A 54075-nucleotide genomic window follows, 5' to 3' on the forward strand; every position below is an offset into this window, starting at 1 on the left:
AGAATATTAGCTTTCGTACCATGTCATCGTTAGCTTTACTGAGACCAACTTCGAGTAGTATTGGACTTCAACTTGTCTAGCAGCCTTATCCAGTTAATTTCAGCCTTATAGCTACTTCTTGTTCATCGATGCAGTACTTTGCCTTAGACTTCCTTCAGATTCCACCTCACGGTGGACACCCTTGTCCTCAGCTCATGGTTCCGACTACTACGGCCCATAGCGGACTTTCACCACCTAGCTAATACCCATGCCGGGCGCACTAGTAAAAGCGAGACCGGATAAATTTCCAGTCCCGCTTTTATTTTAACTATTTATATTTAAGGAGAGATTTAATTAGCGCTACACTTCTTTAACCGTTACCCCTTCATGAATTGCTTGGACAGCTAAAGCCCCAATAAGAAGGGAGATGCCACCAAGCAAAAGCATCATTGGTTGATTGTGACCAACAAGTGGGAAGAGGAAGAAGCTACATAACGATGCAACAATTTGCGGTACACAGATTCCAACGTTGAAGAGTCCGAGGTAGGCACCTTCGTTTTTACCGTTTAAAGATGAAGTGAGGAGGGTAAATGGAATCGTGTTGATACTGAAGTTACCAATTCCAAACATGATCATTGCAATGATTGAAGTAGTCTTAGTTGTGACAAAGGTCATCCAGACTAACCCTAAACCACCGACGATCATCCCAAATGTGTACCACTTCTTCCGTGAGCCAGCCTTGGCATGGGCATAAATTAATCCCCAAACAATACCAGCAATACTATAAACAGCAGTTAAAATCCCATACCAGTTACCGGCAGCTTGATAACCAGCAGAAGTAACATCAGACGTATGCCAAATATTACGAGCACAGGTTCCAGTCGTGTATGTCCAAACGTACATGATCGCAAACCAGCTAAACAATTGAACCAGGTTGATTTCCCAGAAAGCGCGCGGTGCCGTCTTGATTAATTTCCAAAGGCTGACTGACTTATTTTGTTCTTCGGGATCAATGTGGTGGTATTTTGCATATGTTTCCGGATCATATTCCTTAACATTAAAGGCCGTCCATAATCCAGTAAACAGGAGAACCGCCGCTGCACAAAGGTATGACCAGATAACGGTATTTGGCACTACCCCTCGTTTTGCAGTATTGGACATTCCGAACATCGTAAAGATAAATGGTAAGATCGTTGCTAAAATTCCCCCACCATTAGAAAAGACCTGTTGCCATGACCAAGCAAAGTTCTTCTGCTTGTTATTAACCATGTCACCAACAATCATCCGTGATGGCTGCATACAAATATTACTAAATAAATCCATCAAACATACCGCTGCCGCAGCATAAATCATCGCAGCCATTGAACCATAGCCGAAGCCAAGTGAACCGGAGAACGGTAGCATGATCAAAACTAATGCCGCAATTGGAGTCCCAAATAATAGGTAGGGCAACCGACGACCAAAGCGATTCCATGTCCGATCTGACATCTTTCCCATAATCGGTTGTACAATCATCCCCATCAATGGTGGAAAAATGAAGAAGAAACCTAGATTGTTAGGATTTGCCCCAATCGTTTGACAAATCCGACTCATCTGGGAACTCTGCAGTGAGAAAGCCATGTTTATTCCCAGAAAAGCAAATGTAATCGCAAATAGCTCTTTCTTTGGCAAATCTGGCATCCCTGTATCCAGATCAACCTGCTTCGTTTCAACTTTTTGTTTCGAATTCGAACGTGATTTATCCATGATTATTCATCCCCACTCTAGTATTGATAAACCTTAGCTTCGTATGGCCGGATAGTACCATTTTGATCATCCTCATAATTGCTAATTAGTAACTTCGCATCAGCTGGCACATTATAATGGCGGTTAACAGTCTCATCAGTATAGTTCAAGATTACCAACAAAGTAGTGTCATCATCTTGCCGAGTATATGCAAAGACCTGTTCATCATCTTCATTACCAGGAACTAATGCATACTTTCCATTAGTAATTACTGGCATCGTGTGTCGTAGTTCAATCAACTTTTGATAGTAATAGAAAATCGAATTCTTATCAGCTAATGCGTTTTTGACATTAATCTGCTTATAATTTGGATTAACCTTTTCCCATGGGGTATGGTCGGAAAATCCTGCATATTCGCTATCATCCCATTGCATTGGTGTCCGCGCATTATCACGTGAATGGATCGCAATGTACTTCATCATTGTCTTGCCATCAAGTAAATGTTGGTCATCAACAAGTTGGTGATAGGCATTAATCGATTCAAGGTCGACGTAATCTTCAAGCTTTGGGAAATAGGCGTTAGTCATGCCAATTTCTTCCCCTTCATAGATATATGGTGTTCCTTGCATCATGTGGGTCATAGTCGCTAACATCTTGGCAGATTTAACCCGGTAATCTTCCGTCTGATCATTACCAAAACGTGATACAACGCGTGGCTGATCATGGTTGTTCCAATAAAGTGAATTCCATGCCTTACCATACAATTTTTCTTGCCACTTCGTTAAGTTTGCCCGTAAGTCTTTAAGGGTCGTCTTGCGATCATCCCACTTGCCAAGGGCTGGATTAGGATTACTATCAAGGCCCATATGTTCAAATTGGAAAATCATATTTAATTCTTTATTATCAAGACTGGCATACTTCTCGGCATCTTCCGGTGTAGCGCCCGGTGTTTCACCAACTGTCACCATCTTATGCTTACTCATAACATTCTTATTCATTTCTTGTAAGAATTCATGAATGCGATGACCATTTGATACTAACGGTTCAACATTGGCGTATTTCTCGTCTTCGTTCTTGTTAGCATCAGGCAATCCATCCGGCTTAGAAATTAGGTTAATAACGTCCATCCGAAAACCATCGACACCCTTGGCAGCCCACCAGTTCATCATGTCATAAACAGAGTGCCGAACTTTCGGATTTTCCCAATTTAGATCTGGTTGTTCTGGAGCAAAAAGATGAAGGTAATATTGGCCGGATTCATCATCATATTTCCAAGCAGCGCCAGAGAAGTAGGAACCCCAATTATTTGGCTCTTCACCCTCCTTACCGTCACGCCAAATATAATAATCACGATATGGATTGTCTTTGCCCTTTCGTGATTCCTTAAACCAGTCATGTTGGTCAGAAGTATGGTTAACTACTAAGTCCATGACCAATTTCATTCCACGTTCATGAACGCAATCGATCAATTCTTGAAAATCATCCATGTTGCCAAGAGTCGGGTTAATTGCTTCATAGTTGCTGATATCATAACCATTATCAACTTGTGGTGACTTATAAATGGGGTTCAACCAAATGACATCGACGCCTAATTCCTTAATGTAATCGAGACGATCAATTATTCCACGAAGGTCACCGACACCATCATGATTGGTATCTTGAAAACTTTTTGGATAAATTTGATAAACAACCGATTTATTCCACCAATGATTATTTTCCATAAAATAAAACCTCTCTCCATAAAACTACTACACTTTTCCCTTTATCCATTAATGTAAGCGTTTACTTAACTTCAATTAAATATTAACACCTTTATTTTTAATTGCAAGCATTTTATGTAAACGATTACATTTTGGTAAAAATAAAATGCCAGGATAATCTCTCCTGACACTTTATTTTTTCTATTAGAATCTCCACAAATGACGCAACGAATGATTCGACCGGATTGTATTTTGAAAACGACTGTGCCGGCGTGGTGGTCGTCGTCCCGGCATTGGTAGGGGTGCTGCGCTTGTCTCCTCTTCACTAACTTTAATTTCAACAGCAGACTCAGACACTGCGGATTCTTCAGATGTAGTAAGCTCCTCTTTGTCATCTGAAGATTCAGCTTCTTCTATAACCTCTGCCGGTGCCGTTTGAGGAGTGACGTCAAAGGAGATTGATAATTCATCCCCGCCGACTGCTCCACTAACTGCAGGAGCTTCCGCCTGCTTTTCTTCGATTGGCGTTTCATCTTCTTCCGCTTGAGAACTAGGAAATTGTTCTTGACTATCAGAAGCAGATGGAATATCAGCTTCTTCTCGCACTTCTTCAACTGCTGTAGATTCAAGAGGTTCTTCCACATTGACAAAATGTTCGTCTTGCTTAAAATCTTCTGTTGTGTCCGCTGTCTCCTCCGCTAACTTCTCCTTAGAAATAGCATGACCCCTTGCGATCATTGAAGTTCCAGTAGCTGTTGCAGCAGTAGAATTACTCATATAAACATTTTGCTGGTCCATCCCAAATAAACGAGCCCGCAATCGTACTGTTCCATCAAGTTCACCATTATATTGGCCAATTACCCTAATAATATAGGAATCATTCGTGTGATCGGCGCCAAAATTCAATCGCATCTTGTTATCAGCAAAGGACATTATATAAGGTGTCTCGACAAGGTGATCGCCTTCCACTACCGGGAATCGATTAGTAATATCCCTTAGTCGCTGAAAGTTTACCCCATATGATTGAGGTAATTTTAATCCCCGTGAATTACGATAAATCTCAATCCGCATTGTTGACGGTTTGACGATGGCATTAGATAATTCTTCCACTAGATCACTCGTATTAAAGACAATATAGGCATGATTAAGGTCTTTTTGTGCTGGATTAACATAGATAATGTCCTCAAAAAGCTGCTGATCCTTATCAAAATGCATCATCCGGCTAGAAATCCCGAGAAACATGTCGTTAGCAAGATCTGGATAGTCGATATCAATCGTAAAGTCTTTTCGGTAATCATCAACACTTATAAAACATTCCAAGCCAAATTCGTTCTCTGGAGTCGTTAGAGGATCAACTGCTAATTCTCCCTCTAATTCACCAATTATTTGTCGATGCTCGGTTACGTAATTGGTAAAAGCATAGACAAGTTCGTGCTTATCCTGGTCATAAGCTCCCATTGCAATAACAGTCCCATTTTGATCACTAAAATCAGGAATTGGCTTTTCAGGATGACCATTAGGCGCAACCATCAAATTTGGCGATAGTTGAACAATAAATTGATCGGCCGGACGGACATTTTTAGCAACCGTAAAACTAACATGCCACTTGACAGTATCTTCCCGGGTCGGATCGAGGAAAAAGTCTGATTGGGTATTAATTTTGACATTATGTAAAATATGACCATCTTCATAAAATGACCCAAATGCAACTTGATCACGATTTAATTGCTTATGGTCTTGGCTTAAATTCTCTTCTACAGTATGGTATGCCGTTGCTGATTGTTGATTTTTATCAGGTACGCTCTGTGCGATCGCCATTAGTATTTCGCATAAGTCAGCCTTAAAAAAACCGGCACGCAAATTAAGAAGTCCATAGTAAAAATTCATTGCTTGATAATTATCCATCATTCCGCCCTCATTTTCCGTCTTTAGATTATCAAAGGATAACGACCAAAGGCTTCAAAAACATTTGATTATTTTCTGCTTTTCGTCTTCTGAATATATTATAACCAATTTTGACTAAATAGCTGATAGTTGTTGCCATTGCTTCCAAGTTTTTTCTTCTACCAATTCATCTAGATTGTCATAGGCACCAGTACTTAAGCTTTGCAGTTCATCTCGGTCTTGTAATAATTTGACGACGGTTTGAATAAACTGTCCCTGGTTATTTAAAGGAATGATCTCACCATTTTTACCTGAAATTACCATTTCACGTGGTCCATAAAGGTAATCATAGGAAACAACTGGTACCCCATGGTTTAAGGCCTCGCCCATCGCTAATGGCTGTGCATCGATTCGACTTGCATCAACAAATAATTGAGCTTGATCATATGCCTCATCTAATGATATCTGGTAACCAGCAAACTCAATTGACCCATCTAATCCAAGGCTTTTAACCTGTTTTTTATAGTTATCCATATCTTCACCAGTGCCATACCCATAGAAAGTTAGCTTACTTTCAGATACTTGCTGATGAATCTGCGCAAACATATTGATTAGTTGACTAGTTTGCTTATCTTCTGCCAATCTTCCAACGTAAATCAATTGACCCGGTGTCCGATCAGCTTCATTAATCCGCGCATAGTTAGCAAGAACGGGGGTCCCATTAATTACATAGATTGGTACAGCATTGTGAATTTGTTGCTGGAGAATCTCCGCTTGTTTAGCAGTCATGACGATTACACCATCCCACTTGTCCGCATCCGTAGTAACAGGACCTTGCAACATCGGATTTAAGGGACCATTTATTAAGTTCTGACCATCGTTAACCTGGTTCATCGGAAGCCACAAAAATTTCTTTGCTTTTGTCATCATTGATTGAACCGGTTTAATCGCAACAGCTGGTCGGTCAGCAATAAACACATTATCCTCACCATTTGCCTTATTCAATTCATCCAAAAAGAAAATAAAGAGGTCTTCTAAAGAATCAAAGAAGCGATCTTGCCCCTGATAATTACGTAAGACATTCAGCGAATTAATTGGGGTATTTTCAACCGATTTTACAAAATACCGTTCAAGATACGTTTCTCCATTGGGGCGGTAATAACGCGCATAGTATTCCTGTCCATCTTCACCAAAAAATTCGTCAGCTGCCTTAAAACCACGAATATCATATTGTTGGCGAAGAGTCATATTACCAGCAAGATCAAAGTAATCAACATGGTTAACTTGCCCAATCGTTCCAGCCGCAAAGTGAACTTCGCAAACAAGGCGGTCACCATCTTTTACTTCGCGATAGTTATTTCCAGTTCCTACTTGATAGTCAATTGGTAAAGGTAAATCCTCAGTATGGAGCTTTTTGCCTTGGTAATCAGTCGTGTTTGCAAAAAAGTCATACATATTAACAATTTGGTCGTTAGTTAAACCAAATTTTTTGATGGTATCATGAAGAACGAGGTCGAAGTCACGGGTCACCAATTTAGCTTCTCCACCATGCTTTTTAAATAGGGCTAGTCGTTTTAATTCAGCATGTTCAACACTGGAGTTGCTACTTAATAAGTATTGGTTTACAAAAAAGTACACTTTACTCTTCCCCCTTTTCCTTCATGTCAGCAACCAATTCATTCCATAACTTCATCACGTTTGGTTCAGAATAACGCTCACTATCAGCATAAGCATTTTCACTCATCTGCGCTAATTGCTCTTGATCTCGCAATAAGCGAATGATCGCTTGAGCAAGTCCATCAATATCACCGTTCTTGGTCAGCAATCCATCCTGTTGATCAATAACGACATCTGAAGGACCATATTTTATGTCATTAGCAATAATCGGCAACCCATGGGACTGAGCTTCCACTAAAGATAGTGGTAACCCTTCAGCCCGACTTGGCAAAATGAGTAATTGCGCATCTTCGTAAACCGAATTGACGTTATCTGTATACCCATGGAAGGTCACAGAACTATTAATCGCTTCCTCTTTGACAATTTTATTGAGCGTCTTATCAAAATCATCATTAGCGTATCCCCAAAAATCGAGCTTGGCATCTGGAACAGCGGCTAGTACTTGTGGCCATGCTTTCAATAGGTGATCTTGCTGTTTTTCGGGAGACAAGCGAGCAACCATGACAACTTGTTTTTTCGTTCGCTTTTTAAAAGGAACATGATGCTTATCAATAACTGCCGCAGGAACAATCGGACCAGGAATCCGGTAGATCTTTACACCAAACTTGCCAAACCGATCTTGAAGATCTTCTTGTTGTTGCGGAGTTAAGGCAATGACCCCATCCCAATCTTGGAGGTGCTTAAGTCCCCAATCATAGTTATAATTAAGGGTAGAATGAAGCATATCATCAGGATTATTAACATGGTCATTATGCAGTTGAAGAACCCGAAAAACCCGGTGCTTCATGTGCAGAACTGCCCAGCCTAGTTCATAAACTCGGTCAACGACAAAGCCAACCGGACCTTCACCACAGATTTGCTTGTCAGTGACCAACTCATCGAGGAAAAACCGGGTTAACTGGTCAAAGCCACTGAATTGATAATCACGACCATGGTAATTAAAAAGATGGTAAGTTTTAATTTCCCTTCCCCGCTTATCATGCTGGTGGGCTAGCTGGATTGCTAAGGTTCCATCTGGACGGTAATAGTTTTCCGTTGCCATTTTTCCATCCCAGTCATAAAGTTGTTCGACCGAGATAAAACCGCGGCTGTCAAACCAACTAACTTTGAGAAGCTTTCCATAATGATCAAAATATTGAATATTAATTACCCGCCGATCAGTATCACTGCGCCGACGAATATAGAGAATACGTTTGCCATTTTGATAATAATTATAATTAATCCCATCAGCCTTGCGCTCCCAATGGGGGTTAACCGGAATATCTTTAATCCGAATATTCTTTTGCGGGACCTCACAAGCCTCCTGAAAATAATCAAACAAGTTAATAAAGTTACGATCATCAATCCCTGCTTCTGCTGTTACCAAGTGTAATTCATTCGAATATTGCCGGGTAACAATCTTAGCTGGTTGATGATATTTTTCAAACAGATGCAGACGCTTAATTTGCGCATGCTCAATTCCTGATTTGTTTCGTTGAATATTATCGTTTAGGAAAAAAAGCATCCTTGATTCCCCCTTTCATGGTTATCGCTTTGAGTTTACCATATAATTGTTAACATTCCTTGAAAGCCTGATAGAGACGTTTCCTATCCCTCACTCAATGTGTTAATATTATTATTTATAGAAAGAAGTGGACGAGATATGCAAAACCCATTTGGTAATAACAATAATGATAACCAAAATCCGTTTAACTTAAACAATCTCCCCCTCCCACCAAATTACGCTAAAATCGTTAATGACCAGGGGGATATCCGAATCGCCAAAGTCGGCTTTTCTTGGACAACTCTTTGGTTCGGGCCACTGCCAGCTCTTTTTCGCGCGGATTACTATAATTTCATTTTAATGATTGTATTAACCCTCGATTATGCTTTGGTAGCCCTTTTCTTTGGACTTAATGCCCTGTTCCAATTCCCATGGCCTTCTGTTTTCTTTGGCTTTTTCTATAATATGATGTACTTCCGACACCTATTTACTAAGGGTTATCGACCAGCTGACCAGCGTTCACGGGAACTGCTTACCCGGGCACGTTATTGGAAGGGCAATTAATTTAAAAAGAATTTTTGATAATAAAAATGAGGAGACCGAGAAAAAATTTTCGGCTCCTCATTTTCTAGTTTAAATATGATTTATAAATTTGAATCAATTCAACTGGTGATTTTGTTTGAATCAAGCCTGCAATTGACTTAATTTCATTAATGCTTAAAGAGTCTGGTGCGGCACCCCAAAGCATTAACAAATTAACAATTGTATTGATATAGAGGGTTTTAATAAATGAGAATGGCAATGACGATTTTACATTAGCTTCTTTAATATTTATATCCCCAAACAAATATGGAACTCGCGCATCAAATTCATTATTTGCTACTTCAATAATCATTTGATAAAACTGCATATCTCCATTTGAGGAAAGCAAATTTGACAACGCATGCTTATTTTCATTACAAAAAGCCAACGTATGATTAAATGCCACTTCTGCTAATTCCTTAATTTCGTCTGCACTTGGTAAATGCTTGACATCTTTTAGCTCCTCCCGATCAATTACGAGAGCTTCTTTTAGACCTCCCAATAGATCATTTTCAATTTCATGGAGAAGATCTTGTTTATTTTGGTAATAGTTGTAGAAAGTTTTTTACTAATTTCAGCGCTATTTACAATATCATTAGTAGTACATTCTGATAATTTTTTAGTATCTAAAACAGTAATAAATCCTTCCTTAATTCCATTTAACATATTAATTTTACGAATATCCATCTTTTTTCTCCTATATAAACTCCAAACTATATTATCTTAATATAAACGATTAGTAAAAATATAGTAAAATAATACCCTTGTTAGAACAAAGTGTATTCTTGGTATCACTTGTACACAGTGAGTGCATAATCTCGTAAAACTATTAACTATTGATAAATTACTTGGTAAAATATCATCGAATTGAAGCTTTAACATCAAAAGCAATTCGTGAAGAGATCAATTTTATTACTTAATGACTGCTAAAGTGTCCTTAACTTTTTCTCATTTTAATAAGGACAAAAATCCTAATAAACTCCCAAAGTTAAATTGTTCTTTCTTCTAGGGTGGTGCCAATAGTTGTTTTTTAGTTATTCGCCTCAATTAGACTTAACATTTACTAGTAGCAGATAATGTGCGATATCGGCTACTATTATTCCCTAAAATAATACGTTCAATGATTTGTGCAGTCATTGAGCGTTTTTTCTATTCTCCTATTTTACTCGTTCGTCATTTTCAGCTCGCTCACGACGCGTTAACCAGAATAAAATTAACGGTAAAATCACGAAACCAAAGACCATTCCAAAAATTGCAAACCAGTTTGGCATTAGATGTCCTGCACGATTAATACTGAACTCACTAATCCAATCATACCGCATTAATAAGAATAGTGTAATTACAACGGAAAGAATAAATAAAATTATATCAGCAAAAGACTTACATGATTTATTCTGTTTCTAAGTATGATATACTGTTCACTAAACAAATGTTCGACCAGAGGTTTCATATGCGTAATATAATTCTCAATCCAACTAAACGCCAAGTTCACAAGATTAATAAGCGAATTGAAGAAGTTTATCGTCCGCGACAAAAACAAGCATTAATAGTATTTACCACCAACATCAGTAATAATCCCATCTACAAAATTAGTCTCGATACATTCCCTGCTCTGGGAACAGGTATTTCGATGACCATGGTTAGTGAGATTCCAGTAGATGATATTAGTAAAGAACAATACATCCTTCTTCTCTATGCTCTTTATTCTCACTGGAAAAAATTACCATTAGTATTTCGGGGATTTACGCCCAAACAAGTCCGATGGTTTCAGAAAAAATTTGGTACCCGGGTATTTAATGAGCATTCAACGGTGGATTGGTGGCGAAAGCTAAGATAAAAGGATTAGGTTACGCCCATAAGAAGTAAATAGTGCAGTATAACAAAGACCTCCATCATCGGTAAAACCGAACGATAGAGGTCTTTATTGCTTACAGGGGCTTTTGTCTCGTTTCCCTTTTAATTATGCTCGATTGTTACATCTTCATGGCCATCATATTCTTCAACTGCTACATGAACAGTTTCATTCATTGCTGTTGGGATATTCTTTCCAACAAAATCTGGCCGAATTGGTAATTCACGGTGTCCCCGATCGACAAGGACCGCTAGTGAAATTCGGTTTGGCCGCCCCATATCCATTAAGGCATCTAAGGCCGCCCGAACTGTCCGTCCAGTGAAGAGTACATCATCAACCAAAATAACATGTTTATTAGTAATATCAATATCTAATTGATCAGTTTTTACGGTTGGTTCTTGAGTATAATCTGGTACATGACGGTCATCACGATAAAGAGAGACGTCAAGTGCTGCCACAGGAATTTCTACATTTTCCAACTGATTTAGTCGCTTGGCGAGGCGCTTTGCTAAATATACCCCCCGCGTCTTAATTCCAACAAATACTAAGTTATCGACACCCTTATTTTGTTCGATAATCTCATAAGTAATCCGGGTCAATGCACGTTGCATACTTGAGCCATCTAAGATCTCATGAGCCATCATGTCACTTCCTTAATTAATTTAAAATCTTTCAAAAGAATAAGACCCTCCGCTAATCTAAGGAAGGATCCAGCATTTACTTGAGTCTTTCCCTAACAATTTAACGGGAAACCTCGCTAATTATTATTACCATTTTAAGGGTCTATCTTGTCGCTGTCAAACTCACTAATTAGCAAACTCGTCTAACCACTTCTGGACTTCTTGGCTAATATTTCCCCAAATTTCTTGAAAGTCGCCTTTATTCTTTAGATTGTTGACAATTTTCGTCCCATTATCTGGGTTTTCCCGTACTTCATTAACTGTTTCATTAACTTGGTTTAAATCTTGCTTCACGCTGTTACTTTGAACTTGATTTTGCAAGTCTTGGATTTGACTTTGGATCTTATCAAGTCGGCTTTCTAACGCTTGTTGATCATGGTCTTTCTGATATTGTTGGGTTGCCCCTTTAAGTTCTGCAACTTGGCTAGCAAGACGTTGATTATCTTTTGTTAAATCGCTGATACTGCTTGAATTGTTGCTTATTTGACTGCTCTGCTGACTATCAGTTGCCGCTTGATTAGCCGCTTGTCGGTTATGAGAGCTGATCGCCCACCATGCACATAAGATAACCACGATTACGATAATAACCCATAACCATCCCCGTCTTGACTTTGGGGACGTTGCAGTTTCCTTAGGTGCATTCTGTGTCCGCATCGGTTGAATATTTAGGGTAATGCTTGCCTGGGCACTTTGTCCGTTATTATCCATTACATTTAACATCACAGGGTATTCTCCTACTTTGTTAACATCCACTTGAGTTAGGTTCATCATCACCTTACTCGTTAAATCTTGGCCATTTTCATCGGATGCATGCACACCCAACTCATGCATTATGTCAGCTTGATTTAAAGGACGGTTAAGTGGCCAATTTAAATAATGTTTTTCTACTGTTAGTGTTGGCTGTGTCATCATCTTGCCTCCTATAACGTGTATTTGCCTTGATTATACCATAGGGGAGCCAAGAGAAATAAAAAGCTTCCAATGCTTAAAGATTATTCAAACATTAGAAGCTCTCATCTATTTATTTATGTGCTAATTCCCACGGATCCTTAACGATAATCGTTTGAATCCGATCAGCACCAACGGAAACAGTTGCAAGTGGTGATTCTGATAATTCACTTACCCGCTTCAAGTAGTTTTGTGCATTAATTGGTAAGTCTTCAAACTTCTTTGCACCAGTAATATCTTCATCCCATCCTGGAAGTTCTTCATAAACTGGTTCACAGCGTTCAAGTTCCTTCAAACTAGCTGGGTAGTAATCAATTTGCTTACCATCAAGTTTGTATGAAGTACAGATCTTAACAGTCTTCAAGCCAGTCAAAACATCAAGCAAGTTAAGGCTAAGACAACTAATTCCTGAAACCCGCCGTGCATGACGCATTGCGACACTATCAAACCAACCAACGCGCCGTGGCCGACCCGTAACCGTTCCGTATTCATGACCTGTTTCACGAATTTGATCACCAATCTCATCAGTTAATTCGGTTGGGAATGGACCAGCACCAACCCGTGTAGAGTAAGCCTTGCAAATTCCAACAACGGTTTCAATCTTGTTAGGACCAACGCCAACACCAGTACATACTCCCCCCGCAATTGGGTTAGAAGCAGTAACGTATGGATATGTTCCTTGGTCAACATCAAGCATAACCCCTTGTGCACCTTCAAAGAGGACCTTCTTATCTTGATCAAGGGCATCATTGACAATTTGAGCTGTATCAGTAACGTATTGCTTTAATTCTTGACCATATTCGTAGTAACTTTCAAAAATATCGTCAAAGTTAATTGGGTCAACATGGTATAACTTAGTGAATAATTCGTTCTTTTCAGCGAGGTTACGTTCAAGCTTTTCCTTAAAGGTGTCTTTCTCAAGTAAGTCACACATCCGGATACCAACACGAGAAACCTTATCCATGTAGGTAGGACCGATCCCATTCTTGGTCGTTCCCACCTTGTGATCACCCTTTGCCTCTTCTTGACATTTATCAAGAAGAATATGGTATGGGAAGGTGATGTGTGAACGACTAGAAATCCGTAAACCTGAAATGTCGATCCCGTTGTCTTGAAGATAATGCAATTCCTTTAATAATGCAGGTGGATTAATAACCACTCCATTACCAATCACCGCTAACTTGTCTTTAGCAAAAATCCCAGATGGCACTAGACGGAGGGCAAACTTCTTACCATCAAATGCAATTGTGTGACCTGCATTATTACCACCTTGTGAACGAACAACAACGTCCGCTTCTTGGCTTAGGTAATCGGTCATCTTACCCTTTCCTTCATCGCCCCATTGACTACCAACAATAACAACTGATGACATTTATTTTCACCTCATAGTTATACTTTCTAAAATTAACGTTTTTACTTCGCTATTTTACCGGATTAATTCATTGTCGTCAACAGTTTATCGAACTATTTTTTGATATTACTCAGCAAATGTACGCCATTTTCATTGACGCTTCATATATTTTAGCGCATAATAATTACGGTAAATTTTTAAAAAGGAGCTGCCCTAATGAAAACATTCGATTATGATGATATTCAGTTGGTCCCAAATAAATGTGTGATCAAAAGCCGTAAGGATGCAGATACAAGCGTCAAGTTTGGCCCTCACACATTCAAGATCCCTGTTGTACCTGCAAATATGGAGAGCGTCATCGATGAAGATTTAGCAATTTGGCTTGCCCAAAATGACTATTATTACGTGATGCACCGCTTTAATCCAGAGACACGAGCAGCTTTCGTTAAAATGATGCACGAAAAAGGATTATTTGCTTCGATTTCGGTCGGGATTAAGGATGATGAGTATAATTTTATTGATCAACTAAAATCCGAACAATTAAATCCAGAGTATATTACAATTGATGTTGCCCATGGTCATTCTGATTTTGTGATCAAAATGATCCAATACATCAAAGAAAAACTTCCCGACACTTTTGTAACCGCGGGGAACGTTGCAACTCCCGAAGCTGTTCGCGACCTTGAAAATGCTGGGGCGGATGCTACTAAGGTTGGGGTTGGTCCCGGTAAAGCCTGCATCACTAAGCTAAAGACTGGTTTCGGTACTGGCGGTTGGCAATTATCCGCTATTCGTTGGTGTGCTAAAGCCGCGCGGAAACCAATCATCGCTGACGGCGGTATTAGACATAATGGGGACATTGCTAAGTCTGTCCGTTTTGGCGCTTCAATGGTGATGATTGGCTCAATGCTTGCCGGTCACCTCGAATCACCAGGACATGTCATCAACATTGATGGAAAACAATACAAACAATATTGGGGTTCTGCATCTGAGGTTCAAAAAGGTGCTTATCGAAATGTTGAAGGAAAGCAGATGCTCGTTCCTTACCGTGGCTCCATCAAAGACACTTTAACCGAAATGCAGGAAGACTTACAATCATCCATCTCTTACTCGGGTGGTCGTGACCTTGAAGCTATTCGGAAGGTCGATTATATGATTGTAAAAGATTCAATCATGAACGGCGATTTTTAAAAATAAGCGTAAAAAAGAAGGTTAGAAGAAAACTTTTTCTCTTCTAACCTTTTTAGTTATTATTTTTCTAATTCAGCTTGTTTCTTTACCGCCGCTTGGCCAAGAATATTTACATAGTTAAATGGACGATCAAAGTGTGGTTGGAAAAGCATATCAACAAATGCTAAATAATCAATCGTGTGCTTATCCTGGATACATAAGGAAATAATGTTAGCAGATTGAGAAACATCATGCTTACTCATAAACTGTCCACCAAGAATTTGCCGAGTCTTCTTATCCCACACCAATGTCATTAATACAGGAGTTGTTGTCGGCATAAATTCTGGACGGTAGTTGTCTTCAACTGTCACCGCAGCTGCATCAAAGCCCGCTTCTTTGGCATTCTCCAAAGTTAAGCCAGATGATACCATCGTTGTTCCATATAAGTTTAAGCCAGAACTAGATTGGGTTCCCATATCGTGCATTGTATTACCAAAGAGATTTGTTCCAACAATTGTTCCTTGCCGAATAGCGTTAGTAGCTAATGGAATGTATGCATCCTTGCCAGTTGGGTTATAGTGAACAGCCGTTGAATCTCCGGCAGCGTAAATATCTGGATCAGATGATTGCATGTATTCGTTCGTAATGATTGCTCCATTATCATGCATCTTAACTTTACCTTTTAAGAGATCAGTATTAGGACGGAAGCCAACACAGAGGATAGCAATATCTGCCTCGTAGTTGCCCTTATCCGTCTTAACGGTTACACCATTTTTGTGGTTTTCAAATCCAGTTACGCGTTGGTCAAAAGCAAAGTGGGCGCCGTGATCTACAAATTCCTGTTGAATCCGATCCGTATACTCGCGGTCAAAGTATTTATGAAGCATCCGTGGAGACCCATCAATCAATGTAACGTCCTTATTTTGACGAGTGTAAGCTTCTACTAATTCAACCCCAATATAACCTCCACCAATCACAACAATTCGTTGCGCATCTTTAGCAACGTTAAATAATTCTTTAGCATGATGGTAATTCTTGCACAAATAAACATGAGGGCCATCTACACCTTCAATTGGTGGAATTACTGGCCAAGAACCAGTAGTATCAACTAACTTATCATAATGGTCGGTCTTTGTTTCGCCTGTCACAAGGTCTGTCACTGTGACTGTCTTAGTCTTAGGGTCAATATCAGTTACATTATGTTGCATATGAACTGTTGCACCCATGGCAGCAAGTTGTTCAGGGCTTGAATAAAACATCGCATCTGGATCACCAACATCACCGCTCAAGTAAACCGCAATCCCACATGAGAGGAATGAAACGTTATCATTCCGTTCATAAATTGTGACTTCTGTTTCTGGATGATTCTGTAAAATTTGAGTGGCAGTAATTGTTCCCGCATGTGTACAACCAACAATAATAACCTTCATAACACACACCTCATATCATGTTCTGATTTTCACAATTTATTATACGCATTATTTTCATTTAATCAATATATAAAATAGGAATATTGATTATCAGTTGAAAATCAATTATCAGTTTTATTACATAATATTTCAATGTAATTACTATGATACAAGATGTTAAGTTAATTTTTGTTTGTATCGATAGATAAATAACTACACATTTTTTCTCTGAAATTTTTTGAAAATTATTGTAAAATTACTCACAATTGACTATGTTAGGAGTTTTAATATGGAATCTACTTTTCGGTTACGCCGCTCAATTATTGCCGCAATGTTATTAGCATTAACTTTTGTCCTCGGCCGCTTCTTTCTTATCCCTATTCCATGGACACATGGTAACGTCAACTTATGTGATGCTGGTGTATTCATTGCTGCCATGCTTTTAGGACCAGGAGCAGGGACAATTGTTGGTGGCTTTGGCGGAATGTTCCTTGACCTTATTTCCGGTTTCCCCCAAGATGCCTTATTTTCCTTTGCCGCTCATGGTTTAGAAGGATTTATCAGTGGCTGGATTTATAAAAAGTATGGCAACACCACCTGGGGCAAATGGACCGCAATCTTGATCGGAACAATCGTAATGATTGCAATCTACTTTATCTGCAATACCGTTATGTACCATGTAATTACTGGTTTTTTAAGTTTAGGTTCAAACTTTATCCAAGGAATGATCGGTGGAATAGTGGCGTTAATTGTTATTAGGCAATTGAAGAAGCATCACGTTGGATAAAAATACTCGAGAACTGATCGCCTTAACGGCTTATCTGTTCTCGAGTATTTTTTTACGGTTCAATTCCCCCACTTGTGGGAACGACAATAATATAATTTAGAATTCGATTAGCATAACTCTGCTTTCCAGTAAAATCTTTTATTGCCGCATTTAATTCCCCTAAATTATCGGTAATTATCCCATTAACGTGGTTATACATAGTCTGTTTCATTAAATCGGTGTCATTAACCGTCCATGCATATACCGGTTTATGTTGCCACTGGGCTTGAGTAATGAAGTCCTGATTTAATGTTGAATATTCCATCGAAAAACCGTCAGCAACTCCCTGGGGATTACCCAAATTATAGGGTTGAATATACAAAACTGTTAACCGCGGATTAATATTTTTTAGCTTAGTCACAGCACTGTAATCAAGCGAGTGAACTCGGTCATGATCTTGCAAAATCCTTTTCCCATACCGGCGATTAAAATTCTGGAGCATCTGTTTTGAATCATGGGGTGTTGTTTTTATCTCAATCAGAAGTTTCTGATGATATTTCTCAGCCGCTGCTAAATATTGATCAAAACTCGCAACCTTAGCATGATAGCCATTTTCGCGTGCTGTTAGTCGTGTTAATTGCTTCAATGTTAGTTCATGAGGTGTTTTATTTACTCCTGTTAGGTCTTTAAGATTTTCATCGTGCATCACAACAAACTGGTGATCCTTTGTTTCATGCAAATCCATTTCAATATAATCAGGCTTAAGTTTACTTGTTTTTTCCATTGCTGGAATAGTATTTTGCACCCCGTTTTTTTCAGTAACTCCCCGATGAGAGATAGTTATTGGGCGTTTAATCCCCGTTCCCATCATGTAAAAAGTATTATTTGCAAGAGTCGCCAAGCCGATTACAAGGAAGACAAGCATAAAGGAAGTTAGCAATCCTCGTGATGGATGTTCAGGAGTTGTCGCTAGTTCACTAATGCTAGTTAAGGGGTTAACGACTACCAGTAAGATAATTGTTCCTGCCCATACTGCTAGTACTTCCCCACCAAGCTGTAAGATCGACAAGTTAAAGATAGCAGTAATCAAAGATAATTTCCCGGGTAATAAATCCAAAACAACCTGGAGAATGTAAATCATGAGGTAAAAAACAACCGTTATACTACCTACAATTATTGTCATCAGCACAATTTGAATTAAAAACTTCAACCATCTTAGCTTACTTGTCATTTGCCAGCTTTGAGACATAGCAGCTCTTAACCGTAAATGTTGATAAGCCATTAACGGCATTGTCAATATTAAACGAATACCGATCATTGTCATCAAAAGATAGAACAAGGTCAATCCACCAATAAGCCATGCATTACGGGTAAGATAATCAACAATAAACTGAGGAACTTGAATTTTCGCCAGCAGGGGAGTTCGAAAGATGATATCCGCAAATGGAATAATAAGTAAAAAGTAACCTAATAATAGAATTAACGATCCAAAATTTAGTAACGATAAAGTTTCTTTTGTTTGCCTAAACATTCGGCGCCAGCTAAACTCTGGCAAGCCAATTCCACAAAAGCCCTTCAACAAGAGCATAAATTCGCCATAGATAATTACCATTAGGCATATTAATTCAATTAAAAGGATCACTACAACTAATGGATGATGGGTCAGAATAATTACAATATTTTGATATGAAATAAACGGAATTTCTCCTGCCTGCAGGACAAAGGTAGTTATCCAGCGAAAAAATGGAATTACCAGAAACTGGTTTAAAATATCAAGACCGCCAAATAATATTAAATATTCAAGCCAATTTTTCCTGAACTGGCAAGAGTATTGGCGAAAAGCGCGATAAGCATTTTTCATTTTCAAATTCTCCTCATTATTAGCTAAAAGAAATTATATCAAAAAAGCCTCTTCCGTGAAGGTTCGAGACTTTTTAGCATACTATTTTTATTTGACTGGATACCCAATACTACTGTATCAATTTCATATTTTTTATCGTTAAAAATCAACCTCATCTGGATCAGCACATTGACCGCCAAGATTTGGCAATAAATTAATCTTGCGCATATCCTCATCAGTTAATTCGAAATCAAATATATTTTGGTTACTTATCATCCGTTCTTTATGGACAGACTTCGGTAATGGAAGAATCCCCTGTTGGAGAATCCAACGTAAACAGACTTGCGCTGGCGTCTTTTGATACTTATCAGCGATTTGAATCATTGTTGGATTAGTTAATACTTTAGCACCTTGACCACCTAAAGGAGCCCATGCCTCAACTAAGATATTGTGTGCTTGTAAGTATTTAATTTCTTCCGTATGTGGCCAACCCGGATGAACCTCAATTTGATCAACTGCTGGCGCTACTTTGGCCGTTTTCATTAATTCCGCAATATGGTGAGGCATAAAATTGCTTACCCCAATTGCCCGAATTTTACCTTCATTGTAAAGGTCTTCCATTGCGCGCCACGTTTCAGCATTAATCTTGGCAGCATCATCTCCAAACTGCTTTTCATTGGCGGGCCAGTGAATTAAGTAAAGGTCTAAATAATCCATCTGCAAACGATCAAGCGTCTCTTGAAAAGCCTTCTTCGTTTGTTCATAGCCACGATTAGTATTCCATAACTTGCTAGTCACAAAAAGGTCTTCACGCTTAATTCCCGAATCCTTAATCCCCTTGCCTACTGCTTCTTCGTTTCCGTAAACAGCCGCAGTATCAATGTGTCGATAACCAGTTTCAATTGCTTCTTTCACGGCCTGTTCAGCTACATCTGCCGGAGTCCTAAATGTACCATATCCCACACAGGGAATCTTGACCTCATTATTTAAGTTGAACGTTGAGTTAATATTAGTTAATTCAAGCATCTTTACATTCCTTCTTTCTTCTTCTATTATATCTTTTTTTATTAAAAATATTGATTGCTATTCCAAATGAATTATGCTTTGATTATAATATCATGAGAACTAAATGAGGAGGGGTTATATGCATCCACGAATTGCTATTCCTGCAGATACATTAACTGAAGCTACAAACATCATTAACGAGCGAAATGCTGCCTTCGCACCTCGCCCATTAATCGAAGCCATTATCAAGTCAGGAGGATTACCCGTTATTCTTCCTAGTGTTGCTGCTTCACTAGCACCATCCTACCTTGATCTTTTTGATGGGATTATCTTTGCTGGAGGAAGTGATGTCGATCCAACCTTTTTCAACGAAGAGCCGCATCAAAAATTAGGTCCCACATATCTTAAACGAGATCAATTTGAAATTAGTCTTGCTACAGCTGCATTTAATGCTGGAAAACCAATGATGGGGATCTGTCGTGGAATGCAGGTATTAAATGTTGCGCTTGGCGGGACTTTATACCAAGACCTTTCGGAAAATCCCCATCAAACCCTTAAGCATTCCCAAGATGCCCCAGGAAATTTTCCTTCCCACCACGTTAATACAGACAAGGCAAGTCGATTATTTAACTTAGTAGGACCCAGACCATATGTTAATTCACGTCATCATCAATCACTAAATCAGATTGCTGAACCACTTCATGTAACGGCATGGGCTGATGATCAGGTACCAGAAGCCGTGGAAACCATTAACTCTGATCAAATTTTAGCAGTTCAATGGCATCCAGAAAACATGTTTAAACATTACGATTATTCGCGCGCTATTTTTGCTGACTTAATTACTAGAGCGAAAAAAGCGGCTAAATAAATAGTGGAGGGCTGTGACATAAGCTAAGTTACTTTCAGAAAAAAACATAGAATAATAGGCCTCCAATGCCCGGTAAAATCGAACGTTGGAGGCCTATTATTGCTTACTGGAGCTAGCTTCTCCTTGAAAAGGTTACAATGTTAATTCTTTTCGAAGCTCATCAGCAGTATAGATTCGTCCATCTTCAAACCCTTTAAAAGGATGGATTGTTTCCTGTGCCGCTTGTTGGTAACGTTTGGCACGACGCAACGCATACTCGGTGAGTGAACCATTCTTTACATAGTTTAAGAGTTTAGCACTCGGGGTAGTTAGCGGATTTTCGACCCGATCTTCTAAGTCTTCCAGAACTTCGGAATATTCTGGACCGAGTTGGATTTGATTGGCATACCGCTCTAAACTTTTGAGGACAGCACGAGCTTTGGCCTGATATCTACAAGTTGCTTGGGGATTTTCCTCGGCTACAACTTCATTCATTTTATCGGCAGTCACCAACATTTCTTCTACTTCGTTTTCTTTTAATGGCGGCTGCATGATCAAGTAACTTGCTAATAAACGAATAAATCTTAGTGTACCAGTTCGAACTCCTACTGAACTGCTAGGATCTAAATCGAGCATTCGTAATTCTAAATACTCAATTCCATGTTCAGGCAACTTTTTTAAATCCGTGTTTCCTTTGAACCTCACCGGACCATGAAATTCGTAATCCGATGTTAAGATCCCTGCTTTAACTCCTTCTTCAATCCGTGCAATGTAACGATCGAGATTAGTAAAATCACCGGTAAATTTGGTCCCAAAACCGTATTGACTTTGCCGCACACTCCGAATCGGATGAGGCAACTCTTTTCCCGGTTCAAAATAATTTTCTTCAACAATTGGGCTTGCACCATAAAGATACGTAAGAAGCCATCGATATCGGACAAAACCTTGTGCCAAGATAGTATATAAATAATTCCGCACTTCACGCTTACTATTAAAGCGTTCCGGGAAAGCATTAAGGACTAGCTCAATAATGTGCTGATCAATACTCAAATTAATATGCGCTCCACAGGGCGTTCCTTGCGAGTACCCATGACGTTTTGCCCATTCCTTCAAATAAGCTTCTTTTTTCGGTCCCATTTTAGCTAACCGTAATTTAGTCTTATCTTTAGGAAGTCGTGGGGGCATGGATAACGGCCATAATAACTCGCCGGGAGCAAGAGCTGATCGCAATGTATTATTGATAACATACAAATAATGCATTGCATCAAGAGCATGTTGGGCAGAAGGAGTTACCATTTCAGCCATTGTTTCTAAAAAATCATTGGTAATCCATGGATTAGTCTTCTCATCCCCAATCGCTGACGGATATGGCTCAAGGCTTAGGTTGCCATCTTCGTCTACTCGTTGCATTTCAATCTCAAGACCCATTGTAAAATCAGAAGTCTTTGCAACAGCTTCATTATCGAATATTAATTGACCAATTCTGCTAAACACATTATCGCCCCATTCTCTAATTGTTTTTTAATAAAGATACAGGACTTTTCTCATATAAACAACAAAATATTAATAAAATGAAATTTAAATAATTTTTCACGCTTAGCAAGTACTCAATCTTCTTTATTACACAAAAGATATTAAAGATTCTCTATTCACTAGCAGGAAAAAGTTTAATAATCCTTCCTACTAAAAATGCAACTACAATTATAACCGGCGCTAGTTCAATCGGTACCAATAATAACAGCAGGATAATTGTTAATAACGGTTTTTCTAAAATAAAGGTAAGGCTTGCCGCGATTACAACAATTGCATTTATCCGTACGTCTCCAGGCAACATCATCGCACAGGCAGTTCCTACCGCGACACTCGAAAAGATAGCCGGGAAAATAGTTCCTCCCCGCCATCCCATTGCAAAACCCAGATTACTCATTACGGCTTTTACGAGTGCTACAACTAATAGGAAGATGATTGAATGATTGAAGGCTTCGTGGGTAAAAGGAACAATTCTAAACTCACCAGAAAATAAGATATCGCTTGTAATCAACGAGCTGATCGCTAAAATTAACCCAAAAATCCCACCTTGCCAAATCTTACTTATTTTTGCATTAATTATCAGTGCAGCCCAATTTTCTAAGTGAACAAACAGCCACCCAAAAGCAATCCCAATGATAATCGTTGGAATACTCGTTAATAAATTGATCCACTCCCAATTAATGATCCGGTGATGCATCCTAAAAACACCTTCTTCAGGAAAAAGCTTAAAAACAATCGCCGCGCCTACTATTCCAATTCCAACTAATCCTGAAATAACAAAGACTCGTTGATATTTATTTTTAAAAAGCTGACTGAATCTAGGAGCACGGGCTAAATCTTGCGTTTGCATTTTACCGTACCAAAGAGAAACTTTCTGGCGCATTGAAGTTGCCCAGCGCATACGGTCACCAAGCCAATTAATCATGCTGCTAGTTAAGACTGTTGTAGAAGCTTCCGGCCCGATGTTCCCTCCTGCTCCGAGGGCCAATAAGCCAAGAATAAAAGACTTCCACCAATTATGATAATTTAATTGCCCTTTCAACCTTACTTGCGTCAGCACTTGTTCAATCGTTAACGGGTAATTACCCCATCGCTCATTCAAGAAACCAATCAAAAATCCCAATGGAATACATACTAAAAACGGATACCATTTACTACTAACTGCCGGATCTAGGTATTGATGCCAAACTAAATCAATTACCCAGTTAACTAAGTTTAAATACGCCGCTGTCAGCATACCAATTATTAGGCTCCAAACAACTGCATATATTCCAATCTTAAGTCGCCAAAATTTCATTCTTACTTTCCTACTTCTTTTAACGTTACGATAAAAGCTAACTTACCATTTGTATACTTCGCCGTAATTTTCCCTTTGAATTGTTTAACGATATATTGAGCCATCGAAAGCCCAATACCAAAGCCTGCCTTTTTTCCTTGAGTATGCGATTCATCAACCCGATAAAAGCGGTTAAAGAATTTTTTAGCATCCAGGCTTTTACCATCTTTATAGCTATTCGCAATCGTAATAACTATATTTTTACTATGATTAGACGAGGACACTGTAAAATCAATTTCACCCTGAGGATCACAATACTTATTCGCATTATCAAGCAAAATATTCAACAGTTCCCGTAGTGTATTTTCATCAGCGTTTGCTACCAAGCCTTCATCAATCTGTACATTGAATTGTTTCTGTTCGGTTGAAATCACACTCTTGAAACTACTAGCCACATCCCCGGCAATTTGACTTACATTTACCGGCAACATCGTTAATGTCGGTTGTTCTTGCATGCGTGCAAGTGACACCAGGTTATTAATTAACTTTGTCAGGCGAGTAACCTGTTGCTTGGTGCTTGTTGTCCATTCATTCTCACCATTGATAATCTCTTGCATTTCATTATTCGCTGAAATAACTGTCAATGGCGTTTTTAATTCATGACTAGCATTAGTTATAAATTCTTTTTGCCGCTGCTCTGCTTCAATAATTGGCCGAATTGCACGACGCGAGTAAAGGGTTAAAACAATGGTATACAGAACTAAAACAATTATCCCTAAGATCAACCCTGTATGCATTAGTGATCGTGTCCGGGCCATGAGGAGTGATTCATCAAGAAAGACAATTACTTTCTCGCCGTTTTTATTCCGAATCTTATAAGCATAATTTACCCCTCGATATAGCAACTGCCCGCTATGCACTTTTCTTCTTACAAGACGGTCTGTCATTGCTCGGGCATCCTGCGGCGTAACCGTTGCAATATGATCATCTTGCACTTCCGTTACTTGATTTTTATTATCAACCAGTACAGCAAAATAACGATATTGATGAAGGCCCTCACGTGAAAATTGAGGTTGACTATTGTCAGTAGTCCGGATCCCTTTTCGGGGAATTTGGCCGTCGTTATTTACCAAAATCGTCAATACCCGTTCAATTTCTTGGTGCGATTGATAGTAAGTGAGGGTGCAAATACTGCCAACAATTGTCAAAATTACAAATAATAATGCCGCAGTTGAGATTGCAATAAATTTATAGCGAAAACGTTGAATCATTCCTTGACCCCCTAGCATGCAATCATAAACGGTCCAGTTTTTTCACCACTAATTGTTACTTGAGATTGAATTGCCTGTAATTTTTGCCGTAAATAACAGATATTAATCCAGAGATCTTCTTGATCAGCGGTTTCATTCTCATCCCAAACGTGGTTAATAAGTTCATTCGCTGATAATTCTTTATTAGCATTCAAAATAAAATACTGAAGTAAACGATTTTCCCGATTCGTTAAACTAATCGAATTATGGCTTTCAAGCGATTGATCGTTACCGTTAAGGGTCAAATCACCAAATTCAAGAACATCTACTTGGTAAGAATCATCTCGGCGTTGACGGGAGCGCAAACGAGCAAGTAGTTCTTTTAAGGAAAAGGGCTTAGTTAAATAATCGTCAGCACCGGCATCAAGACCAGTTACCTTATCATCTTCTTCACCCATAGCCGTTAACATCATAATATATGTTCGATTACCAGTTGCTCTAATTTCCTTTAATGCTTCCAGTCCAGATTTAACAGGCATCATGATGTCTAAAATTATGACATCATAGGCATTTTCTTTCGCCTGCTCAACGGCTTCTTGGCCATTATTAGCAATATCAACTTGATAACCACTCGCTGTCATCGCTGAACTTAATACATGAGATAGCTGCTGTTCATCTTCTGCTACAAGGATTCGCATCTTATTCGCCTTCCTCACTAGAATTAATTAATTGCCGGATTGTTTGCATTTGAACGTCGCATGATGCTAATTGGTCAGCACAACGTTTAAGTTCGCGACCAATTCGCTCTGGATTTTTAATATTATGTTTATATTTCATCTCATGTTCAAGACTTGCCCATGAATCCATTGCAATCGTTCGTAACTGAATTTCAACATAAAAATGTCCCGGGTTATTTCCTTCGATATCTTGATATGGAACTTTTTCATCAATAATGACATGATAGCTCCGATATCCATTTGGCTTTGCATTTGTAATATAATCCTTTTCCTTAATAACCTCACACCAGTCAGCTTGACGTAATTGGCAAAGGCAACGGTCAATATCATCGATAAAGTTACAAACAATTCTGATTCCAACTGCATCGCGACATTTTCGTAAGGCCGATTCAGTAGAGACCGGATAGCCTTTTCGTTGGCATTTTTCCGCCATACTCTCGGAAGTCTTCACCCGAGCAATTAAATGTTCATAAAGTTTTGGTTGCTTATCCTGCACTGTTTGCTGATTTAGTTCTTTGATCCGATCAGTTGTGAGGGAAAGAATATTTGACAAAATCTGCTCATATGGGCCATAAATTGACATCACAGTTTCCTCCTTTAATTTGAATATTATACAGTACTCATCACTAAAGAATACCCTGAAAATAGCATTTTTAAGATGCCTTAAATTTTACTCGGTCCGCAATCCTGCTACATAGTTATCTACTTGCTTTTTTTGTGACCTCGTTTGGTAGAATTCTTTTCTTAGTTGCGCCAAGGTTAAGTCCTTTGTTTTTAATTTTGCATTTCGCTGAGAAGTATATTTTATGATCACAGTCTGGCCTTCAACTTTAAAGAAAATTGCCGTTCCATCTTGGTCGTCAGCGGCTACTAAATAGCTATAATCATTTACTCCTGCTGGAACGGTATCAGAGGGCTTAACAATTCCATAAACGAGTTGATTTGCAGCAATATTTTGTTTTAACCAGTCGGGAGATATTGCCAATCCCGCCAAAACCCCAATTTGTTGGTCGGTAAATTTTGGTCGCGGTTGTTGACTTGACTGTGTTTCATCTTGAACTGGCTGAAAGGACGGCCGATTAAAGTTAATTGCAACTACTACCCATAAGCAACTAATTAGAATGATGGTTGTTATTATAACGATTTTTCTTTTCATAATTTCACATAAAAAAGGCGCACCTAGATTATTCTAAGTACGTCTTTACGGATTGTTAAAAGAGAGAAATTGGATCTTAATTCATTTGCGCTTTAATAGCAGCTAAGGATACGTCACCAGTCTTATCGAACTTAACATCAGCATCCTGCAAATCAGCACCAAAACCAATTGATAATTCACCAGCACGGTTAATTGATTCAATTCCGGCTTGGGCATCTTCAAGTCCTGCTACTTGGTCAGCTGGAAGATCCATTAATTTAGCTGCTTCTTGGTAAATTTCTGGATCTGGTTTACCATGGCTTAAGTTTGCTGGATTAACGATTCCTTCAAAGTAATCAGTTAATTGCAAATACTTAAGAACCTTTGGCGCATTTTTAGAAGCAGAAGCTAATACAATGTGGTAACCGTTAGCTTTCAATTCATCTAAGAAGTCTTTCATTCCTGGAAGAATATCAGCAGGTGTTAGAGTTTCAACTAACTTAATATAGTTATCATTCTTTTCAGTTGCCAAAGCTTCTTTTTCTTCTTGAGTATAGTCATTTTCATGGCCGCCAGCCTTCAAGATTAATTCCAAAGAATCCATCCGACTAACACCCTTTAATGCGTCAGCCAATTCTGGAGTCCATTCAGTTCCAACCTTGTCAGCTAATTGGTGCCATGCTTGACCATGAAAACGAGCAGTGTCAGCAATAACACCGTCAAGGTCAAATGCAAAACCTTTCAAATCTTCAAACTTCATCTCAAATGCCTCCAAGAATTACTTTAATTCAAGCTTCTTACCGTCAAGATCGATGGTAATTGGGTCACCTGATACAAGATCAATCTTAGTACCATGCTTGTCAACCTTAACCTTCAAGATCCGGCCACGGAACATTTGACGGAATTGGTATGAATCCCACTTCTTAGGTAAGAATGGTGCATAGTGTAATTGACCATCACGAACACGCATACCAGCAAATCCTTGAACAATATCAAGCCATGAACCAGTCATTGAAGTAATGTGAAGTCCATCAGAAGTATCGTTGTTGTAGTTATCAAGGTCAAGACGTGCTGAACGTTCATACAATTCAACGGCCTTGTCTTCGTAACCAATATCAGCAGCGATAATTGAGTAAACTGAAGCAGAAAGACTTGATTCGTGAACAGTAAATTGTTCGTAGAAGTCGAAGTTGTTCTTCTTTTCTTCCTTAGTAAAGTCATCGATGAAGTCCCAGAGACCTTGGATAACGTCACCTTGTTTTACGTATGGTGAACGTAAGATCTTATCCCATGACCAGTGTTGGTTAAGTGGTAATTGGTCACTTGGAATTTCAGAAACTGGAGTCAAGTCCTTGTCCATGAAGCCATCGTTTTCTGGGAAGATGTCCTTTTCCTTGTCGTAAGGAAGGTACATGTTGTCTACAATACCCTTCCACTTACGCTTTTCGTCTTCTGAAACATTAAGCTTCTTAGCTACCTTTTCATCTACTTGGTCTAAGATGTCAAGGGTGTATTGAAGAGTCCAGCGACAAAGAAGGTTAGTGTACCAGTCGTTGTTTACGTTGTTGTCGTATTCATCAGGACCAGTTACGGCATGAAGCATGTACTTGTTCTTGTTTTGGGAGTAGTGAACACGGTCAGCCCAGAAACGAGAAATTTCAGTAAGAACTTCTGCCCCTTCGTTAAGAACGTATGACTTGTCGCCAGTGTACTTAGTGTAAAGGTAAATGGCAAAGGCAATGTCCCCGTTACGGTGAATTTCTTCAAAGGTAATTTCCCATTCGTTGTGACATTCGATACCGTTGAAGGTAACCATTGGGAATAATGCACCATCAAGTCCTTGTTCCTTAGCGTTAACAAAGGCACCATCTAATTGCTTGTAACGGTACATTAATAAGTTACGTGCAACTTCTGGGTTTGCAACCCCAAGGTAAACTGGAATACAATAAGCTTCAGTATCCCAGTAAGTAGCACCACCGTACTTTTCACCAGTGAATCCTTTTGGACTGATGTTAAGACGGTAATCTTGACCATAATAAGTAGAGAAGAGTTGGAAGAGGTTGAAACGAATACCCTGTTGAGCTCCTTCGTCACCTTCAATTTCAACATCAGACTTAACCCAACGATCTGCCCATTCTTTAATATGTGGATCGAGTAAGTCGTCAAAACTTTGATTATCAAGTTGATCGCCTAATACATCCAAGTTCTTTTCAATATCTGCTTGGGAGTCGTAATCACGAGAAGTCATTACGATACTGCGCTTTTCAAAGTTAACTTCTTTACCAGCAGCTACAGTACCAGCAAATGTGTTGTAAGCGTGTTTTTCGTCAGTGCCGTCATCCACGTGGTCAAGGTTAGTCTTTGAAGTAGTCTTCATTCCAACGATGAATTGTGGAGTGCCAAAATCATTCTTCTTAGTCATAGAAGTTAATTCAGCATGTTCGCCATCAGCAGACTTGCCTAAAACGTTCCAGAATTGTTCATCGTAGTTAGCGTCTTCGTTGTATACATCAGCATCAATCATGCTAGTAATTTCAACCTTAGCATCACTGTCGCCACGGTTCTTAATGTGGAGACGTTGACCAACTAATTCTTTTTGGGTAACACTAACAAAACGTTCAAAATTGAAGTACATTTCAGTACCACCAATTTCAACAGTAAAACACCGTTCTAAGACACCACGCTTCATGTCAAGATCAAGCTTAAAGTCTTTTGGTGTTTGCTTTGCTAAGTCGAGTTGTTCACCATTAACCTTAATGATTAACTTCATGAAGTTGACAGCGTTGATCATCTTACCAAAGTACTTAGGATAACCATTCTTCCACCAACCAACACGAGTCTTGTCAGGGAACCAAACTCCACCGAGGTAAATACCTTCCATATGGTCACCACTGTAACCTTCTTCAAAGAAGCCACGCATACCAAGATTCTCATTGGCTAAACTAGTCATTGATTCTTGTAAACGCTTGTCTTGTGGGTCCCATTTGTGAGTAGCAACATGCCAAGGGGCAATATCAAATGTACGTTTCATTGAAATCTCAATTCCTTTCATCTGAAATAAAGGTAGTCTTTAACCTGCCTTTATTATAACTTAATTAACTTATTTTATTAAATAACTCCTATTCAGCATAAGTTTCCTTGATTGTGGCAACTGAAAGAGCACCAAGAGCCATTACAATACCAGCAAGGATAAACATGTGAACTTGTGAGTGTCCAAATAATGGGAATAAAGCAAAACTCAATAATGAAGCAACAATTTGTGGTAAACAAATTGAACCGTTGAATAATCCAAGGTATGTACCCATGTGCTTACCAGTCAATGCGTTTGTAACAATTGTTAATGGGTAAGTGTTCATCGCAGCCCAAGCAATTCCGACAAGGGTGTATGAAACAATCAACGTCCATTGATCATGAACAAAGAACACTGAAATGAACCCAAGAGCACCAAGAAGTAAACTACCACCGTAACCAAGCTTGTGGTACTTGTTTGGCACCTTAGCTAAAACGTATGACCAAATAACAGCAGCGATTGATTGAACAGCCGCAAGTACACCGTACCAGTTACCAGCAGCCTGATAACCAGCAGAGGTAGCATCAACAGTATTCCAAACGTTTTTGGCAATAGCCCCAGCTGAGTATGTCCAGAGGTATTGGAATGCAAACCAGCAGAAGAATTGAACAAGGGTAACTGTCCAGAATGCCTTTGGTGCATGCTTTAAGAGTGTGAACCAATTTCCACCCTCTTTGTTATCATCTTCAGAAATACCATGGTACTTTGCGTAAGTTGCTGGGTCATATTCATGAACCCGGAAAACTGTAAATAAACTAGTAACAACTAACAAGGCTGCCCCAACGTAGAAGGCGATAATAACTGAATCTGGAACAACGCCTCGTTTTGCAGTGTTACGAACCCCAAACCAAGCAGTTAAAATGAATGGGAAAACGGCAGCTAACACAGCACCTGTGTTAGATAAGAAACTTTGAATCCCATAGGCATAACTCTTTTGGTCATCGTTAACCATATCACCAACCATCATCTTAAATGGCTGCATTGCCACATTTGATGAAAGGTCAAGTAAAGCAACAGTAATTGCACCGAACCAAAGGGCAGCGAGCGAACCATACCCGAAACCGAAACTTCCTGAATTAGGAAGCAAAATCATAACGATAACAGCTACAATCATTCCCAGTAGTAAGTATGGTAACCGCCGACCACCTAATTTTGGTGCCCATGTACGGTCTGAATAATAACCAATGATTGGTTGAACAATCAAACCAGCTAATGGTGGTAAGATGAAGAACCAGCCAAGGTTGTTAGGGTCGGCACCAATAGTTTGGAAAATCCGACTCATTTGAGAACTCTGCAGAGTAAAAGCTGTCTGAACACCAAGGAATCCAAAGTTGATCATCCAGATAGTACTCTTTGATAGAGTAGGTAATCCAGCCCCCGTGGACTTTTCTTGACTCATTGCTAACAACTCCTTAACTTATAAAATAGTTCTAAAAGACACTTATGATTATTGTAAGCGCTTCACACATTATTGCAATATTAATAATATCAAATTTAAAATCGTTGTGCAACCGCTTGCGCAAATTTTTAGAAAACGGTTGTGAATTTTTATAATTTAAAGTTATTACTGTTTAGCTCCCGCAAAACAGGCCTGTTATAGTTAATTATTTAAAACGTATTTAACTTAATAAAATAAAGAAGGCAAGTAATAGAGAAAAACTTCAATTTTCCTCAATTACTTGCCTTTTACGATGAATGTTATTCTTGGTACTAAATTTTCTTAAGCAGAACCGCTTCACCCATTCCGCCCCCGACACACAGCGAAGCAATGCCGAGTTCATGATTATCCCAATGCATTTCATTAATCATCGTGACGATAATTCGCGCGCCTGAACACCCAACTGGATGGCCTAACGCAATTGCTCCACCCCAAGGATTGACAGCACTAGGATCAAGATGAAGCAAGTCCTGACAGACAAGGGCTTGGGTCGCAAACGCTTCATTAATTTCGTAAGTATCCACGTCATCCGCCGCCATCTGCTGATTTTTTAAGAGCTTATTGATTGCATAATATGGTCCCAGACCCATCAATGCTGGATCAAGACCAACAACTGTAGATCCTTGCCACTCAGCCAATGGAGTTAATCCTAATTGATTGACTGCACTTTCAGAAGCAAGAACCAAAGCAGCTCCCCCATCATTAATTCCCGAGGCATTTCCTGCAGTCACACTTCCGTCAGATTTAAAAGCTGGTTTTAATTTTGCTAAAGCCACTAGGGAAGTATCTGGTCGTGGTGCTTCGTCAACCTTTACAGTTACAGTGGTTCGTTTCTGCTTAACTTCAACGGGCACAATTTCTGAATCGAAATAGCCTGCTTTTTGAGCTTTTACTGCACGTTGATGGCTCAACAAAGCAAATTCGTCTTGCTGGCGACGAGTAATCTGATACTTATCATTGATATTTTCAGCAGTAATTCCCATTGGATAACCGCCATAAACGTCATTTAAAGCATCACTTTGCATTGCATCAAGTAAGGTTCCATTCCCAAACCGATAACCATTCCGTGCTTTAGGAAGAACATATGGGGCTTGGGACATACTTTCCATCCCCCCAGCAACAATTACATTAGCCTGTCCTGCACGAATTAAACTTGCTGCCAGGTTAACACTGGACATTCCCGACGCACAGACGTCATTAATCGTTATTGCCGGAACCTGCTCACCTAAGCCAGCGGCCATTGATGCTTGACGAGCTGGATTTTGTCCCGTTCCTGCTTGAATAACATTCCCCATTAATACTTGGTCAATATCGTTTCCGCTGAGCTTTGCCTTTTCAACAGCCGCTTTAATTGCAATCGCTCCTAATTCAACTGCAGACTTTGAAGCTAACTGACCGTTAAACTTACCGATTGGTGTTCGCTGAGCAGCAACAATGTAAACCTTCTCCATTCCGATTTCCCTCCATATAAAAATAAGAGAGGACCGTGACAAGTAATTCCGTGGTCCTTTCTATCAACTATTTATTTTAAAATCAACGATTCGGAATTGCTCTTCTGGATTAAAAAGTAATTCAACAGCTTGTTGACCCAATTTGCGGGGTTGTAAGTCAACCTTCTCTTCTTGATTAATTAACATCCCCATCAACCGACTATTGTTAAAACAAATAGTTGGTAAATTAAATTCTTGTAGTTGCCGTATTAATCGTACCAGCAACAAGTCATCAACACAAACAATTGAATCGATTTGCGGATGTTGTTTAATAAAATCTTTAACTGCGGTCCCCGTTGGTGAATATCGCCAGCTAAGAGCAGGAAGGTGATGATTTTGCATACTCTGCTCATAACCTTGATGCCTATCCTGTTCAAATACCCAATTACTTGCAGATTGAAGAAAGACGGGGTGACTAGCCTCCTGATGATCCATCAGATAATCAGTCGCCGCTTGCCCTGCCGCTACGTTATCATTGTCGACAAAGCGATCTTGGGCCTTGTCTGGATGACCGATTACCACAAAATTAAGGTTATTTTGGCGCAGGTAATTAGTAATGGGGTCATCTTTAACCGTATAAAGTACTAAAAAGTTATGCACCTTGGACTGTTCGACCATCGATTTTACGCTTTGCAAAAGGTCGGCCGTAGTTGGCGCAATTGCCACAACCATTTCATAGTGAATCGGCTTTAATGCCATGCTAATTCCCCGTAATAAGTCAATATGAAACGGATTGGCAGGCGCAGTATCACTGGTTACTGGAAAAATAATTCCGACCATGTTTGACTCGCCCCGTGTTAAGTTCTGTGCATTGTAATTTGGTTGATATCCCATCTCTTTAGCAATCGTCGCTATTTGTTGTCGTGTTTTTTCACTAATTCGTGGATTATGGTTTAAAGCTCGAGAAGCAGTCGAAACCGATACCCCTGCTTTCTGTGCAATATCCTTAATTGTCGCCAACTAATCACCCTCTTTTGTAAATAACACGAACTCTCCTAATTCTAACAGGTAAAGCCCCATTTGGACAACTGGAATCCCTTCCATTAAGTTCAAAGCTTCTTTATAGAGCTCTAATTGTCCTCGGTAGCGATCCTTTATCCGTGCTAAATCAAAGTCGCGATAATCTTTGTTAAGGTGATCAGTTTTATAATCAACCAGAACAATGCCCTCGTCATTTTTTAAGTAACCATCAATGATTCCGTGAATTAAAATGCGTTCATCATCACTAACATTTACCCCTTTAAATAATTCATGACCATTCATAATCATTGAGAACGGCACTTCACGATGATAATCTGCGGGATGCTTTAAGATCTTTTGACCAACCTCAGTCTGATAAAAGTCCACTATTCCTTTCCGGTTGATCCGTGCTGCTACAACTGGATTGATCAGTTTTTTTCCTACTAATTTTTGAATTTCTTGATCAACAAATTCAACGTTAATCGGACCTTCATCAAGCGGAAGTTTTTGGAAAACAAGGTGAGTTGCTGTTCCAATTTCTGTTGCCACGGGTTCATGAGTAGTCTGCTGAATGAAAGCTGGAACGTCAAAGTTATTATTTAAGTAAATCCCTTGCGTCTTTACCCTTTGTTGTTGATCATAATCCCACCGCGCCATATCACGTGTGTCAGGATCTTCAAAGACTCGTTTTACATCTGTAACAGATTGGTAAGCAGTTGTTTTAGTAGCGACAAGATGGGGGTAACGATAACGCAAAATTTGATCGATCTTTTGTTCAGAAGCATCAGTTGCGACTGTATTGTTCTTTTCCGTTACATTAGCACTAGCATTTTGCCCAATTTTTGCCAATCCATCGCTAACATCAAGTGCGGTATATGTTTTTGCAATAAAGTGAGGATCAGCCGCCAAACCAGTAACTTTAGTATCAGCAAGAGTACTTTTTTCTAGCGTGACATTTCCACGACTCAATTGTTGCGCGTTGAATTCTGGATAACGAGCTAGTGCAAGGCCAACCCAGTCCATAAATGAATTTGCAGTGATCCGTGGTTGCGGGCCAATTAGTAAATTCTTACTCTGATATGCTTTCTGCCACCGTTGCCATGAACCAACAAGACTCTGTGTCCGCATTTCTTCATTAAAGGATCCCGTAATAATTAACCGCTGTTCTGCGCGGGTCAATGCAACATAGAGAACCCGAAGATCTTCTGCTCGTTCGCCGCGCTGGATCTCTTCAATCACTGCTTGTCGTTGCGGCGTGTCATAAATGACCCGTTGATCATCCATGTAACGAATTCCTACCCCCGCAACAGCATCGACAACTGTATTTTCACGAACTGCTCCTTTGTTAAAGCCATGTGTGGCATCAATTAGAAATACCACAGGGAATTGCAGACCCTTACTTCCGTGAATCGTCATAACATTAACCGTATTTGCAGTTAACTGTGTCGGTGCTACGCCTAAATCTTTATCATGTTCCTGCATTTTCTCAATAAAGCGAATAAATTGATAAAGACCTTTAAAACTGCTTTGTTCATAAGAGTGTGCACGTTGATAAAGGGCATGGAGGTTTGCCTGTCGTTGGTGGCCTCCTGGCATTGCTCCAACGTAATCAAGATAACCTGTTTGGTCATAGATCTGCCAAATCAAGTCAACAAGGGTTTGCTGTTGGGCTGTTTGTCGAAAAACACGAAGCAAGCCTAAGAAGTGGTCTGCTTTTTCATAGAGGGCACTTACCTGTTCAGAAGTAAGGAGCGATTGATGGTGAAGAGCCTTTCGCTGGTAATTACCCATAAATGATTGCAAGGCAGCGTAGTAATCAACAGATCGATTCTGAAGACGGATAAAAGCTAATTCTTGGTTAGTTAACCCGACAATCGGCGATCGCAAAACAGCAGCTAATGGAATATCCTGTTGTGGATTATCAATTATCTTCAACAAGGACATCATTACTCGCACTTCAGTAGCTTGAAAATAACTTTCAACATCGTGAACTGTCAATGGAATATTAAGTTTATTAAACTCTTCCATCAATGAATTATTAATTGCCTTTGTCCGCTCAAGCAAAACAATATCACCGTACTGAATTGGATGCATCTGTCCATCTTCTGGATGAAAAATTAACTCTTGATTTTCGACCATCTGCTTAATTCGCATCCCGATCATCCGAAATTCTCCAGCTAATTTATCATCCTCATGTTCAACATCTTCTTTTTCTGGATCAAGGGCATTGGCGTCATACAGTAACACTTCTGTTGGGTGAACCTTATTATCTTGATTTTCTTCGTAATAAGTTGCCGCATATTTTAAATGGGCATCTTCGTCATAATCAATTTCACCAACTTCCCTATCCATCAGTTGTTCGAAAAGGATATTGGTAAAGCTCGTCACATTAGTCATCGACCGGAAATTTTCTCCTAAAACAATCGCTTCCCCGTCGTTACCTTGACGATAGTTTTGATATTTCCCAAGAAATAATGTTGGATCAGCTTCACGGAATCGGTAAATCGATTGCTTAACATCCCCTACCATAAATAGATTCTTGCGTTCAGGAGATGTCAATTTCATCAAAATACTTTCCTGAAGGCGGTTCGTATCCTGGTATTCATCAATCATAATTTCTTGATAATGATTTTGCAGATCTTTGACGAGGGTTTGCCAGTTTGGCTGGTCGTCTGGTGGCGTTAAAATAGCGTACGCGTAGTGTTCCAAGTCACTAAACTCAAGGACATGCCGATTTAACTTGGTTTGTTGATACCGTCGACGGAAATTAATCGTTACCGCACTCAATTCGCGTAAAAGTTCCTGGGCATTCGTTGAAATTAATCGAAATTGGTCTTCACGATAATTAAAGAAGCGATCAACCAACTGATCAAATTGCTTTTTTATCCCAGTTCGAGTACTTCCCAGTGATTTATATACTTCTTCAGCTAGCTCATCGTCTTTCGGCTTGCCGCCCATTCGTGCAAATTTAGCATTAGCAAATAAGTCCCTAATAGTATTCCAGGTAGGTGGTTGCAATAAGTCTAAAAACTCCTGCATCATCTGCTGGTCTTTTTGCAATGAATCAACAGTTTTAGCGTCTAATTGACTTTCAGTTGCTTTGCTTAACAAGGCTGTAAATTGATCACGGAAAGTCGTTAGCTCAGTTAGCAATTCTTCTTTTGCAATTGGTTCCTGTGCTTCCTGCTTTCCCAAGTAAATACTAACTGTTTGTTCCCACTGCTTCTTTAGCTGATTACGCTGCTTTTGAATGTCTTTAAATACATCAATCCGTGGATCATCTGCCGCTGGTCGTCCCCGAAAACTACCAAATTTTTGCTGCGCCATCATTTGACAAACATCACTGACGGTAATCCCCCCGAGTGAAGAAAGAAGTTGATGCATCAATTCTTCATCACTTTTAATAACTTCGGCTGCTTGATCTAGACCGTTGTCACTAGCTCTTGTTACTAATTCACGATAATCTTGAATGAACTGATTGAGCTTTTCGATAACCAGGGGCTTTAGCTGTTGTTGATAAAAATTAGATTCTAATAGTGAGCCAGACCCTAAATCATAATTATCTGGTAATTTTTGGAGCCACTTTTCGGGATCAGGTTGGGCATTAGCAATTTCATATAACCGTAAAATCAAGTCGTTGAGTCCTTGGTCATCACGGTCACTAGAAAAGTTGAGGACTAGTTCGCTAAAGGAAGCTCTGCCCGGAACTTTTTCTTCAGCATTTTTATACAGTTCTTCACTAACTTCATGCCAGACATCTTCTTGAAGTAATAACCGCTCTGTTTCATCAGTTAAGAGCCGAAATTGTGGATCAAGGTTAATCAAGTAATAGTACCGCTTTATTAACTTTAAACAAAAAGCATGAATTGTACTGATATCTGCAGCCACAAGCCGGTTAATTTGATTACTCATCCGGTCACGTAAATCTTTGGGATTAGCTGAATCTTGTACTATTTTCTGCAAGGCTGCCCTGATTTTATCCCGCATATTCTTTGCTGCGGCGTCCGTAAATGTTACGAGCAGCATTCGATCAATGCTTTGCCCTTCTTTAATCAATTCAATTGTCCGATTTACTAGCACAGCCGTTTTTCCTGATCCCGCGGAAGCTGAAACTAGGATATTTTCGCCACGGTCATTTATCGCCTTGGATTGAGCAGGCGTTGGTTTAAATCCAGCCATTACTTCTTATCCTCCTCATCATCGTCTTGAACTGCATTATCAAATGCTTCTTTTGCTAAATTAGGATTTAGGTCGCGGTAGTTTTGCTGGTCAAGCATATTATCAAACTGAAATACGTCTAAAAAGTCACTGTAATCAAGTCCTGTACGACGGTTGCTTCCAGTTAATAACCGGTAAGGATTCAGTTTCAAGTCACCACTCAAAATTTGATTACCCGCATTAATCACAAGTTCCTTATTCATGTTTTGCAACCAATCAAGTTGCTGCGGCGTAACGAGAAGCGCTTCTTTATTAGCTTTAATTTTTCCATTCTTATATTCCTTAAGGGGGTATAAGAATGCCTGTTTATCTAAACTCTTATCTAACTCCCGCAATAATTGTGGATCATTCAAGAGGATTCCCTTGTATTGGTGCTCTTTTAATTTCAAATCATCGAGGGAACTTTTCTTTAACTCGGCAGCCTTAATTGTCGGATTATTCAAACGAAGATATAATGCCCCTGCCAGTCGTGAATTATTCGTTTCCAATTCAGCTAAGTTTGCCTGTAACCCATTAAGGTAGGTTAAAAGTTGGAGAGAGAGCCCATAATAAGCCGAAGTGAGGTCAAAAAGATGATTACTCGACTTATAGTCAACAACCGTCAAGAAATTGTCGTTTCCTTGCTTAAGATTATCGATTCGGTCAATTCGTCCCCGCAGATAAATATGATGATTATCTTTAAGCGGATAATCAAGAGAGCCAAGGTTGCCCGGCTGCTGGTTACCAATTCTTCCAAACTGAACTTCGGTTTTAACTGGTTGTGAGCCGGTATATTCAGCTTGGCGGCATAATGTAATTAACATTGTTTTAACAATTGCGGTTAATTGTTGATATTGGAATTGGGCTTGGGCTGAAGAATTAATGAGACGCAATAAAGTTGGCTGATTCTTTTGAGCTGTAACTAATGCATGGTCAATCAGCTGGTCACGTTGCATCTGATTATCTTTGTGGGCAAGATCTGCAAATGACGAATTATTTTCTCGAATTGTTGTAACAAAAGTCTCCATCGCTTTATGGAAGAAGGTGCCGATACGGTCATTAGATAAGGTTAACTCATCTCGTTTTTGCAACCGTAAACCATACTTAAGGAAATATTCGTACTGATTAATATAAAAATCTTGTAATTGCGAGATTGAGGCATATAATACCCGTCCACGCTCATCATCGGGTGCCGTTCGGAGATAAAGTGCCTGAGCCAATTTATTTCCCAGGGAATCAATCTTGTTTTGATAATGAAAGCCCGCAGCAACTAAAGATAGACGCTGACCTAGTGATATTCCTTCTGCTTGAACCTTAGTATCTGCTGATTGTTGCCATTGCTTAGCTAACTTAACCAACGATTCAGCAACTGTTTGCCATCCAACGGGCATAACCGGTTGACGATCAATGCCAACTCCTTGCTCATCACGAATTTGCCGGCTAACTTCGACTAACCGGTTTATTGTTGCGAGTGGGGCACTTACAAAATCAATAGCATTCTCTTGTCCGGCCTTGCTAGTAGCTAATGGATATTCACAAACAGGTTGACCAAAGTAGCGAGCCATATCATGCATATATGGCGATATACTGAGTTCCTTATCATCACTATCAGTTTGCGGTGCCGAGAAAATCAACTGTTCCTTAGCGTTCATAAAACCAGTATAGTGAATAAATGGCTCATCAATCAGTTGGTCAATTGCCGTTCCAGGAAGGTATTGGAAATCTTCATCAAGATAAGCACTCAAAACATCCTTATCTTGGTCAGTTAGCAAACTATCACTTTCTTGCATTTCTGGCATCACATCATCAGTCGATCCAATCATAAAAACTACTTTTCGATTTTCACTTTGGACAATTCCCGTTTCAGAGACTACCACTTGATCTAACGTTGCCGGAATCTGGGAATACTGGGCAGCCGCAAACCCTGCCTGGAGCAATTCACTAAAATCTGCAAGGACCTCACTAGTTCCATCCCGTAGTTCTTGTTGGCCCAAGATTTCCACATATTCTTGGAGAATTTGGCAAAAGGTAGTCCAGACTTGTTGTGGTTGACGCGCAAGGTCTAAATCTCGGGTACTTTGGTATTGTTGCCAAGCGTATAACCGGTCTGTAACTCCCATAGCGGCCAAGAACTGGTATAACGCAGTGGCAAGTTCTTGGCCTGATTGTGCTTGTTTAAACTGGTCGAAAACTGGCAATAAGTGATTCGCAACAAAATCTTTTACAAGGGCTAACTGGTCATTTAATTTTTTCAACCGTGATTGCGCATATTTTGGATCTGTTAGGTTCGTTCCGGGTGCCTGCCATAATTGCTTAATCTTTTCTGGATCATTAGTTGTCCAAGCACTTTTTCCTTCAATTGCCTGCTTAAGGCACCAATTCTCAGTGGCGAAAACAGCTGCTTGGAAATCACTTAGCCCCATCAGATCGCCAGTGCCTGTCCGTGGAACAAGTAACCATGTCTTCAGCAATTGGATGATATCTGCTGTTCGATAGCCCCGTTGCGGTAATTCTAATAATGTCGTAAGAAGTGTTACTAGTGGATGGTTATCCATCAAGCGTTCATGGTCATTAAAAACTGGAATATTATGTGCCGCAAAAACTGGTTCAATCATTGTCTGATAGCCGTCAAGGTGGCGACTAAGAATAAGAAAATCACGATAACGATATTTACCACTAGCAACTAATTGGCGAATCTTGGTGGCCACATTATTCAATTCAGTCATCCGATTGGTAGTTGTCATAAATTGAATATTTGGGGGACAAGAAAGGTCTTCCCGCTCGCTGGGGCCAATTGGTTCGCTTGCATAACGCTTAAAATACGAATCAACTTGTTGTAATTCCGCACCAACACGAGGAGTCGTCGCAAACGCTACATTTTGCAAAACCTTTACTTCTTTTTGATGCATTTGACCAAATTTCCACAAACGGTGAAATTGCATCGCGGAGGAATAAAACAAGTTATTTTTAGGAGGAAGTTCCTGGGGATTTGGATGGTTCTGATCTGGATATCCACGATCAAGAGTTAAAGAAATAGTTGTCGATGCGGCATTCGTAATTAATGCATCCACTACCTGTTGCTCATTTGCAGTAAACTGAGCAAAACGGTCAATAAAGAAGTGCATCTTAGCAGCTTCTGGTGATTTTTGAAGGTAAGACACTAATTGCCGATATAACTCACTATTACCAATGTACCGGTCCCGTAGCCGATCTTCATAAGCATGATATATAATCTCAACATCATGCATTTTAGCAAGCCACGCCTGATTAGCTGCTGGGTCATTCGCAGACTTCACCCGGGAAATAATATCAGTTAAGTCATCGGCGGTTATGTTAGCATTTTTTAATTCTTCAAGCTGAGCTGTCATCTTTTGAATAAAGCCAGGTTGTTTTACTTCGCTTGCATATAAACGGAGCTCACTTGCCTGTTCTTGAACAACTTGGGAAGTGAGCATCGCCATCCCGATTTTAGAAAGGTGTTGTTTTTGAAAAGCTGGAGTATCTCGTAAAAGGTACCAAGCAAGCCGGCTAAACGAAAGTACCTGTATGCGTGAAGAGGCGAATCTGTCACTTCCGCTAAATCCTTGACGATCACGAAGACCAGCAAGGACATTAATTTCAGTTTCAAACTTAATATGGTTAGGCACCAAATAATAAAAGCTCTCATCAGCAGATGCATTCTTTATCTGGTCAACTAATTGATCAATCAACACTTGCTGATGATCCATCGCTGCTGTTCCTAAAACAAATCCCAGGGTTCCCATAATCTTTAATCCTTTCTATCGCCTAAATTACTCCTCTAATTTTATCATAAAACGAACATATATTCTTTAACTAAAAACGGGAGCGAGACAGAAGTCACTCGTGACTTCATTTTCGAGTCCCCGCAAGCAACAATAGGCCTTCAGCGTTCGACTTTGCCGGACGCTGAAGGCCATTGTTGTACTGCGCTGTTCGTATTTTGTGGAAGTGACCTAACTTATGTCACAGCTCCGTTCTATCATTATAAAATTGGGGACAGCAGACGTGACACTGTTTGCTTAAACTTCAACCAGCGTGGTTGCTCTGCAAACATTGCTGGTGTAATCACCCGACAGTTACGAATATCATTAACAAAAATTCGCTCAAGATCGTCTACCGTATTTTGATTGTAAATAAAGGCATTAATTTCGAAGTTTAATTTAAAACTCCGAAAGTCAAGGTTAGCAGATCCAACAGAAGCCATCCGACCATCAATCATCATTGTTTTGGCATGAAGGAAACCTTTTTGATAGTAATAAATTGTTACACCATGATTAGCGAGCTCACGAGCATAATACTGCGTTGCCCGATATACAAAAGCATGATCTGGCATTGAAGGAATCATTATCCGTACATCGATTCCTGAATGAGCTGCCACTTTTAACGCATCCAATATACTATCGTCGGGGATCAGATAGGGAGTTTGGATCCAAATATGGTCCTGCGCTGCATTAATTAGACGTAAGTACCCCATTTTAATTTTTTCCAATGGCGCTTCAGGACCACTAGAGACAGTCTGCAATGCAACGTCCCCATGAACTCTAATTGGTTGAAAGTAAGGATGGTAATGCACAATCTTATCTTCATCCTTTTTCATTGATGCATTCCAGTCGCCGATAAACCGTCGCTGAAGACCATAAACACCACCACCGACAATTCGAAGGTGGGTATCACGCCATGGACCAAATTTAGGAACGCGTCCTAGGTATTGATCGCCAACATTAAAACCACCAACATACCCAATCTCACCATCAATAACAACGATTTTCCGGTGGTCACGGTAGTTTATCCGAAAATCAAAGAAGTTACTTCGCGACATCAGGAACGGGGCCGCATAACCACCGACTTCACGTAAATGATCATAAAAACTTGGCCAGACTCCCATCGACCCCCATGAATCGTAGAGAACTCGCACTTTTACTCCCTCAGCGGCCTTTTGTTCAAGTAACGTCCGTAATTCATTACCAATTTGATCATTATAAATTGTATAAAACTCAATATGGATACTCTTTTTTGCTGCTGCAATATCATCAAACATTTTCTTAAAAAGCGCATTACCATTTGTAAAAATATTAACGGCATTGTGCCGCGTTAAAAATGAGTCATCAATACTTTGAAAAAGCATGATGGTCCGCCGATAAATCTGGACGATTTGATCTTTAGGCTTCGGCATATTGATGAATTGTTGCTTCTGCCTTTCTAGTGCTTGTTTTAATTTTAGTTGCGTTTGGGATTTTATTCGGGCTAATTGTTTATGTGGTAATTTTCGTCCAAAGAATGCATATAATATAAAGCCAAAACCAGGAATCAGCGTTAGCACCAATAACCATGCCCAAGTTGCAGCAATATCCCGCTTTTCACGGAAAACAGTATAAATGGCCGCAATTTCATTGACGAGAATAACCAGTAGCAAACACCACCAAATAATTGTCCATGTTAATGCCATCGCTTATCCTCCATTCATTTCATTGCTTTTCATTCTAACGCAAACCACTTCTTTCTGAAATATAATCTCGCTTATTTTCTCCGCTGAATAAGGCTAAATGTCGTACAATAGAAATATTATTAATCAGGGGAGGATAATAATGGCAGAAATATATTTACGACGCGCCCAGCTTCAAGATTTAACGGCGATTATGAAAATAATTGATGATGCAAAAGAGCTTCTAAAGAAAAATGGTAGTCCGCAATGGCAAAACGGTTATCCAGATCAGGAAACCTTTACTCAAGATATTGTGATGCAAACAAACTGGATATTAATTAATGATAATAAAGTAGTGGCTACTGCGACTCTTCAACTTACACCCGAACCAACCTACCGCAACATTACACAGGGACAGTGGCAACAACCAGATGAGCCTTATGCTACCATCCACCGGGTAGCTATCAGCAGTAATTATCGGGGCCAAGGACTTAGTAAATTGCTATTTTCTAACTTGCTAACAGTTGGCCAAATGCAAGGAATTAAGAATTTTCGAGTTGATACTCACCGCAGCAATAAAGCGATGCAGCACATTGCCGAAAATTTTAACTTTAAGAAACGAGGAATCATTAAAGTTAATGACCAAAATAATCCCGAGCGATTAGCCTATGAACTAAACTTAGGAAGCCATCATAAGCTTACCCGAATCAATAATAATTTTATGCAACCATTGATTGATAAGCTATAGGATACAAAAGAGAATAACAGTTTAAAATAACAAAGAGGTTGGGATATCCCCAGCCTCTTTGTTGTATTTATTAATCGTTTCGGATTAGTTGTGGCGCTTCTTTGAACTGTAAGTGATACCAAGTGTACCAAGTAATGCAGTGGCAGCTAAAGCAACAATTGACATAGAAGATTGATCAACCTTTTGTGATGATTCACTCTTCTTAGCAGGAGTTTGCTTCTTAGCAACAGTACCAGCTTTTACAACTGACTTCTCACTATTGTCTGCTTTAGTGGCTTTGTTATCAGCAGTAGAAGCAACCGATGTTTGTGTACCATTATTTGTAGTAGCAGCAACTGCAGTGGTTTGTGTTACAACTGGAGCTGAACTTTCATTACTCTTAACAGTGTTTTCAGCAGCATGATTTACTGTAGTAACAACTGGTGCAACCGCAATAGGTGTTTGTGTAGCTGTCTTTACAATTGATGGTGCTGAAACAGTTTGAACACGTCCAGTAGTTTCAGCTTGTAGAGGGTTTGAAGCTGTTGGGAAGGCAACAGTATCAATATTACCGTCATTAGCAACTTTCACTGCTGAAGGAAGGACAACAGTATTATTTGCTAAACGAACTTCATTAGCTCTCTTAGCATTTTCACGCCGTTGAATAGCTGCTAATTGAACATTGAATTGTTCAGCAAGTTTGTTATAAGCAGCCTTATTTTCAGCCTTTAGTTCAGCAAGAACAGCATCACCATGAGCAATAACTGCTTGGTGTTGATCTTGTAATTGCTTGATTTGTGGATCAACGCTTGGAACAAGTTCATTAATCTTAGCATCAAGCTTTACATTTTCAACTTTCTTGATGTTGGCGATCTTAGCGTCACGATCAGCAGCAAGTTTTTGAGCAGCTACTTGGTCTGCCTTTACTAAGTTTTGGTAGGCACTGTCTAATTGAGCTTTGTAAGCTTGAAGATTAACAACTCCAGTAGCCTTAAGGGCAGCGTCACGAACACTAGCTGCCTTAGTAACTGCAACATCATAGTTAGCCTTTACTTGAGCCTTCGCATCATTATATTGTTGTGCAAGCTTATTTAAGCTAGCCTGGTGGGCACTAGCTAACGCATCAAGGGATTGTTGTGCTTGTGCCTTAACATCAGCTAATTTTTGTTGTTCGCTAGCAGTAGCTTTTTGCACATCAGTAGCAGTTGGCGTAACTGTCTTTGTGCCTGGTACCTTATTAACGTGATATTGAGCAGTCTTAATAGTATTTAATTGCGCATCAACAGTTGAAGTACCCCATACATTACGGTTTTGAACTTCTTTAGTTAAGTTAGCATCATAATCAATGTTAAATCCGACATGATCAAACGTTACAGCATATGATGGGTTCTTGCGATCAGAAACACCTGATCCATTCTTAGCAGTCATTTCATCAGTCAACTTTTGGAAACCAATTCCCACAGTCCGAACACCAGCACAAAGAAGGTTAACTGCATGTCCACCGATGTGTGTTGGGTTTACTAATTCACCATAGTACATACCCTGCATTGAGTTGTAGAGATTAATAGCGTAATTAAGAAGGGTTGGCGTTCCAGCTTGCATAGTAGTTAAGTTTTCGTTAACGTCAGTGTAAACTGTCTTACCATTGAATTCACTTGTTAAATTCTTTTTCAAGTTCTTGGTTGCATCATTAATAACGCTAGTATAAGTTGCTTCGGCAGGCATTCCACTGCTGATAACAGTATGGCTATTATTATCAATATTGTACTTTGTCCGGTTAGCAACAACTTGATTTGCAATGTTATCAGTAAAGTCAGTACTTACTAAATCAACTGGAGCAACGTTTACAAAACCATCATTCTTATTAACCACATTGTAAAATTCACGGTAGTTTTGGAAAACATTGTTACGGAAACCATTTTCCCATGAAAGAGCTAATGCCCGTAATACTTGAACTTGGTCAGCCGTTAAACCATCAGCAGAAACTTTTTCTGAATGGTCATTTTTAGCATCATAGCTTAATAGACCTGGTTGGAAGTCTAATGGCATTTCCGAAATATCATGTGGAGTTGATTCAGCAGCCTTGTTTGTGATTACAGCACTATCAGGGTATTCACCATAGTAAGTATTAGCAAATTCAGGATAAGTATAATCAGATACAGGAATAGCACCATTATAACCACGAACTTCTAGATGAATTCCATATTTTGTTACATAAGCAGGAACTTTAACATCTGTTTGTGGTTTAGCAACTCGACCAGTAACGGCAACATCATTAGTAGTTGCGACTTCATATGGCTTGTTAGCATTAGCAGTTGCGGATGCAAGAGATGCTTCAGCATTTTTAATATTTTCTGCATTAGTTGCTTGTTGAGCAGATAGCTTACCTTGGTAAGTATCATTTTCCTTAGCAACAGCTGAGTTGTAATTATTGGCAGCAGCCTGTGCTTGGCTTGTCTGCGTATTAGCGGCATCACTTAAAGCCTTTTGATATTGTGCATTGATATCAGCAACAGCTTGTTGATTTTCAGCAGCTTGATTAACAGCTTGTGCGTACTGTTGATCATTTGCTGCACGTTGAGTGGCTTCGTTTTGTTGTTGTGTGTTAATTTGTTGTTGGTATTCAGCATTAGCAGCTGAAGTTTGTGCTTCAATAGAAGCAGCAGTAGAAGCTTGTGCTTGTGCAATAGCACCGGCTTGTTCTTGTTCTAGAGCAGCATGACTAGCTTTTAATTGATCAATTTGTGCGTTGGTTTGTGCAAGATCCGCAGCATTTGATTGCTCGTTGGCCGTAGCTTGTTGAGCTTCTTTACTATCATTAGCTGATTGCAATTGTGCAAGTTGCTGATCAGCAGTTGCTCGAACTTGGTCGTAAGTAACTTGGTCATTACTTACTTGTGCATTGTTTTGACTATTATCAGCGTGTACATCTGTCGTTGAAGTGGTGGTAACGACACCTGCTGTCAAGATTGCCCCCGCAACCAAAGCAGTTGAACGCCAATTATTTGTATTCGAATTTCTCATTTTAATAAACCCCCGTTTATGAAAAAATACTCAAAAGAAAATAAATTATTCATGCAAGGTTTATTGCTTAACGACTTAACAGTTTCTACTATATCAAGGTTTTGAGGGATTACAAGAGAGGCAATTTCCGAAAAGATCATTTTCGCATTTTAACTATTCACCCGTTAAGTTGCTTCACTTATTAGCGAAATAGCCATTCATTAATCAAACGAAAATCAAACGAATATTTTTGCAACTATGGTTGAAATGCCTTTATATCAATATTTAATGGCTAATCAAGCAATTAGCAAATAGTATGTATCAACATTTCATTTTTGTTGTTTAAAACTATTTGAAAAAGCCCGTAAAAAATTTAATTTTTTTCAAATCTGTTCCTGCGATAATTATAAGTTACTAAACGAATTTATCTTTACACTAAAATCCACAAATTATTACCGTCTCATTTTGCCCAAATGTCTTATTTAGAGACAACTGTGAAAGAATGATACAGATAAAGCGGGGTAATAAACAATCACTATTCAGCCCTTATTTAACAGCTGGTAATTCGAACAAACGTTGATATAATAGCACTTATGGTCTATTGATTATTTAACTAATCATAATTTGCTAATATATTTGTCGTCTGAATAAATGGATTGATAAGCCAATCACCAAAATAGACTATTTTTTCACTTATTTTTGTCTATTTTTTCGATATTTTTAGGCAATTCGTTTTAAAAGAGAGTCTCCTTAATCCCAATAATTTTATGCATAAAATCAGATCTTACCATCAATTTTCAACTATCCTAATTAGTTTTTAGCCTCCATAGTGATTGCCTAGATCATTAATAATGTTTATTATTTAAAGCAAAAAGAGACATAGGTTAACTCATTTCAGAGTCATCCTATGTCTTTTTCTACATTAAAGGAAAATTACTTTTCGTCTTTCTTATCTTCGTCAGACTTCTTGTCTTCTTCCTTCTTATCGTTTTTTTCTTCATCCTTTTTTTCAGATGGTGAGGTATATTCTTTACTATCGTCTTTTGAGGCGTCCTTAGCGTCAACAATTACAAGTTGGCCATCCTTCATTTCAGCAACAAGGTTCTTTGCATCGAGGTGGTCAAGGTAGTAATCAGTTACCTTATCACGGATTTCACGTTCGATAACCCGACGAAGAGGACGAGCACCCATGGCTTCATCGTAACCTTCATCAATAAGGTATTGCTTTGCAGCATCAGTAACCTTAACATGCATTCCCTTCTTAGCTAATGTCCGGTTAACTTCAGCAAGCATTAAGTCAACGATTTGCTTCAAGTCTTCCTTAGTCAAACTGTGGAATTCAACAATGGCGTTGAACCGGTTCAAGAATTCAGGACGGAAGTAAGCAGTCAACTTCTTAATTAAGTCTTCTTCATCTTCGTTCCGACCCATCTTAACTGGAGCATCGTTGGAGTAGCCGGCGTTTGATGTAGCAATGATAACAGTATTCTTAAAGTCAATAGTATTACCTTGTCCATCAGTTAAGCGACCATCATCAAGTACTTGAAGCAAGAGGGTGATAACTTGTGGGTTAGCCTTTTCAATTTCATCAAGAAGAATAATTGAATAAGGGTGACGACGAACCTTTTCAGTCAAGGTATTACCGTTGTCTTCATAACCAACATAACCAGCAGTAGCACCGATCATCTTAGATACAGCTGTCCGGTCAGAGTATTCAGACATATCTAACCGAATAATATCGTCTTTGCTGCCAAACATATCAAGGGCTAATTGCTTAGCAAGTTCAGTCTTACCAACACCAGTAGGTCCAACAAAGAGGAAACTACCAATTGGTGAATCGCCTTCGTCAAATCCAGCACGGTTACGACGAATAGCACGAGCAACTGCTTCAACAGCTTTGTCTTGGCCAATAACCTTGCCTTCAAGCCGCTTGTCCATGTCCTTTAGACGTTCAACGTCACTAGCACCAATCTTTGAAACTGGAATTCCAGTAATTTGTTCTACAGCCTTAGCAACATCTTCTGGAGTAGCAGTAACCTTTTCAGATTCAGAGTTTTCGCTCAATTGCTTCTTCAAGTCAGCAATCTTTTCCTTGGCATCTTGAGCAGCCTTGTAATCTTCTTTCTTAGCAGCAGCTTTTTGCTTCTTTTCTTCTGCTTCGATATCTTTTTCAATTGCCTTAGCATCACGTGCAGGATGCTTTGCTGCTAAGTGAGCAGCAGTCATATCGATTAAGTCGATAGCCTTGTCAGGTAATGCACGTTGTGGCATGTATTGAACAGAGTAATCAACAGCAGCTTGGAGAACGTCATCTGGTAACTTTACATTGTGGTGACGTTCGTACAAGTCACGGATACCTTTAAGAATAGCTACAGTATCAGCCTTGCTTGGAGCATTAACAGTAACAGCATTGAACCGCCGTGCTAATGCAGCATCCTTCATAATAGTGTTCCGGTATTCATCTTGAGTAGTTGCACCGATAACTGTTAGTTCACCACGGGATAATGCTGGCTTAATAATGTCAGACATACCCTTAGAACCACTAGAATCACCAGTTGAACCGGCACCGATAATTTGGTGAATTTCATCAAAGAAGAGGATAATGTTTCCAGCCTTCTTGACTTCATCAACCAACTTTTGCATGTTTTCTTCAAAGCTACCACGGTATTGGGTACCTGCTTCAAGACCAGAAATATCGATACTGATAATTTCCTTGTCCTTGATAGCAGCTGGTACATCGCCGGAAACAATTGCTTGTGCTAATCCTTCAACAACAGCAGTCTTACCAACACCAGCGTCCCCAACTAATACAGGGTTGTTCTTTGTCCGCCGGCTTAAAATTTCAGCTGTTTCTTGGATTTCCTTGTTCCGACCAATAACAGGGTCAAGTTCATGTTCACGAGCTTCTTGAGTTAAGTTTCGACCTAACTTGTGTAAGATACTGTCCTTACCTGCGTTAGGTTGAGGGCCAGGTTGCCCACCTTGTTGAGGATTTGCACTGCCTGGCAATTGACCAGTTCTACGATATTCAGCAAATTCTTCTGGTGTCACTTCACGACCATTGATTAGGTAACGCCGATTATCAGAATTGAAACCATTCATGCCACCCATTAATTGATTAAAGATGTCATTCATGTCGTTGTCAAATGGATTCATTGGGTTTTGAGCCATATGCAATCCCTCCTCAATTAAATATACTATTTTGTTTTCTAAGTTTCGTAGTCTAAGTATTCTAGAAGTTAAAAGTTAACGCATTTAACTTCCTGTGGCTACAGCAAAGCCACAATCTCATTCGAGGTAATGCTCTTCTAGTTCTTTAAGGACCTTCCACATGCTCTTGTCCTGAGCACGAGCCAAGGCATCAAGATCACGCAGGTTAAGCGAGGTCGAACTAGACTGTGGTTTGTTAAACGATTTGTGTAAAGTCGTGTAGCCGTAACCGGAACGCTTGGAAACTTGATAAATGGTCAAGTGGTTAACTTCCAAATAATGTTTGATGTCGATCCGCATTGCTACTCACTTCCTTTACGATTAATATTATATCACATTTGTGGAGTAAGACAACAAAAAAGACACGAAAAAATAAAAAAAATTGTAGAATATAATTTTAATATCAAACTAAAGGCGAACTAATAATCACAAACATTTTCAAACTTTGTTATATTTACATTTGTAACCAATAAATATTTTTGTAATTAATAGTTTTTCTCAATCAACGCTTGACAAAAATTAAAAAATGATTAGAATTATTAATAATCAGTTAATCAAAAGGAGGACACAATGATGATCACTGCGACAATTCACTTGAATCAAGCGTATGTCTTCTGGTTTAGCGCGATTACCGTCCGCTAACCAGCAGTGATTTTGTCATTGTGATGTTCCCGGATGACCCCCAAACATCCGAGAGCCTCTTTTATACTCATTCCAATCTGATCAAGAAGCCTTGGATGTTATTCCTATAGCATTCAGGGCTTCTTTTATTTCTAAATCTACATACTATATAGGAGGAATTTATCATGCCAGCTACTAAAAAAGAAATCCTTAATCGTCTTAACAATAATTTCACTAAACTCACTCCTGGTGGAATCCGCGAATTTGATTATCAGGTAAGCTCAATCCCTGACATCATTAAACTAACATTAGGTGAACCAGACTTTAATGTACCAGCCGCGATGAAGCAGGCCGCAATCGATAGCATCAATGCCAATGATTCACACTATGCCCCGGGAAGTGGAACCTTAGCACTACGCCAAGCCATCGCTCATTTTATGCAAGATCGTTACCAGCTAGAATACGATCCAGAAAACGAGATTGCGGTTACAGTTGGTGCAACAGAGGGAATTTTCGCTTCTCTTTCTACCATTATTAATCCTGGCGACGAAATTATCATTCCAACCCCAACTTTCCCCTTCTACATGGCTGTCACAAAGATTCTTGGTGGGATTCCGATTGAAGTTGATACAAGCAGCGATGATTTTATTCTCACACCCGCAAGACTCCAAAGCGTCCTAGAAGAACATCCTAACGCAAAGGGACTAGTTCTTAACTACCCCTCCAACCCAACTGGTGTTACTTACACCCAAGATCAAATTAAAGCATTAGCCGATACGGTTAAATCAACTAACCTGATTGTAATTGCAGATGAAATTTACTCGGAACTTGTTTACGGAGCTACTCATACTTCAATCGCTAATTACATCCCCGAACAAACGCTAATTTTAAATGGTGCCTCAAAGTCACATGCAATGACTGGGTACCGCATTGGTTTTATCGCTGGGCCGCAAGAATTGATGAAATCAGTCAGTGCCATTCACGCGATGTTAGTAACCGCTGCTTCTAATCCAGCAATGGCCGCTGCAGTAGCCGCATTTGGTACTAACGAAGGAAAAACAGCTACTCAAGAAATGAAAGATGCCTATGAGCAACGACGAGATTTTGTTGTTAATAACCTCCAAAAATTAGGGTTCAAGCTGATTAATCCTCAAGGAGCCTTCTACGTATTTGCCAAGATTCCTGAACAATATGGTAATGATGACCTTAAATTTGCGACAGATCTTGCCAATGAAGGAAAAGTTGCTGTAATTCCTGGTTCCTTCTTCGGTGCTGGCGGTCAAGGTTACGTCCGAATCAGTTACGCCACCAGTATGGAAAATCTAACCAGAGCTCTTGATAACATTGCAGCCTTCATTAATAAGGAGGATTAACATGACAAAAATCTTAATGACTAGTGTGCGGGACGATGAACAAACCGCCATTAACGAATACGCAAAAGAACATAATATCGAAATCATCACAACGCCGAAATTGATTGACGATGCTGTTGAATTAACTGCCGATGTTGATGGACTCGTGATTCAGCAACGTAGTAAAGTTCCGGCTGATATTTATGAAAAGCTCCATACCAATGGGCTCAAACAGATTGCAACGCGGACAGCTGGATTTGACATGGTCGACATTAAAAAGGCTAACGAAAATGACCTAGTCGTGACCAATGTACCAGCATATTCACCGCGGAGTGTCGCCGAGTTTGCATTAATGCAGATTTTCCGGTTGCTTCGGAAAACTTACCGCTTTGACCACCAAGTCGCCGAAAATGACTTCCGCTGGTTTAGTGATGAACAATCAACGGAAATTCATACTGCCACGATTGGAATTATTGGTGTTGGACGCATTGGCGGAACCCTGGCAAAGCTTCTTCATGCATTAGGTGCCACTGTTCTTGGTTATGACACGAATCCGCGCACTGACCTCGATGGAATTGTCCAGTTCGTTTCTAAAGAAGAATTACTAAAGCAAGCCGATGTTGTTAGTCTCCACGTCGATTTAAATCCAACTTCTAAAGATTTATTGACTGCTAACGACTTTGAAATGATGAAACCAACTGCCGGTTTAGTCAATGCTAGTCGTGGTCCAGTCGTTAATACAGCTGATTTAGTTGCCGCCCTAAAAAAGGGAACAATTGCAGCTGCCGCCCTTGATACTTTTGAAGGTGAAGAAACGGTGGCGGCCACAAATCGTCGAGAACAAGGGCTTGATGATCAGCCCCTTGTTAAAGAATTACACGAAATGGATAATGTTATTCTTACGCCTCACATTGCCTTCTTTACTAATTTAGCGGTCAAAAATATGGTGGATATTTCACTTGATGATGTGATGGCAATCCTTAATGGCGAAAAATCATCACATGAAATCACCTTATAATTGAGCACCCTCATTGACCAAAAGTATCGTCTCGATTACACTATGGGTATTAAAGGAGGGCACGGTTATGAGTAAATATAAAGTAACAGCAACTAAGACAACAACGGGGATGCAAGTTTCAGCAGGTACCCGTGGTTTTGAAATTACCTTTGATGAACCTGAAAGTACAAATACGGGGATGAATCCAGTAGAAATTCTCCTTGCGTCATTTGGTGCCTGCCAAGCAATTACTGCTCAGGCATTAGCTAAAAAACGTAACTTTGACTTACGAGCTTTTTGGGTAACAATCGAAGGTGACCTTGGCCGTGAAGACGTTGCTGATGGTAAGAATGTTCGTAAGTTTACTGAGATCCGTTACCAACCACATCTTCGCAGCAGCGAGTCTGATGAAGACATCAAGAAGTTCCTCGCTGACGTTGCCGCAAAGTGTCCCGTGGAAAACACTCTGACCTACGGAACGAAATTTGTTCAAGATGGATTTGTAAAAGTTGATTAGTTGAAAAAATGGCTGAGGAGAAAAAATTCTTCCCAGCCATTTACTTTTTAAATAAAATCTTGATAGTAGCAAAGATCCCAATAACTGTAAAAAAAATACAGATACTTTTTTTCATAAACATCGCTTGCATCCGGAATATCTAAAATCGGTGGATTATAGAATGAAGTTAGCCACCCAGTTGGTGGTAAATAAAAAACGCCATTCGGCGTGACATCAGGTATCAT

39 protein-coding genes are annotated in these 54075 nt (G+C 39.5%); 9 read left to right on the forward strand and 30 right to left on the reverse strand.

Annotation, left to right across the window (positions count from 1 at the left end):
- Window positions 1–339: 339 nt before the first annotated feature.
- The 5 genes from QOS06_RS07330 to asp1 form a co-directional block, all read right to left on the reverse strand.
- Entirely contained in the window at window positions 340–1725 is a 1386-nt protein-coding gene (locus QOS06_RS07330) for an SLC45 family MFS transporter (RefSeq protein ID WP_283595711.1), read from the reverse strand.
- Window positions 1726–1742: 17 nt separating this feature from the next.
- Window positions 1743–3425: an alpha-glucosidase gene (locus QOS06_RS07335; protein ID WP_078010015.1), complete on the reverse strand. Its 1683-nt coding sequence runs from the start codon at window positions 3423–3425 to the stop codon at window positions 1743–1745.
- A 183-nt stretch (window positions 3426–3608) separates the two neighbouring features.
- Window positions 3609–5312 (reverse strand): fibrinogen-binding adhesin SdrG C-terminal domain-containing protein, encoded by a 1704-nt coding sequence (locus QOS06_RS07340; protein WP_168240107.1) that lies wholly within the window; start codon window positions 5310–5312, stop codon window positions 3609–3611.
- A 111-nt stretch (window positions 5313–5423) separates the two neighbouring features.
- Window positions 5424–6926, reverse strand: coding sequence for a glycosyltransferase (locus tag QOS06_RS07345; RefSeq protein WP_098046600.1), 1503 nt, complete (start codon window positions 6924–6926; stop codon window positions 5424–5426).
- Window position 6927: 1 nt separating this feature from the next.
- The gene (gene asp1 / locus QOS06_RS07350) at window positions 6928–8469 is read right to left on the reverse strand and encodes an accessory Sec system glycosyltransferase Asp1 (protein WP_085720197.1); all 1542 of its coding nucleotides are present in this window, start codon (window positions 8467–8469) and stop codon (window positions 6928–6930) included.
- A 138-nt stretch (window positions 8470–8607) separates the two neighbouring features.
- Between asp1 and QOS06_RS07355 the strand changes: the two genes are divergently transcribed.
- A complete protein-coding gene (locus QOS06_RS07355; RefSeq protein WP_003670295.1) occupies window positions 8608–9012 on the forward strand; it encodes a hypothetical protein in 405 nt (134 codons plus the stop codon).
- Between the two features lie 64 nt (window positions 9013–9076).
- Here QOS06_RS07355 and QOS06_RS07360 read toward each other — a convergent pair whose 3' ends face one another.
- Complete coding sequence (locus QOS06_RS07360; protein ID WP_003670293.1) at window positions 9077–9532, reverse strand: TetR-like C-terminal domain-containing protein; 456 nt, start codon at window positions 9530–9532, stop codon at window positions 9077–9079.
- Window positions 9520–9717 (reverse strand): hypothetical protein, encoded by a 198-nt coding sequence (locus tag QOS06_RS07365; RefSeq protein ID WP_003670292.1) that lies wholly within the window; start codon window positions 9715–9717, stop codon window positions 9520–9522. The genes QOS06_RS07360 and QOS06_RS07365 overlap by 13 nt, the downstream gene beginning before the upstream one ends.
- 763 nt (window positions 9718–10480) lie before the next feature.
- On the opposite strand from QOS06_RS07365, the gene QOS06_RS07370 reads away from it, so the two are divergent.
- Window positions 10481–10867, forward strand: a complete 387-nt coding sequence (locus QOS06_RS07370) for a hypothetical protein (protein ID WP_035159715.1) — start codon at window positions 10481–10483, stop codon at window positions 10865–10867.
- A gap of 119 nt (window positions 10868–10986) precedes the next feature.
- Here QOS06_RS07370 and pyrR read toward each other — a convergent pair whose 3' ends face one another.
- The 3 genes from pyrR to QOS06_RS07385 all read right to left on the reverse strand — a co-directional run bounded on the left by pyrR (window position 10987) and on the right by QOS06_RS07385 (window position 13882).
- A complete protein-coding gene (gene pyrR, locus QOS06_RS07375; protein WP_003670286.1) occupies window positions 10987–11523 on the reverse strand; it encodes a bifunctional pyr operon transcriptional regulator/uracil phosphoribosyltransferase PyrR in 537 nt (178 codons plus the stop codon).
- Window positions 11524–11688: 165 nt separating this feature from the next.
- Complete coding sequence (locus QOS06_RS07380) at window positions 11689–12474, reverse strand: immunoglobulin-like domain-containing protein (protein WP_003670285.1); 786 nt, start codon at window positions 12472–12474, stop codon at window positions 11689–11691.
- Window positions 12475–12583: 109 nt separating this feature from the next.
- Window positions 12584–13882, reverse strand: coding sequence for an adenylosuccinate synthase (locus tag QOS06_RS07385; RefSeq protein WP_003665344.1), 1299 nt, complete (start codon window positions 13880–13882; stop codon window positions 12584–12586).
- Between the two features lie 195 nt (window positions 13883–14077).
- On the opposite strand from QOS06_RS07385, the gene QOS06_RS07390 reads away from it, so the two are divergent.
- A complete protein-coding gene (locus QOS06_RS07390; RefSeq protein WP_003669595.1) occupies window positions 14078–15052 on the forward strand; it encodes a GMP reductase in 975 nt (324 codons plus the stop codon).
- A 59-nt stretch (window positions 15053–15111) separates the two neighbouring features.
- Here the strand turns inward: QOS06_RS07390 and QOS06_RS07395 are convergent, their stop codons facing one another.
- Window positions 15112–16461, reverse strand: a complete 1350-nt coding sequence (locus QOS06_RS07395) for an FAD-dependent oxidoreductase (protein ID WP_003670283.1) — start codon at window positions 16459–16461, stop codon at window positions 15112–15114.
- A gap of 268 nt (window positions 16462–16729) precedes the next feature.
- On the opposite strand from QOS06_RS07395, the gene QOS06_RS07400 reads away from it, so the two are divergent.
- Window positions 16730–17227, forward strand: coding sequence for an ECF transporter S component (locus QOS06_RS07400; RefSeq protein ID WP_283595713.1), 498 nt, complete (start codon window positions 16730–16732; stop codon window positions 17225–17227).
- Between the two features lie 52 nt (window positions 17228–17279).
- Here the strand turns inward: QOS06_RS07400 and QOS06_RS07405 are convergent, their stop codons facing one another.
- A complete protein-coding gene (locus QOS06_RS07405; RefSeq protein WP_152720540.1) occupies window positions 17280–19067 on the reverse strand; it encodes a glycerophosphoryl diester phosphodiesterase membrane domain-containing protein in 1788 nt (595 codons plus the stop codon).
- A 138-nt stretch (window positions 19068–19205) separates the two neighbouring features.
- A complete protein-coding gene (locus QOS06_RS07410; protein ID WP_003670278.1) occupies window positions 19206–20072 on the reverse strand; it encodes an aldo/keto reductase in 867 nt (288 codons plus the stop codon).
- Window positions 20073–20190: 118 nt separating this feature from the next.
- Between QOS06_RS07410 and QOS06_RS07415 the strand changes: the two genes are divergently transcribed.
- Window positions 20191–20919, forward strand: a complete 729-nt coding sequence (locus tag QOS06_RS07415) for a gamma-glutamyl-gamma-aminobutyrate hydrolase family protein (protein WP_035159714.1) — start codon at window positions 20191–20193, stop codon at window positions 20917–20919.
- 132 nt (window positions 20920–21051) lie between these two features.
- Here the strand turns inward: QOS06_RS07415 and QOS06_RS07420 are convergent, their stop codons facing one another.
- The 14 genes from QOS06_RS07420 to cls all read right to left on the reverse strand — a co-directional run bounded on the left by QOS06_RS07420 (window position 21052) and on the right by cls (window position 43448).
- On the reverse strand, window positions 21052–22392 hold the full coding sequence (locus QOS06_RS07420; RefSeq protein WP_003670274.1) for a glutamate--cysteine ligase: 1341 nt from the start codon (window positions 22390–22392) through the stop codon (window positions 21052–21054).
- Window positions 22393–22543: 151 nt separating this feature from the next.
- Window positions 22544–23725, reverse strand: a complete 1182-nt coding sequence (locus QOS06_RS07425; protein WP_283595716.1) for a chloride channel protein — start codon at window positions 23723–23725, stop codon at window positions 22544–22546.
- 2 nt (window positions 23726–23727) lie between these two features.
- Window positions 23728–24975 carry a sensor histidine kinase gene (locus QOS06_RS07430; RefSeq protein WP_035159713.1) on the reverse strand — a complete coding sequence of 416 codons (1248 nt, stop codon included), beginning with the start codon at window positions 24973–24975 and terminating at the stop codon, window positions 23728–23730.
- An 11-nt stretch (window positions 24976–24986) separates the two neighbouring features.
- Window positions 24987–25652 carry a response regulator transcription factor gene (locus tag QOS06_RS07435; RefSeq protein ID WP_003670268.1) on the reverse strand — a complete coding sequence of 222 codons (666 nt, stop codon included), beginning with the start codon at window positions 25650–25652 and terminating at the stop codon, window positions 24987–24989.
- Window position 25653: 1 nt separating this feature from the next.
- Window positions 25654–26274 carry a GTP pyrophosphokinase gene (locus QOS06_RS07440; protein WP_003670266.1) on the reverse strand — a complete coding sequence of 207 codons (621 nt, stop codon included), beginning with the start codon at window positions 26272–26274 and terminating at the stop codon, window positions 25654–25656.
- A gap of 87 nt (window positions 26275–26361) precedes the next feature.
- On the reverse strand, window positions 26362–26847 hold the full coding sequence (locus tag QOS06_RS07445) for an Lreu_0056 family protein (protein WP_003670265.1): 486 nt from the start codon (window positions 26845–26847) through the stop codon (window positions 26362–26364).
- 76 nt (window positions 26848–26923) lie between these two features.
- On the reverse strand, window positions 26924–27586 hold the full coding sequence (pgmB, locus tag QOS06_RS07450) for a beta-phosphoglucomutase (RefSeq protein WP_003670263.1): 663 nt from the start codon (window positions 27584–27586) through the stop codon (window positions 26924–26926).
- 18 nt (window positions 27587–27604) lie between these two features.
- Entirely contained in the window at window positions 27605–29857 is a 2253-nt protein-coding gene (locus QOS06_RS07455; protein ID WP_035159711.1) for a glycoside hydrolase family 65 protein, read from the reverse strand.
- A gap of 88 nt (window positions 29858–29945) precedes the next feature.
- A complete protein-coding gene (locus QOS06_RS07460; RefSeq protein WP_003670259.1) occupies window positions 29946–31295 on the reverse strand; it encodes an SLC45 family MFS transporter in 1350 nt (449 codons plus the stop codon).
- Window positions 31296–31606: 311 nt separating this feature from the next.
- A complete protein-coding gene (locus tag QOS06_RS07465; RefSeq protein ID WP_003670258.1) occupies window positions 31607–32785 on the reverse strand; it encodes a thiolase family protein in 1179 nt (392 codons plus the stop codon).
- Between the two features lie 63 nt (window positions 32786–32848).
- A complete protein-coding gene (locus tag QOS06_RS07470) occupies window positions 32849–33784 on the reverse strand; it encodes a LacI family DNA-binding transcriptional regulator (protein ID WP_003670256.1) in 936 nt (311 codons plus the stop codon).
- On the reverse strand, window positions 33785–37963 hold the full coding sequence (gene addA, locus QOS06_RS07475) for a helicase-exonuclease AddAB subunit AddA (protein ID WP_003670254.1): 4179 nt from the start codon (window positions 37961–37963) through the stop codon (window positions 33785–33787).
- A complete protein-coding gene (locus tag QOS06_RS07480; protein ID WP_003670253.1) occupies window positions 37963–41745 on the reverse strand; it encodes a PD-(D/E)XK nuclease family protein in 3783 nt (1260 codons plus the stop codon). Before QOS06_RS07480 ends, addA begins: the two co-directional genes overlap by 1 nt.
- A 239-nt stretch (window positions 41746–41984) precedes the next feature.
- Entirely contained in the window at window positions 41985–43448 is a 1464-nt protein-coding gene (gene cls / locus QOS06_RS07485) for a cardiolipin synthase (RefSeq protein ID WP_003670251.1), read from the reverse strand.
- A gap of 139 nt (window positions 43449–43587) precedes the next feature.
- Between cls and QOS06_RS07490 the strand changes: the two genes are divergently transcribed.
- A complete protein-coding gene (locus QOS06_RS07490) occupies window positions 43588–44172 on the forward strand; it encodes a GNAT family N-acetyltransferase (protein ID WP_035159708.1) in 585 nt (194 codons plus the stop codon).
- 84 nt (window positions 44173–44256) lie between these two features.
- On the opposite strand, the gene QOS06_RS07495 is transcribed toward QOS06_RS07490, so the two are convergent.
- The 3 genes from QOS06_RS07495 to QOS06_RS07505 form a co-directional block, all read right to left on the reverse strand.
- Window positions 44257–47175: a hypothetical protein gene (locus QOS06_RS07495; RefSeq protein ID WP_003670247.1), complete on the reverse strand. Its 2919-nt coding sequence runs from the start codon at window positions 47173–47175 to the stop codon at window positions 44257–44259.
- A 912-nt stretch (window positions 47176–48087) separates the two neighbouring features.
- The gene (locus tag QOS06_RS07500; RefSeq protein WP_003670246.1) at window positions 48088–50325 is read right to left on the reverse strand and encodes an ATP-dependent Clp protease ATP-binding subunit; all 2238 of its coding nucleotides are present in this window, start codon (window positions 50323–50325) and stop codon (window positions 48088–48090) included.
- Between the two features lie 117 nt (window positions 50326–50442).
- Entirely contained in the window at window positions 50443–50664 is a 222-nt protein-coding gene (locus tag QOS06_RS07505; RefSeq protein WP_003670244.1) for a hypothetical protein, read from the reverse strand.
- 506 nt (window positions 50665–51170) lie between these two features.
- Here QOS06_RS07505 and QOS06_RS07510 point away from each other — a divergent pair.
- The 3 genes from QOS06_RS07510 (at window position 51171) to QOS06_RS07520 (ending at window position 53851) form a co-directional block, all read left to right on the forward strand.
- The gene (locus tag QOS06_RS07510; RefSeq protein WP_003670242.1) at window positions 51171–52358 is read left to right on the forward strand and encodes an aminotransferase class I/II-fold pyridoxal phosphate-dependent enzyme; all 1188 of its coding nucleotides are present in this window, start codon (window positions 51171–51173) and stop codon (window positions 52356–52358) included.
- A gap of 1 nt (window position 52359) precedes the next feature.
- Window positions 52360–53355, forward strand: a complete 996-nt coding sequence (locus tag QOS06_RS07515; protein WP_003670240.1) for a D-2-hydroxyacid dehydrogenase — start codon at window positions 52360–52362, stop codon at window positions 53353–53355.
- A 67-nt stretch (window positions 53356–53422) separates the two neighbouring features.
- The gene (locus QOS06_RS07520; RefSeq protein WP_003669548.1) at window positions 53423–53851 is read left to right on the forward strand and encodes an OsmC family protein; all 429 of its coding nucleotides are present in this window, start codon (window positions 53423–53425) and stop codon (window positions 53849–53851) included.
- Window positions 53852–54075: the final 224 nt, after the last annotated feature.

This window comes from Limosilactobacillus sp. DJ3M12 (genome assembly GCF_947381695.1).
Lineage (GTDB): Bacteria > Bacillota > Bacilli > Lactobacillales > Lactobacillaceae > Limosilactobacillus > Limosilactobacillus kinnaridis.

Excerpts from the sequence above, each read along its gene's own strand:
- QOS06_RS07330 (WP_283595711.1), bottom strand. The coding sequence starts at position 1,725 with ATGGATAAATCACGTTCGAATTCGAAACAAAAAGTTGAAACGAAGCAG.
- QOS06_RS07335 (WP_078010015.1), bottom strand. The coding sequence starts at position 3,425 with ATGGAAAATAATCATTGGTGGAATAAATCGGTTGTTTATCAAATTTAT.
- QOS06_RS07340 (WP_168240107.1), bottom strand. The coding sequence starts at position 5,312 with ATGATGGATAATTATCAAGCAATGAATTTTTACTATGGACTTCTTAAT.
- asp1 (WP_085720197.1), bottom strand. The coding sequence starts at position 8,469 with ATGCTTTTTTTCCTAAACGATAATATTCAACGAAACAAATCAGGAATT.
- QOS06_RS07355 (WP_003670295.1), top strand. The coding sequence starts at position 8,608 with ATGCAAAACCCATTTGGTAATAACAATAATGATAACCAAAATCCGTTT.
- QOS06_RS07365 (WP_003670292.1), bottom strand. The coding sequence starts at position 9,717 with ATGGATATTCGTAAAATTAATATGTTAAATGGAATTAAGGAAGGATTT.
- QOS06_RS07370 (WP_035159715.1), top strand. The coding sequence starts at position 10,481 with ATGCGTAATATAATTCTCAATCCAACTAAACGCCAAGTTCACAAGATT.
- pyrR (WP_003670286.1), bottom strand. The coding sequence starts at position 11,523 with ATGGCTCATGAGATCTTAGATGGCTCAAGTATGCAACGTGCATTGACC.
- QOS06_RS07380 (WP_003670285.1), bottom strand. The coding sequence starts at position 12,474 with ATGATGACACAGCCAACACTAACAGTAGAAAAACATTATTTAAATTGG.
- QOS06_RS07385 (WP_003665344.1), bottom strand. The coding sequence starts at position 13,882 with ATGTCATCAGTTGTTATTGTTGGTAGTCAATGGGGCGATGAAGGAAAG.
- QOS06_RS07390 (WP_003669595.1), top strand. The coding sequence starts at position 14,078 with ATGAAAACATTCGATTATGATGATATTCAGTTGGTCCCAAATAAATGT.
- QOS06_RS07395 (WP_003670283.1), bottom strand. The coding sequence starts at position 16,461 with ATGAAGGTTATTATTGTTGGTTGTACACATGCGGGAACAATTACTGCC.
- QOS06_RS07400 (WP_283595713.1), top strand. The coding sequence starts at position 16,730 with ATGGAATCTACTTTTCGGTTACGCCGCTCAATTATTGCCGCAATGTTA.
- QOS06_RS07405 (WP_152720540.1), bottom strand. The coding sequence starts at position 19,067 with ATGAAAAATGCTTATCGCGCTTTTCGCCAATACTCTTGCCAGTTCAGG.
- QOS06_RS07410 (WP_003670278.1), bottom strand. The coding sequence starts at position 20,072 with ATGCTTGAATTAACTAATATTAACTCAACGTTCAACTTAAATAATGAG.
- QOS06_RS07415 (WP_035159714.1), top strand. The coding sequence starts at position 20,191 with ATGCATCCACGAATTGCTATTCCTGCAGATACATTAACTGAAGCTACA.
- QOS06_RS07425 (WP_283595716.1), bottom strand. The coding sequence starts at position 23,725 with ATGAAATTTTGGCGACTTAAGATTGGAATATATGCAGTTGTTTGGAGC.
- QOS06_RS07430 (WP_035159713.1), bottom strand. The coding sequence starts at position 24,975 with ATGATTCAACGTTTTCGCTATAAATTTATTGCAATCTCAACTGCGGCA.
- QOS06_RS07435 (WP_003670268.1), bottom strand. The coding sequence starts at position 25,652 with ATGCGAATCCTTGTAGCAGAAGATGAACAGCAGCTATCTCATGTATTA.
- QOS06_RS07440 (WP_003670266.1), bottom strand. The coding sequence starts at position 26,274 with ATGTCAATTTATGGCCCATATGAGCAGATTTTGTCAAATATTCTTTCC.
- QOS06_RS07445 (WP_003670265.1), bottom strand. The coding sequence starts at position 26,847 with ATGAAAAGAAAAATCGTTATAATAACAACCATCATTCTAATTAGTTGC.
- pgmB (WP_003670263.1), bottom strand. The coding sequence starts at position 27,586 with ATGAAGTTTGAAGATTTGAAAGGTTTTGCATTTGACCTTGACGGTGTT.
- QOS06_RS07455 (WP_035159711.1), bottom strand. The coding sequence starts at position 29,857 with ATGAAACGTACATTTGATATTGCCCCTTGGCATGTTGCTACTCACAAA.
- QOS06_RS07460 (WP_003670259.1), bottom strand. The coding sequence starts at position 31,295 with ATGAGTCAAGAAAAGTCCACGGGGGCTGGATTACCTACTCTATCAAAG.
- QOS06_RS07465 (WP_003670258.1), bottom strand. The coding sequence starts at position 32,785 with ATGGAGAAGGTTTACATTGTTGCTGCTCAGCGAACACCAATCGGTAAG.
- addA (WP_003670254.1), bottom strand. The coding sequence starts at position 37,963 with ATGGCTGGATTTAAACCAACGCCTGCTCAATCCAAGGCGATAAATGAC.
- QOS06_RS07480 (WP_003670253.1), bottom strand. The coding sequence starts at position 41,745 with ATGGGAACCCTGGGATTTGTTTTAGGAACAGCAGCGATGGATCATCAG.
- cls (WP_003670251.1), bottom strand. The coding sequence starts at position 43,448 with ATGGCATTAACATGGACAATTATTTGGTGGTGTTTGCTACTGGTTATT.
- QOS06_RS07490 (WP_035159708.1), top strand. The coding sequence starts at position 43,588 with ATGGCAGAAATATATTTACGACGCGCCCAGCTTCAAGATTTAACGGCG.
- QOS06_RS07495 (WP_003670247.1), bottom strand. The coding sequence starts at position 47,175 with ATGAGAAATTCGAATACAAATAATTGGCGTTCAACTGCTTTGGTTGCG.
- QOS06_RS07500 (WP_003670246.1), bottom strand. The coding sequence starts at position 50,325 with ATGGCTCAAAACCCAATGAATCCATTTGACAACGACATGAATGACATC.
- QOS06_RS07505 (WP_003670244.1), bottom strand. The coding sequence starts at position 50,664 with ATGCGGATCGACATCAAACATTATTTGGAAGTTAACCACTTGACCATT.
- QOS06_RS07510 (WP_003670242.1), top strand. The coding sequence starts at position 51,171 with ATGCCAGCTACTAAAAAAGAAATCCTTAATCGTCTTAACAATAATTTC.
- QOS06_RS07515 (WP_003670240.1), top strand. The coding sequence starts at position 52,360 with ATGACAAAAATCTTAATGACTAGTGTGCGGGACGATGAACAAACCGCC.
- QOS06_RS07520 (WP_003669548.1), top strand. The coding sequence starts at position 53,423 with ATGAGTAAATATAAAGTAACAGCAACTAAGACAACAACGGGGATGCAA.